This is a genomic window from Flavobacterium sp. 1355, from assembly GCF_017833415.1.
Taxonomy (GTDB): domain Bacteria; phylum Bacteroidota; class Bacteroidia; order Flavobacteriales; family Flavobacteriaceae; genus Flavobacterium.
In genome coordinates this window covers 57,672-115,342 of record NZ_JAFICC010000005.1, presented here as the reverse complement: position 1 = coordinate 115,342, position 57,671 = coordinate 57,672, and the positions used below count along the sequence as shown (strand labels likewise).

53 protein-coding genes and 1 pseudogene (1 of these 54 only partly in view) are annotated in these 57,671 nt (G+C 35.8%); 30 read left to right on the top strand and 24 right to left on the bottom strand.

Translation table 11 applies throughout. The annotated features are described in order from the left end of the window. Positions 1–328: 328 nt before the first annotated feature. From JOD96_RS07795 to JOD96_RS07770, 6 genes are all read left to right on the top strand, one after another. Complete coding sequence (locus JOD96_RS07795) at positions 329–763, top strand: thioredoxin family protein (protein ID WP_209563715.1); 435 nt, start codon at positions 329–331, stop codon at positions 761–763. Between the two features lie 40 nt (positions 764–803). Further along, complete coding sequence (locus JOD96_RS07790; RefSeq protein ID WP_209563714.1) at positions 804–1,697, top strand: FAD:protein FMN transferase; 894 nt, start codon at positions 804–806, stop codon at positions 1,695–1,697. Beyond that, the gene (locus JOD96_RS07785; protein ID WP_209563713.1) at positions 1,694–1,924 is read left to right on the top strand and encodes a DUF4266 domain-containing protein; all 231 of its coding nucleotides are present in this window, start codon (positions 1,694–1,696) and stop codon (positions 1,922–1,924) included. Before JOD96_RS07790 ends, JOD96_RS07785 begins: the two co-directional genes overlap by 4 nt. Before the next feature lie 17 nt (positions 1,925–1,941). After that, complete coding sequence (locus tag JOD96_RS07780; RefSeq protein ID WP_209563712.1) at positions 1,942–3,126, top strand: DUF3570 domain-containing protein; 1,185 nt, start codon at positions 1,942–1,944, stop codon at positions 3,124–3,126. 534 nt (positions 3,127–3,660) lie between these two features. Next, complete coding sequence (locus JOD96_RS22600; RefSeq protein WP_209563904.1) at positions 3,661–3,909, top strand: WYL domain-containing protein; 249 nt, start codon at positions 3,661–3,663, stop codon at positions 3,907–3,909. A 45-nt stretch (positions 3,910–3,954) separates the two neighbouring features. Then, complete coding sequence (locus JOD96_RS07770) at positions 3,955–4,404, top strand: VOC family protein (RefSeq protein WP_209563711.1); 450 nt, start codon at positions 3,955–3,957, stop codon at positions 4,402–4,404. A gap of 1,132 nt (positions 4,405–5,536) precedes the next feature. Here the strand turns inward: JOD96_RS07770 and JOD96_RS07765 are convergent. Beyond that, positions 5,537–5,785, bottom strand: a complete 249-nt coding sequence (locus JOD96_RS07765) for a hypothetical protein (RefSeq protein ID WP_209562661.1) — start codon at positions 5,783–5,785, stop codon at positions 5,537–5,539. Between the two features lie 450 nt (positions 5,786–6,235). Here JOD96_RS07765 and JOD96_RS07760 point away from each other — a divergent pair, with 450 nt between their 5' ends. Further along, positions 6,236–7,231: a BtrH N-terminal domain-containing protein gene (locus JOD96_RS07760; protein ID WP_209563710.1), complete on the top strand. Its 996-nt coding sequence runs from the start codon at positions 6,236–6,238 to the stop codon at positions 7,229–7,231. A 230-nt stretch (positions 7,232–7,461) separates the two neighbouring features. Here the strand turns inward: JOD96_RS07760 and JOD96_RS07755 are convergent, their stop codons facing one another. From JOD96_RS07755 to nirK, 10 genes are all read right to left on the bottom strand, one after another. Continuing rightward, positions 7,462–7,704, bottom strand: coding sequence for a hypothetical protein (locus JOD96_RS07755; protein ID WP_209563709.1), 243 nt, complete (start codon positions 7,702–7,704; stop codon positions 7,462–7,464). 522 nt (positions 7,705–8,226) lie between these two features. Then, positions 8,227–8,481 carry a DUF6755 family protein gene (locus JOD96_RS07750; protein WP_209563708.1) on the bottom strand — a complete coding sequence of 85 codons (255 nt, stop codon included), beginning with the start codon at positions 8,479–8,481 and terminating at the stop codon, positions 8,227–8,229. A 19-nt stretch (positions 8,482–8,500) separates the two neighbouring features. Continuing rightward, entirely contained in the window at positions 8,501–9,019 is a 519-nt protein-coding gene (locus JOD96_RS07745; protein WP_209563707.1) for a ubiquinol-cytochrome c reductase iron-sulfur subunit, read from the bottom strand. A gap of 5 nt (positions 9,020–9,024) precedes the next feature. Continuing rightward, positions 9,025–9,594, bottom strand: a complete 570-nt coding sequence (locus JOD96_RS07740; protein WP_209563706.1) for a 4Fe-4S dicluster domain-containing protein — start codon at positions 9,592–9,594, stop codon at positions 9,025–9,027. Between the two features lie 16 nt (positions 9,595–9,610). Next, the gene (locus JOD96_RS07735; protein ID WP_209563705.1) at positions 9,611–11,827 is read right to left on the bottom strand and encodes a molybdopterin oxidoreductase family protein; all 2,217 of its coding nucleotides are present in this window, start codon (positions 11,825–11,827) and stop codon (positions 9,611–9,613) included. A gap of 73 nt (positions 11,828–11,900) precedes the next feature. Next, complete coding sequence (locus tag JOD96_RS07730; RefSeq protein WP_209563704.1) at positions 11,901–12,950, bottom strand: MFS transporter; 1,050 nt, start codon at positions 12,948–12,950, stop codon at positions 11,901–11,903. A 257-nt stretch (positions 12,951–13,207) separates the two neighbouring features. Then, positions 13,208–14,689 (bottom strand): MFS transporter, encoded by a 1,482-nt coding sequence (locus JOD96_RS07725; RefSeq protein ID WP_209563703.1) that lies wholly within the window; start codon positions 14,687–14,689, stop codon positions 13,208–13,210. 427 nt (positions 14,690–15,116) lie between these two features. After that, positions 15,117–15,704: an SCO family protein gene (locus JOD96_RS07720; protein WP_209563702.1), complete on the bottom strand. Its 588-nt coding sequence runs from the start codon at positions 15,702–15,704 to the stop codon at positions 15,117–15,119. A gap of 31 nt (positions 15,705–15,735) precedes the next feature. Continuing rightward, positions 15,736–16,500 carry a formylglycine-generating enzyme family protein gene (locus tag JOD96_RS07715; protein WP_209563701.1) on the bottom strand — a complete coding sequence of 255 codons (765 nt, stop codon included), beginning with the start codon at positions 16,498–16,500 and terminating at the stop codon, positions 15,736–15,738. A 22-nt stretch (positions 16,501–16,522) separates the two neighbouring features. Then, a complete protein-coding gene (nirK, locus tag JOD96_RS07710; RefSeq protein WP_209563700.1) occupies positions 16,523–18,007 on the bottom strand; it encodes a copper-containing nitrite reductase in 1,485 nt (494 codons plus the stop codon). A gap of 372 nt (positions 18,008–18,379) precedes the next feature. Here nirK and ric (JOD96_RS07705) point away from each other — a divergent pair, with 372 nt between their 5' ends. The 9 genes and pseudogenes from ric (JOD96_RS07705) (at position 18,380) to nadA (ending at position 26,361) form a co-directional block, all read left to right on the top strand. Then, the gene (gene ric / locus JOD96_RS07705) at positions 18,380–19,108 is read left to right on the top strand and encodes an iron-sulfur cluster repair di-iron protein (RefSeq protein WP_056205564.1); all 729 of its coding nucleotides are present in this window, start codon (positions 18,380–18,382) and stop codon (positions 19,106–19,108) included. Between the two features lie 33 nt (positions 19,109–19,141). After that, positions 19,142–21,463, top strand: a pseudogene (locus JOD96_RS07700) (ribonucleoside triphosphate reductase). Continuing rightward, complete coding sequence (locus JOD96_RS07690) at positions 21,447–22,133, top strand: anaerobic ribonucleoside-triphosphate reductase activating protein (protein WP_209563697.1); 687 nt, start codon at positions 21,447–21,449, stop codon at positions 22,131–22,133. Before JOD96_RS07700 ends, JOD96_RS07690 begins: the two are co-directional and overlap by 17 nt. A gap of 47 nt (positions 22,134–22,180) precedes the next feature. Further along, on the top strand, positions 22,181–22,645 hold the full coding sequence (locus JOD96_RS07685) for a hemerythrin domain-containing protein (protein ID WP_209563696.1): 465 nt from the start codon (positions 22,181–22,183) through the stop codon (positions 22,643–22,645). Between the two features lie 11 nt (positions 22,646–22,656). Continuing rightward, on the top strand, positions 22,657–23,103 hold the full coding sequence (locus JOD96_RS07680) for a hypothetical protein (protein WP_209563695.1): 447 nt from the start codon (positions 22,657–22,659) through the stop codon (positions 23,101–23,103). A 48-nt stretch (positions 23,104–23,151) separates the two neighbouring features. Continuing rightward, positions 23,152–24,363 carry a hypothetical protein gene (locus JOD96_RS07675; RefSeq protein WP_209563694.1) on the top strand — a complete coding sequence of 404 codons (1,212 nt, stop codon included), beginning with the start codon at positions 23,152–23,154 and terminating at the stop codon, positions 24,361–24,363. Continuing rightward, positions 24,360–24,809: a CopD family protein gene (locus JOD96_RS07670; protein ID WP_209563693.1), complete on the top strand. Its 450-nt coding sequence runs from the start codon at positions 24,360–24,362 to the stop codon at positions 24,807–24,809. Before JOD96_RS07675 ends, JOD96_RS07670 begins: the two co-directional genes overlap by 4 nt. A 34-nt stretch (positions 24,810–24,843) precedes the next feature. Beyond that, positions 24,844–25,278 (top strand): RrF2 family transcriptional regulator, encoded by a 435-nt coding sequence (locus JOD96_RS07665; protein ID WP_209563692.1) that lies wholly within the window; start codon positions 24,844–24,846, stop codon positions 25,276–25,278. 153 nt (positions 25,279–25,431) lie between these two features. Next, a complete protein-coding gene (gene nadA / locus JOD96_RS07660) occupies positions 25,432–26,361 on the top strand; it encodes a quinolinate synthase NadA (protein WP_209563691.1) in 930 nt (309 codons plus the stop codon). 84 nt (positions 26,362–26,445) lie between these two features. Here the strand turns inward: nadA and JOD96_RS07655 are convergent, their stop codons facing one another. Both JOD96_RS07655 and hemN read right to left on the bottom strand, forming a co-directional pair. Next, positions 26,446–27,126, bottom strand: a complete 681-nt coding sequence (locus JOD96_RS07655) for a Crp/Fnr family transcriptional regulator (RefSeq protein WP_209563690.1) — start codon at positions 27,124–27,126, stop codon at positions 26,446–26,448. Positions 27,127–27,378: 252 nt separating this feature from the next. Next, on the bottom strand, positions 27,379–28,743 hold the full coding sequence (gene hemN, locus JOD96_RS07650; RefSeq protein ID WP_209563689.1) for an oxygen-independent coproporphyrinogen III oxidase: 1,365 nt from the start codon (positions 28,741–28,743) through the stop codon (positions 27,379–27,381). 408 nt (positions 28,744–29,151) lie between these two features. Between hemN and JOD96_RS07645 the strand changes: the two genes are divergently transcribed. Continuing rightward, positions 29,152–29,748: a Crp/Fnr family transcriptional regulator gene (locus JOD96_RS07645; RefSeq protein ID WP_209563688.1), complete on the top strand. Its 597-nt coding sequence runs from the start codon at positions 29,152–29,154 to the stop codon at positions 29,746–29,748. 149 nt (positions 29,749–29,897) lie between these two features. Here JOD96_RS07645 and JOD96_RS07640 read toward each other — a convergent pair whose 3' ends face one another. From JOD96_RS07640 to JOD96_RS07610, 7 genes are read right to left on the bottom strand one after another with little or no spacing between them, the layout of a single operon-like run. Then, the gene (locus JOD96_RS07640) at positions 29,898–30,281 is read right to left on the bottom strand and encodes a group III truncated hemoglobin (RefSeq protein WP_245188368.1); all 384 of its coding nucleotides are present in this window, start codon (positions 30,279–30,281) and stop codon (positions 29,898–29,900) included. Between the two features lie 23 nt (positions 30,282–30,304). Then, positions 30,305–31,072, bottom strand: a complete 768-nt coding sequence (locus JOD96_RS07635; protein ID WP_209563687.1) for an ABC transporter permease subunit — start codon at positions 31,070–31,072, stop codon at positions 30,305–30,307. Beyond that, positions 31,056–31,778, bottom strand: a complete 723-nt coding sequence (locus JOD96_RS07630) for an ABC transporter ATP-binding protein (RefSeq protein WP_209563686.1) — start codon at positions 31,776–31,778, stop codon at positions 31,056–31,058. The genes JOD96_RS07635 and JOD96_RS07630 overlap by 17 nt, the downstream gene beginning before the upstream one ends. Then, entirely contained in the window at positions 31,775–33,007 is a 1,233-nt protein-coding gene (locus JOD96_RS07625) for a nitrous oxide reductase family maturation protein NosD (RefSeq protein ID WP_209563685.1), read from the bottom strand. The genes JOD96_RS07630 and JOD96_RS07625 overlap by 4 nt, the downstream gene beginning before the upstream one ends. Before the next feature lie 34 nt (positions 33,008–33,041). Then, a complete protein-coding gene (locus tag JOD96_RS07620) occupies positions 33,042–34,046 on the bottom strand; it encodes a nitrous oxide reductase accessory protein NosL (RefSeq protein WP_209563684.1) in 1,005 nt (334 codons plus the stop codon). A gap of 56 nt (positions 34,047–34,102) precedes the next feature. After that, positions 34,103–36,076 (bottom strand): Sec-dependent nitrous-oxide reductase, encoded by a 1,974-nt coding sequence (gene nosZ / locus JOD96_RS07615; protein WP_209563683.1) that lies wholly within the window; start codon positions 36,074–36,076, stop codon positions 34,103–34,105. 37 nt (positions 36,077–36,113) lie between these two features. Then, complete coding sequence (locus tag JOD96_RS07610) at positions 36,114–36,590, bottom strand: c-type cytochrome (protein ID WP_209563682.1); 477 nt, start codon at positions 36,588–36,590, stop codon at positions 36,114–36,116. 124 nt (positions 36,591–36,714) lie between these two features. On the opposite strand from JOD96_RS07610, the gene JOD96_RS07605 reads away from it, so the two are divergent. The 9 genes from JOD96_RS07605 to JOD96_RS07565 all read left to right on the top strand — a co-directional run bounded on the left by JOD96_RS07605 (position 36,715) and on the right by JOD96_RS07565 (position 49,412). Continuing rightward, the gene (locus JOD96_RS07605) at positions 36,715–37,086 is read left to right on the top strand and encodes a hypothetical protein (protein WP_209563681.1); all 372 of its coding nucleotides are present in this window, start codon (positions 36,715–36,717) and stop codon (positions 37,084–37,086) included. 78 nt (positions 37,087–37,164) lie between these two features. Beyond that, the gene (locus JOD96_RS07600) at positions 37,165–38,016 is read left to right on the top strand and encodes a hypothetical protein (protein ID WP_209563680.1); all 852 of its coding nucleotides are present in this window, start codon (positions 37,165–37,167) and stop codon (positions 38,014–38,016) included. A gap of 58 nt (positions 38,017–38,074) precedes the next feature. Next, positions 38,075–40,072, top strand: coding sequence for a TonB-dependent receptor (locus JOD96_RS07595; protein ID WP_245188367.1), 1,998 nt, complete (start codon positions 38,075–38,077; stop codon positions 40,070–40,072). 106 nt (positions 40,073–40,178) lie between these two features. Then, positions 40,179–40,703 (top strand): azurin, encoded by a 525-nt coding sequence (gene azu / locus JOD96_RS07590; RefSeq protein ID WP_209563679.1) that lies wholly within the window; start codon positions 40,179–40,181, stop codon positions 40,701–40,703. Between the two features lie 38 nt (positions 40,704–40,741). Then, positions 40,742–42,979, top strand: a complete 2,238-nt coding sequence (locus tag JOD96_RS07585; RefSeq protein ID WP_209563678.1) for a nitric-oxide reductase large subunit — start codon at positions 40,742–40,744, stop codon at positions 42,977–42,979. Positions 42,980–43,534: 555 nt separating this feature from the next. Then, positions 43,535–45,103 (top strand): L-aspartate oxidase, encoded by a 1,569-nt coding sequence (gene nadB / locus JOD96_RS07580; RefSeq protein ID WP_317195273.1) that lies wholly within the window; start codon positions 43,535–43,537, stop codon positions 45,101–45,103. A 29-nt stretch (positions 45,104–45,132) separates the two neighbouring features. Further along, positions 45,133–45,849, top strand: a complete 717-nt coding sequence (gene ric / locus JOD96_RS07575; RefSeq protein ID WP_209563677.1) for an iron-sulfur cluster repair di-iron protein — start codon at positions 45,133–45,135, stop codon at positions 45,847–45,849. Positions 45,850–46,664: 815 nt separating this feature from the next. Then, a complete protein-coding gene (locus tag JOD96_RS07570; RefSeq protein ID WP_209563676.1) occupies positions 46,665–47,345 on the top strand; it encodes a hypothetical protein in 681 nt (226 codons plus the stop codon). 516 nt (positions 47,346–47,861) lie between these two features. Beyond that, positions 47,862–49,412 carry an IS630 family transposase gene (locus tag JOD96_RS07565; RefSeq protein ID WP_209563675.1) on the top strand — a complete coding sequence of 517 codons (1,551 nt, stop codon included), beginning with the start codon at positions 47,862–47,864 and terminating at the stop codon, positions 49,410–49,412. 983 nt (positions 49,413–50,395) lie between these two features. Here JOD96_RS07565 and JOD96_RS07560 read toward each other — a convergent pair. After that, entirely contained in the window at positions 50,396–50,695 is a 300-nt protein-coding gene (locus JOD96_RS07560; protein WP_209563674.1) for a hypothetical protein, read from the bottom strand. A gap of 285 nt (positions 50,696–50,980) precedes the next feature. On the opposite strand from JOD96_RS07560, the gene JOD96_RS07555 reads away from it, so the two are divergent. From JOD96_RS07555 to JOD96_RS07540, 4 genes are all read left to right on the top strand, one after another. Then, positions 50,981–51,619 carry a hypothetical protein gene (locus JOD96_RS07555; protein WP_209563673.1) on the top strand — a complete coding sequence of 213 codons (639 nt, stop codon included), beginning with the start codon at positions 50,981–50,983 and terminating at the stop codon, positions 51,617–51,619. After that, the gene (locus JOD96_RS07550) at positions 51,616–52,470 is read left to right on the top strand and encodes a nucleotidyl transferase AbiEii/AbiGii toxin family protein (protein ID WP_209563672.1); all 855 of its coding nucleotides are present in this window, start codon (positions 51,616–51,618) and stop codon (positions 52,468–52,470) included. Before JOD96_RS07555 ends, JOD96_RS07550 begins: the two co-directional genes overlap by 4 nt. A gap of 567 nt (positions 52,471–53,037) precedes the next feature. Beyond that, positions 53,038–53,325, top strand: coding sequence for a TIGR03643 family protein (locus tag JOD96_RS07545; protein WP_209563671.1), 288 nt, complete (start codon positions 53,038–53,040; stop codon positions 53,323–53,325). Positions 53,326–53,421: 96 nt separating this feature from the next. Then, positions 53,422–54,933, top strand: a complete 1,512-nt coding sequence (locus tag JOD96_RS07540) for an ATP-binding protein (protein WP_209563670.1) — start codon at positions 53,422–53,424, stop codon at positions 54,931–54,933. Between the two features lie 405 nt (positions 54,934–55,338). Here JOD96_RS07540 and JOD96_RS07535 read toward each other — a convergent pair whose 3' ends face one another. The 3 genes in view from JOD96_RS07535 to JOD96_RS07525 are tightly spaced (at most 3 nt apart) and all read right to left on the bottom strand, a layout consistent with a single transcriptional unit that may run on beyond the window. Beyond that, positions 55,339–56,769, bottom strand: coding sequence for a glycosyltransferase family 2 protein (locus JOD96_RS07535; RefSeq protein WP_209563669.1), 1,431 nt, complete (start codon positions 56,767–56,769; stop codon positions 55,339–55,341). A gap of 3 nt (positions 56,770–56,772) precedes the next feature. Further along, entirely contained in the window at positions 56,773–57,600 is an 828-nt protein-coding gene (locus JOD96_RS07530) for a hypothetical protein (protein ID WP_209563668.1), read from the bottom strand. Position 57,601: 1 nt separating this feature from the next. Continuing rightward, on the bottom strand, positions 57,602–57,671 hold the end of the coding sequence (locus JOD96_RS07525) for a YaiO family outer membrane beta-barrel protein (RefSeq protein ID WP_209563667.1). It continues 1,145 nt past the right edge of the window; only the last 70 of its 1,215 coding nucleotides appear in the window; its start codon lies off the right edge, out of view — the gene reads right to left on this strand; it ends in the stop codon at positions 57,602–57,604.

The window sequence follows — 57,671 nt, the reverse complement described above, 5'->3', positions numbered from 1 at the left end:
AGTCATTATTTTTTATCAAAATTCGAATAATGGAACCAAAATAAAAATGATCATTATCAATCTTAAAAATGATGTAAAGCATATTATTATAAAATCATACATTGTAGGTTTGGTAAATAAAATTGACTGCCAGTTCTGCTGATAAAATATCGTTAAAATAAATTGATTCGGGATTAATTATATCATGCTATAGTTGTTAAAACAGAATATCTTTTGTTTAAAAAGAACAGAGATTTATCTAATTGAAAATAATCTAATCTTAAGCAAATAAAAAAAATTAAGATATATAACAATTCGTTATTTCGTATATCTAAAAACAATACCCGAGATGAAGCTAATTACATTATTTCTTTTATTAACGGTGGTTCCTATAAATTGGGAACCTGACTTTAATAACGCCAAAAAAATTGCAAAGGAAAAACACGAATTAATCCTGCTGAACTTCTCTGGTTCAGACTGGTGTGGCCCTTGTATTGTGTTACGCAGAGACTATCTTGAAAGTCAGGTTTTCACCGATATGGCAAATGAAAATCTGGTACTAGTCAATGCTGATTTTCCGAGAAAAAAGAAAAATATCGGCACTGCCCAGCAGGTTAAAAGAAACGAAGATCTAGCCGAAATATACAATAAGGAAGGTAGTTTTCCTTTAACATTTCTTCTGGATGCCGATGGGAAAGTAATCAAAACCTGGCATGGAAAACCAGAAACTACTCCTGATGAGTGGACAGCCGAAATAAAAGCGATCTGTGGCAGCCGAAAATAACATACCCAAAAACCAAAAACATTCACAGTCCCTAAAACTAATGGGAAACAACTTTACTATTACCGTTGTTGCCGAAAACGAGAAGATTGGAAACGAGAATATTAATCTTGCCATTGAAGAAATCAGACGGATTGAAAAACTGCTGACAACTTACAAAGATGACAGTCAAACCAATCTCATTAATGAAAATGCCGGCATTAAAGCGGTAAATGTAGATCTGGAAGTTTTTAATCTTATCGAAAGATCCATCGGCATTTCGAAAATTACACAAGGCGCATTTGATATTTCTTACGGAAGTATCGATAAAAGTCTTTGGAATTTTGATAAAACAATGACCAGCCTTCCTGATATAATCACAGCAAAAAAAATGGTGCATCTTATTGATTATGGAAACATAATACTGGATAAAGAAAACATCACCGTATTTTTAAAAGAAAAAGGAATGCGTATTGGTTTTGGCGGAATTGGAAAAGGCTATGCCGCCGAAATGGCCAGAAGGTTATTGTTAAAAAACAATGTGCACAGCGGCATTATTAATGCCAGCGGGGACCTTGCAGCGTGGGGACTGCAGCCAGATGAAAGTAAATGGACAATAGGAGTGGCAGACCCGGATTCACCCAATGCCGCATTCTCCTATATGGAAATATCCAACATGGCAGTGGCCACTTCAGGAAATTACGAAAAGTTCGTGAACATCAACGGAAAAAAATATTCGCATACCATTGACCCGAAAACAGGGCTGCCGATAACCGGAATAAAAAGCGTGACCATAATTGCCCCTAATGCAGAATTTGCAGATGCAATGGCAACTCCAATAGCGGTTATGGGTATTAAAGCCGGCTTGTTTTTAATAAATCAGATACCGGATCTATATTGTATTATCATCGACGACGACAATAAAATTTACACTTCTAAAAACATTAACCTGAAATGAAAAAGCCAAAGCAAAAAAATCTCGCACTCCTATGCATTGCTTTTATCGGCATACTGCTCACTTCCTGCACTTCGGTAAAGGAATATCAGAAAGGAAAAATCAACGATTCTGAAATGGTGCTTTCCAATAGGAAAATCGAAAAAACAGAACTCAGTTTCCAATCCTACCGTGAAGGAGCTTCCGGAGCAAATTTAGGAAAAAGTGGCGGTGGCTGCGGTTGTAACTAATTTTCATACAATCAAAAATGAAAAGAATATTCATAACGGGGTTTGCCTTACTGGCAATATTTCAAACAAGAGCGCAAAATGTTCCTACTGATTCTACCAGTTATAAAAGCAAAAAATTAAAATTGGAAGAGGTAAATCTGGTTTCCAGTTATTATAAACAGGACGGAAACAATTCTGCCGTTACAGGAGGAATTGGTTCTGAACATCTTACCGACATTGCCAATACCATAGATGTTAAACTGGTAAAATACGGAGAGACAGGAATTAAACATACTTTTGATATTGAAGCCGGTATTGACCACTATACCTCTGCCTCATCAGATATGGTTGATTTGAGTGCCAATTCATCTGCATCCTCTTCAGACAACCGCTTCTACCCTTCTCTAACTTATCTGAGAGAAAACGAAGAAAAAGGAAGAACACTGGGAATCGGCATTTCATCATCGACTGAATTTGATTACCAGTCTTTTGGAGGTAACATTAGTCTTTCACAAAAAACAAAAGACAGAAACGGAGAATTTACAGCTAAGTTTCAAACTTTCATTGATCAGTTAAAACTAATTGAACCCGTTGAGCTTCGTCCTCCGGGTCAGGAAGGTTACGGAAGCGCGAACCGAAATACTTTTGCAGGAACTTTGAGTTATTCTCAGGTTGTAAACAAAAATCTTCAGGTAATGCTTGTAGGTGATGTTATCAGCCAAAACGGATATTTAAGCCTTCCGTTTCACAGGGTTTATTTTGCAGACGGTACTGTTCATCAGGAAAAAATGCCGGATACCAGACTTAAAATTCCACTGGGAATCAGGGCCAGTTATTTTTTAGGAGATAATGTAATAATCCGCGCTTATTACAGGTATTATACTGACGATTGGAGCCTCAGAGCACATACCGCTGATCTAGAAATTCCGGTGAAATTAACCCAGGCATTCTCTCTGAGTCCGTTCTATAGATATTATACTCAAACAGGGACTAAGTATTTCAAACCATATGGTGAACATACTGCCGCACACGAATATTACACCAGCAACTATGATTTATCGAAGTTTGACAGCAGCTTCTTTGGAATGGGTATGAAATTCACTCCACTAAACGGAATCTTTAGTCTTAAGCACTGGAATACGTTAGAAATTCGTTATGGTCATTATACCAGAACAACCAATATGACTTCGGATATTATTAGTATAAACATTAAATACAAATAGTTAAAAACTTAATTCATATTACATTCATTTAAAAAACCACCAAAGTCGTTTGACAATGGTGGTTTATAATTAGCTAATGAATGCTGTTTTGTCTGGAAATCATTTCATTCAGGAATTGAACAAACTTTAAAAAGAACTGTATATAATTTTGATCTAATAAGAAATTGGACGGGATACCTTTTTGTACCACAAAAAGCTAAGCCGATTTTAATGCAGCTCTCCTATAAAAAAATAAAGTTAGATACAATTGACATCAATCCCCAACGGGATATCCAAACCAAATTCATAAAGCCAATCTTTTCAAATCGTCCAAAAATTTTATAGTACAAAAAAATAGTGATAGCTCACTCATTAAAGAATATACCGAAGCCGTCAATAAAATAAGGGCCGTTTTATTGCACACTACAAAAAGTAAGGTCGAATTGCTTTCTAAGAGAATTGCAACAAGTCCTTTAATACCTACTATAAATACAAGTAATTCCTTGACCTTAATACAAAATGCCCTGACAGATTTTAAAGTTTTGAAAATTACTTATCAGTCGGAATATAAATGATAAAACCAAACGCCATATTGAGCCATTTGCTTTATATTATAACTTACAAGAAAGTTGGGCACTTATTGCCTTTTGCTTATTAAGGAATGATTACCGAATGTTTCGATTAGACAGAATTTCAAAAATTGAACCACTTGAAATTTCGTTTGAGCCACATAAACTAACTTTAAAAGAATTTTTGGACTTTAAAGAAAAAAACTTTGTTATACCTGACATACCGTTGTCATAATGCCATTATACTTTTGTATTATTAAATAATTTAAACAAAAATAATATGAATTTAGTATCATTAAGAATTATCACTGCAGACATTAAACGGTTAGTTCAATTTTTTGAAGGAGTTACAGGAATAACAGCCAAATGGTTAACAGACGATTTTGCAGAGATTAGTTCAAACTTTTCCACATTGGCAATTGGAAGTACACGGACATTAGCCTTCTTTGGAGAGGGAGTTGCTCAGCCAGCAGCGAACAAAAGTATCATCATAGAATTCCTTGTTGAAAACGTAGATGAAGATTATGAAAGAGTTAAAGTTTTAACCAGCGAAATTGTTCAAATCCCAACAACAATGTCCTGGGGAAATCGTTCAATACTATTTCGTGACCCAGACGGTAATTTGATTAATTTTTTTACACCAGTTAGTGACGAAGCAAAAAGGAAATCTGCATATAAAAAAGTCCAGCCGCTAACAGCGGTTTGCAAAAAATTGGGGTTTTGGTCTTGAATTCACACCTTGTTTTGTACTTTTGTGTTTAGTGATTTACTTAAAGTTTAGGCTAACCAAATCCCCAACATCTGCAAGCCACAAGACGTTAGTGGCAAAAAAAAAAACTTATGAAGTACTTACTTCTCAAAAGGACCACATTTACAAATATATTACAGCAGGTGGTAACTTTTCTCTCATCAATTGAAATTGATAGAGACAGATGAAATGGGAAGATATTCAACAAGTTTAAAATTTATAAATTCTCCATACTATTTTAATTTTAACGAAGACACTGATTACGCTGGATTTTATGTAAAAAATTCATCAGGTCAAGAATGAATTGTTGAAGCGACTAATAACGTTAATTGGAAGACTATCCCCTATTATTGATATTAATGAATTACAAGAAGTAAAACTCGTGTCTGACAATTATAAAAAAATTCAACGTCTGGGATTTAAAAAATGGTCCGATAGCCATCCAGGTCAAAAAGCACAATGTTGTTATATTTAAAGCATATAATTATAAAATCATTTCTGTAGCACGCACTATTATATCGACCATAGCAGGCTTGCTCCCTTTTCTCTGGAATGGACCAAATGAGGTTTTTTGGTTTTCTTTTGCCGTAGGGTCTATTGGCGGACTATATTTTCATTTGTTGGAATATTAATTTACCTGCCCGTGTTCATTATTGATTTAGACCATGATAAAAAAATCTGACCAAAACAAGCAGGCCACCCAATGATTATCTGTTACAAACGCACCGCTTCCTTAAGAGATTCCTTAAGAAAACTTCCGCAAAGGCTTTAGACCAAAATAAAGACCACATTTTTGGTAGTGAACACCCCCTTAGAACAGATCTTTTTATTTGTATTAAATGTCTTTTTATTTCTTGATTCTAATGCAGCTTTGAAAAATTTGAAGCTGGTGCTTTCGCTTATTGGCAGTATTGACGAATGTGAAAGATCACTATCATAATCAAGATTAATCAATTGCTTCGCATATCAGTTCTCCCAAACAAAACGGGCTCTGCAGCCCCAGCCCCGATAGAAGTGGAAATCCTTTTGTGCCGGGTTTCGGCACAAAAGATTGCAACGTATAGCGGGAAAAGCTCCTAAAAAACAATATTAAATAGCCCGCTAATTCTCTGCCTTACTTAAAAATAGATACACTATCCTCAAGCTGCTCCCGGGCAATAAAGGCAGTAATAAATTCCTGCACTTCACCGGCTGCTCCCATTTCAATATCAAAGGAATTGATATGAAACTCCTCATCCTTATCCAAAATGTGTATGATCTGAGTATAGCCCCGGGAGATCAGGCTTCCTTTTAATTTAATAATATTGGACTGCTGTTTGCCGTCAAGCTGTTTTCGAACCTTAAGCTTCATCCCCTTTTCCATTGCAATTTAATTTAAATACTACGCTTGCTCTTTGAGACCAAATATAAAAATTATTCATTGATATCTTACCCGGGATTCCATAGAATATACTGATACCTTCATTACTAATTCTCAATCGCTGCGTCTTGCTATTTTTAACATAGGCGGACATTAATCCTTAGTATTTTCAGCCCCGATAATCTTTTAAATCTTTATCGTCCCGATATGGGCCTTAAAGGCAATGCCGTGAGGCGTTATAACCCGAAAACCTCCCTTGTTAGTTGGGTGATTTCTTTATACCCTGTTTTTTTGCACAAACTCTCATGACTATTAAAAAATCCTATATGTATTGGTATTTTTGCGTAGTATTGTAAAACCATTACTCATACAATGCAACGCTATACCTATTAAAGGCAGATATACTGTCAAAAGTATGCAAGTTGGCAGTTAGAAAACAATATCGGAGCGATAATGAAAATAGATAACATAAAAGCATTTGAAGGACAACATTGCGAAACAACAGCAACAGGAACTTTGTTGGGGCAACTTGACATAGAACTTTCCGAGCCTATGCTTTTTGGGCTGGGACAAGGACTCGGATTCATATTCTGGAACATGAAATCCATGGATTTTCCTTTTATTGGCGGAAGGGTAAAACCGGACGTTCTAACTGAAAATATTGCAAGAAATCTAAATCTTGTATTGACGGTCAAAGAAACAGCATCAGCCCAAAAGGCATGGGAGAACGTAAAAGAATTACTTGACAAAGGACAGGCAGTCGGATTAAAATTAGACTGTTTTCATTTGCAATATTTTTCACAGGCATTTCATTTTGCAGGACATTATACTGCAATTTATGGTTATGAAAATGAAAATGCCTTTTTGGTGGACACAAAACAGCAGGGGGGCAAAGTGAAAACAAGCTTGAAAAGTTTGTCGTTAGCCAGAGCAGCAAAAGGTCCAATGTCATCTAAAAACCTGTATTATATTTTGGATAAAACAGACAATAAATTTGATTTAAAAACAGCAGTTTTAACTGCAGTTAAAAATAACGCTGCTGAATATATAAATCCACCTATAACAAATATTGGCTATAAAGGAATTTTAAAAACAAGTACAGAAATAATTAAATGGTTTAAGAGAAGTAAGGATATTGAAAACGACTTTAAAACAGCTGCAATGCTTATGGAAAAGGCAGGTACAGGCGGAGCATTATTTAGAAACCTGTACCGTGATTTTTTAAAAGAAAGTTACGACATGTTTAAATTGTACCAACTCAAATCTGGACATGAGGCGTTTGTGGAAATTGCAGAACTTTGGACTTCAGTTTCGTATTTATTTGAAAAAGTGAGCCAAACCGGCAACTTTAAGTATATTGAGCAGGCATCAAAGATTTTAAAAACCATCTCGGAAAAAGAAAAAAAAATAATGGAAATTTTAGCGACAATAACCCCCGACCAGATATAACAATATACCATCCATCAAATTTTAGCGAGCTGGAAAACCTGTTCTCATATTCCAGATAACAAAGAATTTAACGATCGCTTTTACACTAAAATTCGTTAAATTTCTGATCACTAATTCAAAAAAACAGATAAATGCAGCATTCGCTTTTTGAATATCCCATTCTCTCACAATAAAAAAGATGCCATTTATAGCAATGATGCCAGATAATATATCGAAGCTGCCTTTGAATTTTATCTTCTCATTGAACTTTCATCAGTAATAGGATCTAAAAATATTTGACCATTTTCAAAAAGAAAAAGCAAAGCATCCAGCACCATAGCCTGATTTTCCCTTTCGGCAGCAATATATGATTCAGCATGAGTTAATTCTGAGAGTGGAAAAACCATATTGGTTAATTTTTCAAGACTGTAAATTTTGTTATAATTCTCAGCGAGAATGCAGATGATCTTTTCATGTAATCCTAACCCTGGCATATTAGTTATTTTAAAGTTGCTATCGTGTAATATAAATACAGGAACAGCAATAGTTACTTTATCTTTAGTATTTGAAGGTCTGACATATTAGTATAACTACAAGCAGCTAGCAAAATTCTTGAAAGACAAAACTTTTTATTATTCCCTAAAAATTATATTTTTATGATTTTTGAAATAAAATACAGGTAAAATACGTATTTCTGAGAGAACGTTAGTTGTGCACCAAAAACTATATTATAAAACCTGTTTTTTGCATAGCTTCGTTAACTTGTTGGGCCGGAATTCCTGCCACTCTCAATCAGCCGCCCTTCATTACTGGTACCAACGTTCCGGTTGCAGATGCATGGTAATATATAAATATAGTTTAAGATCAACACATCCGCCACAATTAATATTTGTTTTTGTACTAAAGACTTTCTTCCAATTTCCAAATACAGCGGTTACAAACGATTTTTTTTTCAGTAAGCATTTATCATTGTACTTCACATCTAAAAAAGACTAATCTAAAACCCTGAAACAAATTTATACGTGCTTTTTCTTCAAATTTCCAATTGGTAAGTAATACAGCAGACCAATTCCTATCAGAAATAATATCAATGACGCAATAAATGCAGGAATAAGGATTTCTTTATTGTTATCCAAAGCATTGTTCAAGGCCGCATACAACAACCAAATTTGAATAGTCACATTTAGTATTAATATAAAAATAATGGTTGAAAGTATCGCGTTTAACTTATTGGGGTTGGCCTGATTCTGACCAGTTCTAAAAGTACTCATGGTTCTTAATTTTACGAATTTATCCTACTTTTTCTTCCAGATTTTCCGATGCCTTTACATAAATAGCATTTTCTTTAAAAAAAACCTGCAGTTTAGGCAACGCCCTGGGCGGTGGTCCGGCAATAACATCTCCGGTTTGGGCGTCAAAAGAGCCTTCGTGGCATGGACAATGAATAATTCCGGTACCGGGCTTGTAAAAGACAGAGCAGGAAAGATGGGTACATTTTTGTTCATACGCTTTGAACTCTCCCGTCTCCAGATGAATCAATATATAGGGGATTGTACTTCCTTTTATCACAAATGCGCGTGTACCGCCTACCGGCACCTCTTCTTTTTTACAGACAAAGTGCTCTCCATCCAGTTCATCTTTTGGAAATAGGTGCGCTTTGGCTGCCACCAGGCCGCTTCCAACCATTAATCCTCCTGATACCAGTGTAAGGAATTTGGCAAAATCACGACGGCTCACATTGGTTGCCTGTTGTTTTTCGATTGGAAAATCCTTCTTCCAATTTTTATTTAAATTATCTTCTTTAGACATGAATTCTAATAAATTATTAATTGATTACTGCCTTTGGGCATCATAATATTAACTTTTGTGTTCACTACCTCTTCTCCGAAAAGAAATGTATTTACAGGCGAACTATTTGGGCGCATTTCCTGTATTTCCTCTCTGGTGCCATAAAACAAGGCCCCGCTTGGACAAACCGTAGCACACATTGGCTTTTTGCCCACGCTGGTTCTGTCGTAGCACATCGTACATTTCATCATCAAATCGTAGGACTCTTCTTTTTTAGGCACGCCAAATGGACACGCCATGACACAGTTGGAACAACCAATACATCTTTCGGTATTTGCCGTATGGACAATTCCGAATTCGTCCTTTGAAATAGCATCAGCAGGACATACATTTGCACAAACAGGATCTTCACAATGCATACACACCTGAACGGTAGTCTGTACAGTTGAAGCCCGATCAACATAATTTACGTGAATTAAGGATTCCTGACCGTTAGTTTCGCATTCAGCACAGGCCATCTCGCAGGCTTTACAGCCAATGCACCGTTGCATATCTACAAAAAACTCTTCATTTTTATTAAAATTGGTATAATTCATTTTTTGTTTTTACAGGTTAAATACTAGCATAAGCCATAGATTCGCTCGAAGCTGGCGCTATTTCACGCAATGGCTCCAGATGGCAGGCACAAACTTTGAACTCCGGGATTTTAGAAATAGCATCCAATGTTCCGGGGGTCAACTGGTTCGCTGATTTTTTCCCAGACCAGTGGTAGGGTATGAAAACCGTATCTTCGCGAATCGTTTCGACAATATTTGCAGGAAAAATGCCTTCACCACGCCGGGTAGTCACTTTTATTAATTCCCTTTGTTTGATGCCGTATTGTTGGGCTAAATTTGGATGAATTTCCAATAAAGGTTCCGGATACTGATCGACCAATTTTCCAATTCTTCGTGTTTGTGTACCACTCAGATATTGTGAAACCACACGTCCTGTGGTCAAAATTATTGGGTAATCAGCATTTGGAACTTCACCCGGGAGCTTGTAGGGGGCGGGATTAAAATGCGCCCTTTGATCTGCTGTCTTAAATTTTTTATCCTCCCACAGCCGAGGTGTTCCGGGATGTCCTATTTCCGGGCACGGCCAAAAAACACCCATTTCGTCTTCAATCCTTTGGTAGGTAATTCCATAATAATCAGCAGTTCCTCCTTTTGAGGCTACACGCAATTCATTAAAAACGGCTTCACTGCTATCATAGGTAAATTTATCCTGTACGCCTAATCGTTTGGCTAATTCCAATATAATGGAAGTATCGGTTCTGGCGTCTCCCGGAGGCGTTACTGCCTGGCGGATGCGGATCACACGCCCTTCTGCCGAAGTGGTTGTCCCTTCTTCTTCTTCCTGCAGTGAACCTGCCAAAACGATGTCGGCATGACGGGCCGTTTCGTTTAAGAAAAAGTCAATGCAAACATAAAATTCCAACTTTTCTAAAGCCTCCCGAACGTAGTTGCTGTTGGGCAATGAAACTAGCGGATTGAAACAAATAGACAATAGCCCTTTGATCTCCCCACGATGAATGGCTTCGATTATTTCATAAGCCGATAAACCTTTTCCTGGCATATCTTTCTCATTAATACCCCAAACCTCTGCGATATATTCACGATGCTCCGGATTTTCAATATCCCTATTGCCTGGTAACTGGTCGCATTTATGACCGTGCTCTCTACCACCTTGCCCATTTCCCTGACCTGTAATAGTGGCGTAACCGCAATATGGCTTACCAATTCTTCCTGTTGCCAAAACCAGATTTATGCAGCCCAAAACATTATCTACACCTTTGGAGTGATGTTCAATTCCGCGGGCATGAAGTAAAAAGCTTGTTTTGGCACTGCCCCATAATTGGGCTGCCTGCTGAATTTTTTCTTTTTTAATCCCTGTAACTTCTTCTGCCCATTCCAGGGTATATTCTTTTACGGCCTCTATGGTCTGCTGAAAACCTGATGTATGGTTAGCAATAAAATCGTGATCCAGCATATCATGATCCACCAAATATTTCAGCATAGCGCCATATAAAGCCGAATCTGTTCCGGGACGAACATCCAAATGAATGTCGGCTGTTCTGGCCAATGGAATCATTCTCGGATCAATTACTATCAATTTAGCGCCACGGTCTCTGGCCTTCCAAATCCAGTGGGTTAATGTTGGGAAAGTTTCACTAATATTGGCTCCGGCCACAATAATTACTTCTGCATATTCCAGATCCGAATAGTTATTTGAACCCCTATCCAGGCCAAACGCTTTCTTATTTCCCGCCCCTGCACTTACCATACACAAGCGTCCATTATAATCCAAATTTTTCGTTTTTAAAGCTACACGGGCAAACTTGCCCATCAAATAACTTTTTTCATTGGTAAGGGAAACCCCCGAGAGGACCGAGAATGCATCATTCCCATATTTTTCCTGAATTCTTTTGATTTCAGAAACTGTTTTTCCCATGGCCTCATCCCAGGATGCCGGTACAAATCCTTGCCCTTCCACCCTTTTGAGCGGGGACAAAAGACGATCCGGATGATTGTTCTGTAAATAGCGCTGGACTCCTTTGGGGCACAATCGCCCTTCATTGAACGGAAATTCCATCCAGGGTTCAAAGCCTACTACTTTATTGTCTTTTACCGATAATTGAATCCCGCACTGCATCCCGCAAAAACAACAATGTGTTTTTACCAACTCATCTGGTTCATCCCTGCCTTCATAACCATCTTTAGGTGTGTAATTTTTATGAGGGCCAAACTGCGTGATAATGTTTTGTTCTGAAACAGGTAATTTTGCCATGTTTTATATTTTTAACCGATACGATAAAAAAATCGTCAGGTTGTTTTTAAATTTTAATTCGACTTTAAAAAAATTAACCAAATAAATTTCCGCCTTCCAGTCGGGCTTTCAGGTGGGCTTGTGCCAAACGGGATCTTTTTCCTTCAGGGCTTAAATCCAAGTGTGATGTTCCGTCCGGCCTGTCAAAATTAAAGCCCAATTCCTTAGTTACTGTTTTAAGATCTTTTATATGCAAATTGGTAGCGAATTCTTCTCCGGTGTGCTCACAAACTGCCATGCCCATTTTCATTCCCTGCTTTTTATATATATGTGCCCCAATTTGTGCCGGGCGCTGAATGATATGGAAAAACTTTCCAAATGGAATCCATATTAAGAACATAATTACTGTTACAGCATGCAAAACAGCTAGAAAATCAAATGCAAAACCTTTCATAAACTGATAGGAATACGTTAATCCAAGTCCGGTAGCAGAAATAGCAATCAATAAAATAAGGGGTAATAAATCACCTTCAAAAGTTTGAGTAGCGATCAAACCCGGATTGGTCAAACGTCGTCTTAGATAATATAATGAACCTAATATAACCAGGTAAGACGACCAGTTCAAAGCATGAAAAGTCAGGAAGGCCATAATGGAACCCAATTCAAAGTCCATGACCTTGAAACCAAAAAAGTGCGCTTCATAGACCGATATTGAGTTTGGAGCCATGGTAAAATGGATCCATCCAAAAGTTAAAGGTATGGTAATTAAAAAAGCGGAGGTACAGCCTATGGCAATCAAAAAATGAGCCATCCAACGGTATTTTCCACGTGGATAAATAAACTTCTGGAAAGCAATATTTTCAATAGTCTCTTTTGAAGCGAACCAAAAGTGCGAAAATACTTTACCGGTAAACAAATAGCTAACCCCTCTTTTGAAATAAATCCAGGTAGGCGGTCTTTGCAGCCAAACAGAGTAGCGGTACACAATACCAAAAAAAGCAAACACAGTCCCAAATAAATACGTAATTAATGCAGCATCAAAATTTTGCAGTTTTCTGGATCCATAAAAAACTAATATGATCATTAGCACGGACATGGAGGTGGCAATAAGTAAAGCTTTAATATTGTAGTTTCTATCTTTCATTTTAAATTATATTACATCAGTTGACTTTTAAATTCTAATTACAAAGAATAACTGTTAATTCTCAAATTACAATCCGTACCATACATAAGGACCGGTATTACTTTTAGACTGCTTATAAAAAATAGCGCTTCAAAATGTTTAAATATTAAAGAAGGTTAATTTACAAAAAAAAAGGAAAAGGCAAATCGATTTCAAGACCAATTGAGTAATTCCTTTCTAATTTATAATAAAAATTAATAATACTTTTTATTTGATCGCTATTGTACAACATCTTTTCTATCCATATCCTGAGCAAATTCAGGCAGTTTTTCTGTAGTCACTTTTACAATAACCCGGTGCATCCAAATCAAGCATGTAATTGACAAGGCGAAGATAAAGAACCATGAACTGGTCCAGAATCCAGTAAAAGCAAGCAGGTATCCGAAAACAATAGGTCCAATAAATCCTCCCAAGCCACCAATCATACCTACCATTCCTCCGATTACTCCTACCTGATTCGGGAAGTACTCCGGAATATGTTTGTAAACTGCTGCCGAACCAATGCCCCAGCAGGCACCAATTAAAATGACCAACGTAAGGTAAACCCACATATTGGCCTCAAAATGAATTTGTGTTATTCCATCTGCTATTAATTCTTTTTTCTGGACTTTTTGATTTTCTGCTACAACAACTTCCTGCCATGTTTTTTTAGAAGGAAAAAACGCATTGTGCCCAGCATTAGCATCTTCTGGAGTAAGCAAATATTCTTTTTCCCCGATCACTATCTTAGATGGTGATACTTGTGTAACAGTTCCAGCTTTTGCTGCCATTAAGCCGCTACCCGAAGTAGTAATATTCATTTTTGGAAATAAAAGCAGGAAACTCAATACCACAGAAGTACTCAATACCCAATACATCACTTTTCTTGCTCCAAATTTATCGGATAAAAATCCTCCAAAAGCACGAATAACACCAGCTGGTAAACTAAAACAGGTAGTAAACAGCCCTCCTAAAATTAAAGTAGTATGATAAACATTCATAAAATTAGGCAACAACCATTGGGAAAATGATACAAACGAACCAAATAGCAAAAAATAATAGGTTCCAAAACGCCACACACGCACCTCTTTAAGGGGCTGCAAAAGTTCTTTGACTGTTTTTGCCTTTGTTTCAATTTTTTTAGTTTTCGAAAAAAGAATAAAAACAATCCCCATGGTCAGCAATACTACACCGTAAATAACAGGCAAATATTTCCAGCCATTTACGGGATCAGACTCTGAAAAGTATTTCAGCATACTTGGGGCTATAAAAGGAGTGATAGAAGCTCCTGCAGTACCCATTCCGAACATTCCTAAGGCACGTCCCTGCCATTCCTTAGGATACCATAATGAAGTATAGGCCACACCAACGGCAAAACTTGTTCCCACCATTCCGAACATAAAACTCAATAGGGCAAACATCCAGAAATTAGCAGCAAAAGGAAGCAAAAACAAAGGAATGGATGCCAAAACCAGTAAAGCAGAATAGACCACGCGGCCTCCATATTTGTCTGTTAATATCCCCATTGGTAATCGCATAAGAGAGCCTGTAAGTATTGGAATTCCCAATAGCCACCCGATCTGAACTACATTCCAATCAAAAATTTCCTGATCAACTAAAAAAGTGACTAAAACACCATTTAAAGTCCAGCAGGCAAAACAGACCGCAAAAGCGAGTGTGTTTAAAAATAATATTCTGTGTGATTGCGATAAATTGCTCATACTTGCTTTAATTAATTCTTAAACAAAGATAAAATAGTCCGTAATCCTAAAACATGATATAAATCATTTATTGGTGTCAAGTTAGAATAATCAGAAAGTTAAGATGAAATTAATAAAAATAAGCCATAAAACTTTGTATTTCACAAAATCAAGCAAAAAAACCTGATTACTGCTACGATAAGCCGGCAATGCAAAACGTTCTGGATAATACTATTTTAGAGGGCTGGAACCGAATTAAAAAGTACTTTTATACGCAATAATCTGAGTATTTACATTAAGCATTACCCAAGCCTACTTGTTAATGTGATCAGCGTCGCCCTCTTTCAATCTTTCCATGGTATCGGTAGCAAACATGGGGGAATAACCCAATTATATTACAAATTTACGGACTCAATAGCCAAATGTAAAATCGGTTATAAGGAAAAAGTTACTGTATCTTTTGAGCCTCTTCAATAATATTTTTAATAGTTGCCTGAGAATTTACACCCAAACCTTCTTGCTGAAATTTTAATTCTCCTTGGGCATTAAAAACACTTATAATGTTAGAATGAGAAAAATCTAAAGGGGCAATTTTCTTATAATTTACCGCCAGAACGGCGGCAAACTCTCGGGTATTTTCTTCTGTGGATCTCAGAAATTCCCATTGATCCCCATCCATTTTATTTGCAATAGCAAAATCTTTTAAACGTTTTGGAGTGTCTGTTTTAGGATCAATACTAATTAAGACTAATTTTACATTTGGTTTGATATTGTCGGGCAAACGAGATTCTATATTCCGCATGTCGGCCACTAATCTGGGACAAGCTGCTTTGCAGGAAGTATAAATCATTACCATAACAAGTACTTTCCCTTTTAAATCTTTCATTTCAAGATTTTGCCCATTTTGATTGGTCCATTTTGAAGGCAGGTTGTATATGGATAGATCTGAAACCGGTTTTTCTTCGGATTTTTTATTAGTGGTACATCCCCGTAAAACTAAAAGGATTAATGTTAATCCCAGAAACAGTTTTTTCATTATTTTAAAATATTAATGGATTAGAACCTATTTAAATTTTAGCGCATCGAAAACCAAGATTCCTGGTAGTGTAATTGGCCTTCAGGCTGCCTCTAAAAGCATAACGCATAAAAGCCGCATAATTCATTAAATCGGTAGCGTTTACAGATCCGCTTCCGCAAAAGAGTTTATTATCAGTGGCCTTATCTTTTCTGGACTCGCCCGAAAGAAATATACTATTGAAATCTCCTGTCCATTCCCAAACTAATCCATGCATATCATATACTCCCCAATAATTCCTGAAGGTTTGACCTATAGGGTTTAGGTAAGTTTTTGGTTTCTCATACCATGACATAATATATTTATTGAATTCTTTTTTAGAACGGGCATCAATACGTTTTTCATCGGCCATGGCTACATATTCCCATTCGTCCATTGTCGGCAGTCTTTTGCCTTGGCATTCGCAATATTTTCTGGCAGCAAACCAGGAAATATTGGTTACCGGAGCATTGTTTAAATTCTTTGAACCATAATCAAAATCACTTACCCACTGTGCCAGATAACTTTTATCAGCAAAAATACCTTTGATTTTAGAACGACTATAGCCGGGATTTTTTTTGACAAAAACAAGAAATTGTTTATTGGTAACCGGATACACATCAATATTAAACGAGGTTATGTTGACCGGTTTTTCAGAAGTACCACCATATAGGGGTACAAAACTGCCCCCCTTTATGGATGCCATTTTTTCTTCTTGGGCAAAAAGAGAACTTAAACAGAGTATAAATAGGACTGGTATTGTTTTAAATACGGCCATCTCTTACTTTTTTTGATTTATTTTAATGTTCCTGTGTTAGTTTTGGTGCTGGTTTGGCTCTAACAGCTTTGACTTTTTCTGGCGTTATAACTGTTTTATTGTTACCCCAACTGTTGTAGACATAAGTCAGAACATCCGCTACTTGTTCGTCAGTTAGGTTTTGACTGGTCATCACATTATTGAATTTCTTGCCATTAACAGTGATTTCGCCGCTTAATCCGTGCAATACTGCTCCAATAGCCCTGTCTGGATTAGCATTCAGGTAATCTGATTTTGATAATGGTGGAAAAGCATTGGCAATACCCTGGCCGTCAGATTGGTGACAGGCATAACAGGTTCTGTCAAATAATTCTTTACCTGATTTAATTTGTTCACCAACAGTCTTTGCAACAGTGCTTTTCGGAACCGCTTTTCCTTTGGGCATACCTTGAATTGTTCCGCCTTCGGGTAAATAAATCCCATCTTGTATGGTTCCAGAATATACTTTTTTATTTTCCTCGCCTTCAACTCTCAGCATTCCAATTGCCCCTTTATTAAAGGCTCTGAAAATCGAATGATCCACTAATATAAAAGTTCCGGGAACATCTACTTTAAACTCTACAATGGCTGAGCCTCCTGCAGGTATTAAAGTAGTTTGTACGTTTTCGTTGATCATATCTCCCCCTTCAATATGCACTTTGTCGAAAATTTCTCCAATAACATGGAAAGAAGACACTAAATTCGGGCCTCCGTTGCCCATATAAATACGTACAGTTTCTCCAACCTTGGCCGTTAAAGCCTTATCTCCGGCAATAGATCCAACTTTTCCATTGAAAACCACATAATCGGCTTGTTCCTTAATGGCTTTATCCATATCAAAAGGTTGAGAGCCCTGCTCTCCATAACTTCCTTTAGTGTAAAAATCACCTTGCATGATGTAATATTCTTTATCAACAGGTGGTAAACCTCCTTCTGGTTCAACCAAAATCAACCCATACATTCCGTTTGCAATGTGCATCCCAACTGGTGCTGTAGCACAATGATAAACGTATAAACCTGGATTTAAGGTTTTAAAACTAAACACTTTTTCGTGTCCTGGTGCAACCAAAGATGAAGTAGCTCCCCCTCCTGGTCCGGTTACAGCATGTAAATCAATATTATGCGGCATTTTGTTATCAGGATGGTTTTTTAAGTGGAATTCTACTTCATCACCAACCCTGGTTCTGATAAAACTTCCAGGCACAGAACCGCCAAAAGTCCAATAGGTATATTTCACGCCATCTACCATTTCTCCTTCAATTTCTTTAATTTCCATGTTGACCACTAATTTTGTAGCTTCACGGTCTCCTACTGCTTTCGGAACAAACGGAGGCACCGTGAGTTCGGCAGTTTGCTGCCCTTTGGCCTCAATATTTTGATAATTTTTTGCTTCATCGCTTCCTCTTTTGCAAGAAAAAAATCCGACTAAAACAAGCAACATTATAAAAAACCCCCTTATTTGTCTGTTTAATTTAACACTGGTTTTCATATTATTTTGGTTTGAAATTTATAGTGTAAAAATAAAGGATAAAAATATCCTTTATTATGATATTTGTCATATTCACTATTTTTAAAAAACTCCAAGAGAAAAGATATTTACAGCTGACTATTTTCCTTTAAAAATAAAAATGGTTAAGGTCACTTTAAAAAAATATTTAAAAAAATGCAGTCTTATGATTTAAATCATATTCTGCATTTTATAATTATACGAATTTTACAATATCAAATAATACATTAAATAATAATAAGACAACTGGATAACAAAATAAATGATGAAGTGTGTTTAATTAAAAGATAAAATACTCTTTTATTAAGATAATCATCGTTTAATCATTTACAAATTATAATCTAAATAAAAATTATGGAAACTTTAGAACAAATTACAATCGGAGAATACGTGGCAAAAGATTTTAGAACAGCAGCCTTGTTCTCAAAATACGGAATAGATTTTTGCTGTAACGGAAACAGAAGCATTGAAGAAGCCTGCCAGAAAAAAGCAGTGACTGCAGATGTTTTATTACAGGAAATTGAAACAGTTCTATCATCAAAAAGCGATTCAGGAATTGATTACAATGCCTGGCCGATTGATTTATTGGCTGATTATATTGAAAAAACGCATCACAGATATGTATCAGAAAAAACACCAATACTACTGCAGTTTTTAGATAAGCTCAGCAGAGTACATGGCGCAAAACATCCTGAACTATTATTAATAAATGAGCTTTTTAAAGGCTGCGCAGGAGAATTGGCACAACATATGAAAAAAGAAGAGCTGATTTTGTTCCCATTTATAAAAAAAATGGTTCATGCTACTCTATCTGATGAATTAATTGAGCTGCCTCATTTTGAAACCATTCAAAATCCAATTGCTATGATGATGCACGAGCACGACGCCGAAGGTGTCCGTTTTAGAAAAATAGCAGAATTAACTAACAATTATACACCGCCAGCTGATGGCTGTAATACTTATAAAGTTACGTTTGCAATGCTAGAAGAATTTGAGCAGGATTTGCATAAACACATTCATTTGGAGAATAATATTTTATTTCCAAAAGCTGCCAAACTTGAAAAAGACTTTACAGCTCAATAATAAGTAGCTTTCAATCACTAAGAACCAACAACTATGGAAAATTATGTCATCAAAAGAAGTGGAAATTATCAGCCATTCGAAAGCTATAAGATCAAAGATGCAATTGAAAAAACTTTTCAGAGCGTCTCTATAGTTGTTGACGAAAGTGTTTTTGAAAGTGTGGCTATACAACTCGAAAACAAAGAAGTATGGTCTGTTGAAGAAATTCAGGATGTAATCGAAAAAAAATTATTCGATAAAAACCATTTTGATGCCATGCGCTCCTTTATGCTATACCGACACACCAGAAAGCTGCAACGCGAACATCTTGAAGGATTGAATGATGATACAACTTATGTCGACAGCACCCAAACGATTGAAGAATACATACAACAAACAGATTGGCGGATCAACGCCAACGCCAACACCTCTTATTCGAACGCAGGATTGGTTAGCAATGTAGCAGGAAAAGTTATCGCAAATTATTGGCTGGATAAAGTGTATTCTAAAGAAGAAGGCTATGCACACCGCAATGGTGATATTCACATTCACGATTTGGATTGCCTGACGGGCTATTGTGCGGGTTGGAGTTTGCGTGTTTTGTTAAATGAAGGTTTCAATGGAGTCAGAGGCCGGGTGGAAAGCAAACCGCCATCTCATTTTAGGGAAGCTTTAGGACAGATGGCAAATTTTCTGGGGATTTTGCAAAGCGAATGGGCAGGTGCACAAGCCTTTAGTTCTTTTGACACCTATTTGGCTCCTTACGTATTCAAAGACAATCTCCTTTATGATGACGTTTTAAAAGCGGTACGAAGTTTTGTGTACAACCTGAATGTTCCCGCACGCTGGGGACAATCTCCCTTTACTAATATCACTTTAGACTGGGTTGTTCCTGAGGATTTAAAAGCACAAATTCCGACTAAAAATGATTGTCATATTTTTGAAAAGAACAATAGTACAGACCTATTGACAAGGGCTAAAAGCAGAGGAGTTTCTGAAGTTACTAATTTACGATACGAGCATTTTCAAAAAGAAATGAATCTAATCAATAAAGCGTATTATACAGTAATGACAGAAGGTGATGCCAATGGGCAGCCCTTTACCTTCCCTATTCCAACGGTTAATATTACCGAAGAATTTGACTGGGATGGAGAGAACACAAACCTGCTTTTTGAAAACACAGCGAAAATTGGTTCTTCTTATTTTCAAAATTTCATTGGAAGCCAATATGTTTTGGACGAAAATGGCAATCAAATAGAAAATGAAAATGCCTACAAGCCCAATGCTGTTCGCAGTATGTGCTGCCGTTTGCAACTCGATTTGCGCGAACTACTAAAACGTGGAAACGGACTTTTTGGAAGCGCTGAAATGACAGGAAGTATTGGCGTGGTAACTATTAATATGGCTCGTTTAGGTTATTTATTCAAAGGAAACAAAGCAGCTTTATTTCAACAATTGGACAAGCTTTTATTGATTTCCAAATCAACTTTAGAGAAAAAAAGAACTTTTATTCAGGGAATGTACGATCGTGGATTGTATCCCTACACCAAACGGTATTTACAACATTTCAGAAATCACTTTTCAACTATTGGTGTAAACGGAATGAACGAAATGATACAGAATTTTACCCATAATGAAGACGACATAACTTCTGAAACTGGTATTGAACTTGCTTCTGAAATTCTGGAACACATCCGGGACAGAATGAAGCAGTATCAGGAAGAAACTGGAAATCTTTATAATTTAGAAGCCACTCCGGCAGAAGGAACCACATACCGATTTGCCAAAGAGGATAAAAAACGTTTTGACGATATTATTCAGGCGGGAGTAGAAAAAAATATCTACTACACAAATAGTTCACAAATCCCTGTAGATTTTACCCAGGACCCATTTGAAGCTTTGATGCTACAGGACCAATTGCAATGCAAATATACCGGAGGAACTGTTTTGCATTTGTACATGAGCGAAAGAATCAGCTCCCCTGAAGCTTGCAAAAATTTTGTAAAAAAAGTGATTACCCATTTTAAATTGCCTTACATAACAGTAACACCTGTATTTAGTGTTTGTCCTGTTCACGGATACCTGAACGGAGAACACGAGTATTGCCCAAAATGTGATGAGATTATTATAGAAGAAAAAGCGAATTTATTGGGATTTGAAAAATAAGCAACCATAGACAATCCCACAATTCATAATTTAAAAACAGCAAATATGAAACTAACAACCAACGCGATTTTAGAACAAAATCAAGAATTACGCACCAAATGTCTGGTATATACAAGGGTAATGGGCTACCATAGACCAGTAGAGAGTTTTAATATCGGAAAAAAAGGAGAACACAAACAACGAACCCATTTCAATGAAGCAAAATGTTAGTACACCTATTTACAGTATCACGCCTTTCACTTTATTAGATTATCCGCACCGGTCAGCTTGCATTCTTTGGTTTGCAGGCTGTAATATGCGATGCTTATATTGTTATAATCCTGAAATTGTATTTGGAAAGGGAAGTATTTCTTTTGAGAAAGCACTTCAATTTATCAAAAACAGGGTGCAATTGCTAGACGCCGTGGTTTTTAGCGGAGGCGAATGTTTGTTGCACAGAAAAGCCATTTCCTTTATTACAAAAGTCAAAAAAATGGGCTTTTTAATCAAAATTGACACCAATGGCTCGCAAACCAAAGTACTGGAAGAACTGATCCAAAAGGAACTCATTGATTATGTAGCTCTTGATTTTAAGGCAATGCCTGCAAATTTTGAAAAAATTACCCGGTCCAACCTTTTTGTTCCTTTCGCAAAGTCATTACTTTTATTGCTACAAAACAACATACCTTTTGAAGTTCGTACAACAGTGCATTCGGATTTACTAAAGATAGAAGATATCCGGGAAATGATTTCCTTTCTGGAAAATTTGGGATATTCAGGAGCTTATTACATTCAGCATTTTGTTAATGGATCAACAATAGAAAAACTTGGGGAATCTTTTAAAGAATTGGAAAAACATAATCTTGCTACAGAAAAAATTAAAATACATTTTAGAGGGTAGTAATCTGTTTTTTTAAATGCTTTAATCAATTAAATAAATTTAGCCAAATGAAACCCACTTCTCCCATAACGAGGTCTCCGGAATTAAAACCTTTTAGCCACGACCATCATCATGGTTTGCTTCTTTGCTGGAAAATTAAAACCGGAATGGCGAAAAATATCGAACTTCCCCACATCAGAAAATACGTGGATTGGTTTTATGAAACGCATTTAAAAGGACATTTTCTATTGGAGGAAAAATACATCTTCCCAATTTTAGAACCTGATAACCAACTCGTAATACAAGCACTCAAAGAACATAGAGCGCTAAGGAAACTATTCGAAACTGCTTGGGATCTGGAAGCAAATTTAAAAAGTATTGAAAAAGAATTAGACCTTCATATTCGTTTTGAAGAACGTATTTTATTTGCTGAAATTCAAAAAGCTGCCACAAAAGAACAATTAAAAAAAATAGAAGAGATACATTCCAAGGAAGCTTTTATAGACAATGAAGATGCTGATTTTTGGAGCTAAAATTTGACAAAATGAAAAAAATAAAACTAGTATTATTTTTATTGGCCATTGTATCTATCGGATCATGCCAAAAAAACAAAGAAGATAAAATAGCTAAAGAAGCTGATGAAATAAATTCAGTTTCGGAAAAAAATATCGAAACACCCGCAAAAGTGAGCCTGCACAAAGGACAATTATGGGTAGCCAACGCAGAAACTACTGAAGGGATTACTACTTTACAAAAAATAATTCTGGAATCAGGTCAAGAAGAAAGCGCATCGGTTTTGAAAGAGAAACTGAACTTTGAATTTGCCTTGATTCTAAAAAAATGTACAATGAAAGGTGAAGCCCATAATCAGTTACACAACTATCTGATTCCGTTAAAGTTAAAAATAAATAATCTGGAGGATTCAAATAAAGATGAAATAAAGAAAGAGATTATTGTCTATTTAGAGCAATATTCGCTATTTTTTATTTAAAGCATAAACACACTTTTTAGTATCAAGAATTAAAATTCTTTAAAAATCATGAAGAAGAGTTGGTTACTCTGTACCTTTATTAATTTTTTCATCGCTGCACTGATGGGACTGTTGCTTCGATGGATGTATGTTGCACCGATCGCTGGACTGAATTTTCAGTTTTTAATGCACGGACATTCACATGTGGCGATGTTAGGCTGGGTTTATTTGATGTTGCACTGTTTGATTTTTTATTTTTTCGTTCCAAAAGAAAAAAAACAAAAACCCATCTACAACCGTTTATTTTGGATAACAGAACTGGCTGTACTCGGAATGATGGTTGATTTTCCTGCCCAAGGATATGCTTTTGCCTCTATTCTTTTCTCTACTTTGCATATTTTCTGCAGCTACTATTTTTGTTATTTAATTATAAAGGATGCCAATCCAGGCACATTCTCCGAAAAGAAGATGCTTTATATGGCTTTGTTTTTTATGACACTTTCCACTTTAGGTGTTTGGTGTTTAGGCCCCGTCGTAGGATTATTAGGAAAAACAAGCGCTTTTTATCAGATTGCCATCCAATTTTTTCTTCATTTTCAATTTAACGGCTGGTTTCTGTTTGCCGTTTTGGCTTTGTTTTTCAAACAGGCAATACTTATTATTGAAGCTAAAAAATTTCGGGTGTTTTATAATTTATTTGTTGCTTCGACTTTTTTGACATTGGCTTTGCCGGTTAGCTGGTATTTGCCTGATCCTGTCTTTTACTGGTTAAATACTCTTGGAGTAATCCTTCAGATATATGCTGGGGTACTTTTTATACAATTTATCCGCCCGCAGTTTCAATCCTTTTTTGCTGCTTTACCAACAATCGCAAAAACAGTGTATGGTTTTGCTTTGTTTTCATTGGCTTTAAAAGTCGTTATTCAACTTGTGGTTTTGCTTCCCGAATTGGCACAGGTATCCCATCAGATTCGTAATTTTGTTATTGGTTATATTCATTTGACGATGTTGGGAATTATTACAGGTTTCCTGTTTGGATTTGCCTTGCAAAATGATTTTTTAAATTCGAGGAACCGTATTCAAAAATGGGGAATCGCGATTTTTTTATTCGGATTTTTCACAACTGAAACTCTTTTGTTCCTTCAGGGGATTTGGTTTTTCCTGGGTAAGGGAACTCTACCGGGTTATTACCAAAATCTATTTTTATCCAGTATTTTTCTGCCAGCAGGCCTTTTATTGCTATCTGTTGAAATTTTGAAAATTAAACGAAAAACCGCATGAGCCATCATTTATTGTTAATCATCCATCTTTTGAGTGCCGCTATTTGGGTTGGTGGCCATTTGTTGCTTGTCTTTGGTTTTTTGCCACAAGCACTAAAAGAAAAAAATCAAAATATAATCCTCGATTATGAAAGAAAGTATGAACCTATAGGAATGACTGCTCTGGGTTTATTGGTCATTACAGGGGTTTTAATGGCCTATAAATATGCTGTTGGTATTCAATATTGGTTTCAGTTTGAAACACCTCTAGAAAAAGTTGTTTCAACAAAATTAGCGTTGTTATTATTGACTGTCCTTTTTGCTTTGAGTGCTCAATTTAGAGTATTGCCAAAACTTAAAAAAAGTGCGGACAAATTACCCGAAATGACTTTTCATATTTTATCAGTTACCATAATTGGGGTTTTGATGGTTATATTTGGGTCTTTTGTGCGTTTTGGAGGGCTTTAATTTATAAAATTCTTAGTAATAATAAAAATCGATTATGTTCTCTAAAACCTGTGAATACGGCATACGTGCAACTATTTTTATTGCTTTCCAATCGTATCAGGGCAATCGAATTGGCTTGAAAGAAATTGCAAAAAAAATAGATTCTCCTGAAGCTTTTACAGCTAAAATTCTTCAAATCCTATCGAGAGACAATATCATCAACTCCATAAGAGGAGTGGGCGGCGGTTTTGAAATTCCTAAAGAGAATATGAAAGGAATTAAATTAGCGCAAATAGTGAGTTCTTTGGATGGCGATTGCATTTTAACGGGTTGCTTATTAGGGTTAAGCAATTGCTCAGAAGACCATCCTTGTCCGATGCACGATAAATTTATATCTATTCGAAACGATTTGGTGTATATGCTGGAGAATACCAACCTGGAAGAATTGGCTTTGGGCATTAAAACGGGAGACACTTTCCTGAAGTATTAATTTTTGTTTCATAATGAAAGCTTTGTTGGATTGGATTTTACGAAAAATCAACAATCTTATCGATTTCAAAATTTCAATTCTAAAAACCAAACCAAAAGTAGCAGCATACACTCAGTTTGTTTTAAACACACGAGAATAATTAAAGATTTAATAATGAAGAACCTTAAAGAAAGAATACTGCAATTAAAAAAAGAGAAGAATGCAGTTATTTTGGCACATTACTATCAGCAATCCGATATTCAGGATGTTGCGGATTATGTGGGTGACAGCCTGGGCTTGTCACAAGAAGCAATGCAAGTACGTGCTGATATAATTGTTTTTGCCGGGGTACATTTTATGGCTGAAACTGCAAAAATTTTAAATCCGTCTAAAAAAGTTATTCTTCCAGATTTGAATGCAGGCTGCTCGTTGGCTGACTCTTGTCCTGCAGATTTGTTTCAAAAATTTACCGAAGCCCATCCAGACCACATTGTTATTACCTATGTGAATTGTTCTGCCGAGGTTAAAGCTTTAACTGACATTGTGGTCACTTCTTCCAATGCCGTTAAAATCGTAAATTCTATACCAAAAGACAAACCCATTATTTTTGCTCCTGATAAAAATTTGGGAAAATATGTAATGGAACAAACAGGCAGGGAAATGTTGCTTTGGGACGGTGCATGTGTAGTTCATGAAGCATTTTCCTTTGATAAATTAATCCAATTATACAAACAAAACCCAGGTGCGCAAATTATTGCCCATCCTGAATCTGAAACACATATTTTAAAAACAGCCTGTTATATTGGTTCTACAGCAGGAATGATTGAATATGTTAAAACCAATCCAGGCAACAAATTTATTGTAGCTACAGAAGCGGGTATTCTTCATAAAATGAAACAGGAAGTTCCTGATAAAATATTAATACCGGCACCATCAAATGAAGACAATACTTGCGCCTGCAGCCAGTGTGGCTATATGAAAGTAAATACATTACAAAAATTGCACGACTGTTTGCTGAATGAAACTCCCGAAATTACAGTTCCTGCCCATATAATGAAAAAAGCGTATGTTCCTATTGAAAGAATGCTGGAATTATCCAAATAATGATTATACCATTAACTTAATAACGGTTCTGTAAGCAGCAATATCTCCCAGCGTAAAGTACTGAAAGATCTAGTTATGTTCCGGTTACTTTGCTTCCTTTATTAATCCTTTAATATCCTTTAAAAAAATCAGCTTTCCTTTTAATTCAATCAACCCTGACTTTTTAAACTCAGAAAGCAATCGGATACAGCTCTCGGTGGCTGTACCGATCATTCCAGCCAATTCCTCTCTTGATAATTGCACTTTTAAGGATTGATCAGCATTGACACCAAAAGTCTCATTAAGATATAATAATTTTTCAGCCAGTCTTTCCTTAACAGTTTTCTGTACCATGTCCACAGTATGCTCATCAGCATGTTTCAAATCTTCACAAACCGCCTGCATTAAGTTCATTGAAAACTGATTATTATTATTAAAGAAATGAATAATCTCAGATTTTGGAATGAAACAAACTTCCATATCTGCAATTGCTGTAGCCGACAAGTTTGCAGGTTCATTGCTGATCATTGAACGTTGCCCTAAAAGTTCACCCGCCTTAACAAGTTTAACAACCTGGTCCCTGCCGTTGGCACTTAATTTCGAAAGTTTTCCAATGCCATCTTTGATACAGAAAACACCTTTAATTACTTCCCCTTCCTCTATTATAGCCTCGCCTTTTTTAATTACCTGGGTGCTTTTACTATTTGCCAATTGTATGATTTGCTCTTTGTTTAGTGCTTTTAGGGCACTAAGCTGTCTTACAATACATTGATCGCATTTATTCATAGTAATTTTTTGCTGCAAAAGTAAAATAATTAGAGTCATTACAATACATTACTTGAAAAATTCTAATAATTTTCTTTTCCAGCAAAATTATTCTTTAAAGATTGATACAGTGGCTACTGGGCATATCGATGTGATCTTAAATCCAGAAAGTAGTTAAACGAATCAACCTGTCAGTATATCATGTTTGATAAACAGCATACCTAGAAGATTTCAGGATATGAGTCAATTTGTCCAAGGAATCCCAATAAAGGTTTAAACTGTCATTGAAAAAAGATTAGTTTGGGGAGATTTTCTTTTCAAATGCAGATCGAAAGCCATACAAATATTACGAACAAAAGGTCTGCCTGCATCTGTAATTTGAATTCTGTTTCCTTCAATAATTACCAGATTATCATTTACCATCTCCCTTAAATCGGACAAAACACTTTGTAATTCGCCAAAGCAAAAGGCTTTATCATCCCACGAAGTTTCAAATTGACAGGTTAAATTGAGAATATGTTTGCGAATAATTAAATCCTCCTTGTCAAGTATATGCCCTTTCACTACAGGAAGTTGGTCGGATTCCAATAGTTGATAATATTCTTCCAATCTCTTTGTATTTTGAGCAAAACTATACCAGCTGTCACTAATAGCTGAAACTCCCAATCCAATCATTAGCTGGGTTTTTGACGAGCTATATCCCATAAAATTTCGGTGCAATTCCCCATTACGACCAGCCTTATACAAACTATCAGAAGCTAAAGCAAAGTGATCCATCCCAATTTCATGATACCCGTTTTGAGAAAGCAAGTTTTTTCCTGTTTCATACAATGTTCTTTTTTCAATGTCTTTTGGAAGGTCGGCTTCATTGAATCCACGCTGTCCATTTCCTTTAATCCAGGGCGTGTGCGCGTAGCTGTAAAATGCCAATCGATCTGGTTTTAAAGAGTTTGTTTTTTCGATGGTGTCCACAATGTTTTCAATTGTTTGAAAAGGCAACCCAAAAATAATATCGTGTCCAATTGAGGTGTAACCAATTTCTTTTGCCCAAAAAGTCACTTTTGCCACATTGTGAAATGGCTGAATTCTGTGAATGGCTTTCTGGACTTTTTCCGCGTAGTCCTGGACGCCAAAACTTACTCTGCGAAATCCTAAATTATGTAATTTTTTAAGCTGCTCATAAGTTGTATTGTTAGGATGGCCTTCAAAACTGAACTCATGGCTTTCAGCTCTATCGGCCGACGTAAAAATACCGTTTATAAGCTTTTCTAAATTATCTGATGAGAAAAAAGTAGGAGTTCCACCGCCTAAGTGAATTTCTTTTATGATTGGCCTTTCACAAGACAGTCCACAGTAAATATTCCATTCCTTTAAAACAGCCATGATGTATTTTTCTTCTACTGAATGATTTTTGGTAATTCGTTTGTTGCATCCGCAAAAAGTGCACAAACTTTCACAAAAAGGCAAATGAATATACAGGCTAATCCCATTTTGTAAATTGCTTTCCTTTAATGATTTTTCAAAAGAATTCTTCCATTGCTCTATTGAAAAAAGTATTTCATTCCAATACGGAACAGTTGGATAACTGGTATATCTGGGACCGGGAACATTATATTTTTGAATTAGAGATCTTGACATAATTTTAATTTTAGAAATTAGGACGAAAATGAAACAGTCAATCTTTTTTTAATTGAAAATGAATCTTATTTTTAGCTATTATCTCTGCTAGTACTTTACAAATATCCGACATATCCGGTTTTAGTAATATGATAAATATCATAACCCTGGAGATTACACAATGATTTCCAAAAGATTACCTTGCAGCTGAAGTTTAAAATATATTTTTTATACATCTTAATTTAAAAGCTTAGCTAAATTCAGCAAAACTTTCAAAACCTAATATTTATCATATTTTTTCTGGTTCTGATTTCTTTTCTTTGCTTAAAACAAACACCTCAGAATGCATGAAAATCAATAATAACTGCAGGCATTGGATTCGGATAATGAAATATTTTGGATCATCTATTGCATATAAATTTAAGAAAAATGGATATTGATACAGATCTGCTCTTCACCTGGGGTGCTGTTGCAAAAAAAACAGCTAAAAACTCTATCATATTTTATGAAAATGATCCTCCCCTTTACTTCTATCAGATCCTGGAAGGGACTGTAAAAATGACCTATACCAATGAAGACGGGAAAGATCTGACAGTAGGAATTTTTGAAAATGGAAGTAGTTTTGGCGAACCGCCGCTCTTCATTGACCAGCCGTACCCAGCCTCAGCAGTAGCGCAGACAGATTGTGTACTATTAAAACTTTCAAAAGCCAACTTCTTTTTACTTCTTGAAGAAAATCCAACAATCCAATCAAAAATATTAAAAGTCTTTGCCTGGAGAATTTACAATAAAATAGTATTTTCAAAAAATATAATTAATCATAAACCGGAATACCGGGTGCAGTATTTCCTGGATAATTTAAAAAAACAGCAGAACATTCCCCCAAATCAAAGATTAAAAATTCATTACACCCGCCAGGAAATTGCAGATTTCACTGGTTTGCGTGTGGAGACGGTCATCCGCACAATTTCTATTATGAACAAGAAAAAAAAAATAGAGATTATAGATCATAAAATATTTTATTAAAATTCCTCAAATACTTCAAAATATGATTCAGGTCATATACTTTTTTCAAACATTTTTATTTCTTTGCCTAGGTTAAATCAAAATTATTAATTCAAGCTCTGGTAGCATTTAATTTTAAAAAAAACGGGAACCTGAAGGTTCCCGTTTCGCTATTCTATCACTTTATTCATCATCATTTTAGAAATACTCTGAGCTCTAATCTTTACCTCTGATGCTTTTGTCCCTTCAAATAAATCATCAACAGTCTTTTTCCACAACTTATTCCAATGTTTAAAATGAGTTTCAGTTAAGGGGCTTTTCTGATTTAAAACCCGATGCTTCATCATCGGGTTTCCTTCAAAATTTCCGGAATGAAAAAGGATATTATCCCAAAAATCATACATGATTGGAAGATGCTTTTCCCAATTAACATTCGCTACTTTGGTAAATAAGTATCCGATAATAGGATCTGTCTGAACCTTACCATAAAAAGCATCGACCAATATTTTGATATCCTGTCTGTTTTTAATATCTGTTTTTATCTTCTCCTTCATAATCTGGTATTAAATATTAATCGTTAAAGATCTTTTTTATTAAATTTTCTAACTGAAATAAAAAAAGGTATTGCAATCCATAAAATCAATAGCAAAAAAGAGATAATCAATCCAATCGTTGTCCCAAAAAAATCTTTAAAAATTGCGCCTGTGTAACCCATCATAGCTGACTGATCAAGATGTAAAAGGATTTGAATGCGCGCAAGGTCTATCGGACTTAAGGCCGTTACCCCCACCATTGCTTCCTCAATAGGATATTGGGCAAACTGAAACAACAGAAATAAAACAAATGCGTCAAATAGTATCGCAAAATAAATCCAAAACATAATCGCTATGCCGATTCCTTTTGCTTTATCACGAGTCAAAATACAGCCCAAAAAAGCTAAGGACACAAAAACAGCTGAAATTAAACATCCTGACAAAAGCATCATAATACCTGAAGCATTCGGCGCGTTAATTAGAAGAGGGATTCCCGCACCCAGTAAAAAGGCCAAAACCATTGCAATAGAAAGCCCGGCAAACAAACTGATCCATATTTTCTTTCGTCTTAATGGCTGACTGAGCAAGAGTTCAATAAATTCAGAACTGTTATAAAGATATATGGTAGAAAAAAGTATCGAAACTAGTGGAACAGTAAATAAAATAACATTCAAAATTGTCAGCAGGCCTTTAGCAGAATTATCTTCCAGACCAAAAGATCCCCAGCAGAGTAAGGCCAAAATAAAAGTGTAACTCAGTACGATTTTATTTTTAAGAATATCCAACAATACAAATTTAATGATCCTGTTCATAATCCTTTTCTTTTAAAATTTTAGATATGGCTTTTGAAATTTTGTTTTCACCCGTTGATTCAAGCAGTTCTTTTATATTTTTATGAAAATGCACTTTACCTTCCTGCATAAAAATAATCTGGGTAATCATATCATCAAGTTCACTTAGTAAATGAGAGGTTATCAAAATTAATTTCCCCTTTTGCTTTTCTTTAATAATTTTCTCCTTCAGTATTTCTGATGCCAAGGGATCCAATCCTGCAGTTGGCTCATCAAGTATAAGGACATCAGGGTTAAAGAGAAAGGCTAATGTTGCACTTACCTTTTGGGTTGTTCCGCCTGAGAGTGTACGCATTTGTTTATCATCCATCTTATCAAGTTTAAAAGCTCTAACTAAATCTTCATCCAGAATGGCTTTCGAATTCCTGATTTGCTTGATCATGGCAATAATTTGGCCTATAGTCATATGGTCAGGATACCGGCCTATTTGAGGCATATAGCCAATATTATTTCTATATTCAAACTTTCTTAGAATAGATTCTCCTTTGAATAAAATATCGCCGCTGTCAGGCAAAACCATTCCGAGGATGCATTTTATCAAGGTCGTTTTTCCACAACCATTTGGGCCAATAAGTGCAATACATTCCCCTGCGTTAAATTTCAGATTCAAATTCTGCAATACCTGAAGCTTGCCAAATTTTTTGTTTATATTTTGCAAAACAATCATAATGTAAGAGATTTTATTTCGGGAGTTTCATCGACAAAATTATCCGGGGTAATACTTGGCAGAATCTTTTCTGACTTATCAAGAAGCGTTATCATAAAGCTCCTGAATAGCAGCATTGCCGAGGGATTGTTTTCTGTAAGCACGGCAAAAAGGCTCAAAGGATGAAAAGGTACATCTCCAATCCCGTCCCTATTAAGGTCATAACCTTCGTATTTATCCCAATAATTATTATGGAAATAGTTGAGAACTAAACTGCCGTTGGTGCTTATATCAAATGTATTGGCTATAAAATTATTAAAGAAAATCTCGTTCTCCATACAGCTTGCCTGAATTTTCATGCCCCACCCATTATCTCTAAAAATATTTTTTGAGAGGGTGACACGGCTGGCACCTTCCATATAAATTCCGGAAGTATTGCGGATGAATTTGTTTCCAATGATATAACTGTCTGAAATTTCTTTTAGCAACAAACCATAAGCGGCGTCTCCCCAGTTTTCTGCAAAATAATTATTGAACATTCTTACATTTTTGGTAAACATGACTGCCACTCCTGCCCCATTATTTTTAAACACATTCGAGATGTACGAATCATCATTAGAAAACATAAAATGAAGTCCGTATCGAATATTACTCTTTGAGATGTTTCGCCAAATAATGGAATTAGACACAAATTCAAAGTAAATACCGTCTCGATGTCCTGAGACTTGGTTTCCAACAATTTGCAGGTTTTCGCTTTTCCAGCAATGAATGCCATTTCCTATACGCTGCTCTTGTTTCTGATGGGCTTGTATGGTGTTATTTTTTATAATACAGCCAATTCCTTTTTGAACATAAATACCAAAAAAATTATTCTCCAGAATATTTCCTTTTATCGTAACCCCTGTTTTGTTATATATTTTAATACCACAGGGATCATTCAGGGAGGCATACCCTGAATTTATGACTTTAAAACCTGCAATGGTTACACTATCGGCTTTGATAGAGACCACTTCGTATTTTTTTTGTCCATCGAGAATAGGAAAGCCAATTCCCTGCAGTATTATTTTTTTTTCCAGCACTATGTTCCCTTCCCTATAAACACCATAGTGAACCAACACTGTATCGCCGGGATTGGCCAGTTGTATCGCTTTTTTTATGGTTTTTATGGCTCTGTTTTTCCCTACTTCAATTTTTTGCGAATGAAGACAGGTTAAAAAAAATGAGAAGCAAAGACAGAGAAGTATTTTCATGTTTAATTGATTGTAATTAGCTTTTCCCCTAAAATTATTTTTCTAGAATTGATCTCCATTCGATCTCTGTTCCCTTTGATTCTGCTTCAAACGCCTTTGATTGGCTTTTATTTGAGAATGCGGCTACATTACCATGCATGGGGCTTTTTATTGTACCGCCTGAAATAAAAAAAGCTTTTTCTGCCAGAATTAGTTCATTCTCCCTTGTATAATCATGTACATAATAGCTCTTAACCTTCATCTCTGGATGTTCTTTACAATAGTTGGCCATACAGGCAATATCATCAAACTTATAAGCCCGCCCTTTTCGAGTAATAATCTCTGCGCCATATTTCCCGTCACTGATTCCCATTTTACAATACTCACAATTGTCTGCATTTATTTTAATAGGAATTGGTTTATCTCCTGAGCATGAAAAAAGAAATGAAATAATAAACAAAACGCTTAAAAATTTATTAAATCCTAAAGCTGACTTTTTCTCTTTAATTATAGCCAGAAAAAGCAGGACACCCACTGTAATGAGCATCCATCCACCTATATCAGGTATAGAATAAGCACCAAAATTCAATAACTGTTTATAACCCAGTAATGGAGGCTGGTATGCCATACCAGGAACCCGTATGGCAGCATTCGGGTCTAGATTATGACCGTAGTCGTAATTCCATCTGTAAAAATCGATAGCGGCTAAAACTCCGAAAAGCACAAAAGAAAAAAAGAATATATACAGGGTATTTCGCTTAGCATAAAAGGAACAGCTTAATGCAATGATACCAAACATTCCTAAAATATAAGGCAGTATTTTAAACTCTATAAAGTCTTCGGTATGAAGGGTTTTCATGCCTATATAATGATTCAATCCGTTGATGATATCTACATCCCCTGCAATTTTTGTGGCGTGAAGCTTTAAAACTAAACCTTCAGGATACTGTGGAGCAGTAAGTTCAATTTTCCACATGGGGACAAAAATGGATCCTACTAGCAGAAAGCCACACACAAAAAGTACTGCTCTTGAAAAAATTGAAAGTATTTTATTTTTCATGATGATTCAAATAAAAAGGGAACAAAGAAAACTTTGTCCCCTTCACTGGTTATTAGTTATTCCTTTGGTAAATTAGTGCCCAAACTGTAGGTAATTGGAACATTACTTCCTGCAGGTGAAACTCTAACATAACCCTGCATTTCCTGATGCAGTGCACTGCAGAAATCCGTGCAGTAAAATGGGAAAATTCCTTTTTTCTGAGGAACCCATTTCAGTGTAATCGTTTCTCCTGGCATAATGAGCAGCTCTGCTGTATTTGCCCCTTTTATAGCAAATCCGTGAGGAACGTCCCAATCTTGTTCCAAATTGGTAACGTGAAAATAAACTTCATCCCCTATTTGTATACCTTCAATGTTATCCGGAGCAAAATGTGAACGGATACAAGTCATATAAACATGTACTTTACTACCCTCCCGAACCACTTTGGTTTCCTTTTCACCTTTAGATGCGTACGGATGAAGATTATCAGCCATTTTGTAATACTTTAGCTGACCGTTATTACGTATTTTATCAGCTGGTATACCTTGCGCGTAATGTGGCTCTCCAATGGTCGGATAATCCAATAAAAGCTTCATTTTATCTCCGCTAATATCAAATAATTGTGCACTTTGCGCTAATTCGGGCCCGGTAGGCAAAAATCGGTCTTTCGTAATTTTATTGTAAACCACCATATATTTTCCAAATGGTTTCTCTGTATTGCCTCCCGGAATCATTAAATGCCCTGGCGAATAATAGGTGGCTTTTCTGTCTAAAACTTTCAAATCTTTTATGCTCCATTTTACTACTTCTGAAGATACAAACATTGTAGTGTATGCATTCCCTTTTCCGTCAAATTCGGTATGAAGCGGTCCTAATCCCGGTTTTTGAACTTCTCCATGAAGAGCAGCCTCATACTTAACGACAGGTATTCCGGCATAATTACCATCAAATTGTTTTTTGGCAATAGCATTTTTCAGTTTCGTAAAACTAAATACAGGTATAAGAGCTGCCAGTTTTCCACTTCCAACAATATATTCGCCTGTTGGATCAATATCACAACCATGTGGAGATTTAGGGCAGGGAATCATATAACAGATATCTTTCAGTTCAGCAGCATCCAGAATCAATACTTCTTTCTTGGTCTCTGATTTAGCCGTTTGGGTTTTCTCATCCCAGGTATTATGAACATAATTTGCCGGCACGCGTTTTCCTTTCCCGGCTTTAATATATTCTTCAGCTTTTTTCCAATTGACGGCCATGATAAAATCCTTATCATTTTTAGAAGCGTTTACCTCAAGCAGGGTATTGGCCTGTTCAGTGTTATAACAGGAGAAAAAGAACCAACCGTGAGATTCTTTTTTTCCCGGATGGCTTAGATCAAAATTAACTCCCGGAGTTACGATCTGAAAAGCAAGATCCAACTCTCCTTCTTTACCCACTTTTACAAAACTAAGGTGCCCTTTAAAGTTTTTCTTATAAGTATTAATTGGCACATCGCCATCGTCATTATCTGCAGGAACGCTAAAACGGCTTGCCCCCACAATATACTCTGTGTTTTGTGTGATAAAAGGAGAAGAATGGTTTCCTCCACAATTTGGAAGCTCGATTATCTCAGCCGTTTTAAAAGTTTTCAGGTCAATACGGGCAATTCTTGGCGTATTATTGGCATTGGCAAAAAGCCAGCGCCCGTCAACTTCTCCGTTGGTTTGAGATAAATCTAAATGATGCTGATCATCCCATGGCACATAACCATGCGAAGTATTCAGCATGGCTTTAGTTTCTTCACTGTAACCATAGCCACTTTGTGGATCTTCGGAGAACACCGGCATGACTCTTAACAATCTACCGCTAGGAAGTCCGTAAACACTCACCTGACCGCTGAAGCCCCCAGATACAAAATTGTAGAACTCATCATACTTACCCGGAGCAACGTAGACTTTTTGGGCAGCATCACCATCGACAGTATCGCTGGAATCCTTGGGCTTGCAGGAAACAAAGAAGGCACAGCCTAAGGCAATGGCAAAAATTGATTTTAATAATTTATTTTTCATGATATTCTCATTTAGAATTTTAATTTTTTTATTCTGGTTATTTCACCCCGTCGATCTGGCGCATGTATTCAAGTATAGTTCTGGCTTCATCATCGGTCAGACCCTGATTAGGCATACGAATCATACAGAGTTCTAATTGGGCCTGCAATTCAGGATCTTTGTCAATCATAGGATCAGGATTGGTAATGAAATTCATAATCCATTGAGGAGTTCTGCGTCCTGTAACGCCTTTCCATCCAGGTCCTACTAATTTTTCATCTGTAGGCTTGTGACAGGATGTGCATTTTACTTCTGCTACCTTCAGTCCTTTTTCAGCCATTGCCTTATCTAAGGAAGCGCCTAATTCAACTGTAGAAAATTTCCCGAGGCCTCTTTTAGGATCGTATGATTCTGCTTCGGCTGTTTTTTCTGTAGCGGCAGGAGTTGAAAAATCCTGATCAGTATTGGATTTTTCTTTCCCGCACGATACAAGTAAGAAAGAACCAAACATCGTTAATAAAAATAATCTGTTCATTACTAAGGTTTTTAATTTGTTAAACTTTGGTCAAAATTCCAAAACTTGTATTACATAAAGTATGATCCTAATCATAACATGAAAAAAAAGATCATGATACCTTCGTACTTTCAAAATACAGTTAATGAAATTTTGTATTTACATATTCCTTTTTGCAGTATTGTTCAGACCGGTATTTCCAATCTTGGATTACGTACTGAACTACCGCTATATTTCTACAGAATTATGCGAAAATAAATACTATCCTGAACTGGACTGTAACGGCAAATGCCATTTAAAGAAAGAGTTGGCAAAAGCCTTAAAAAATGAAACACCTTCCTCGAACGAGAAAAAAAGTGAAATCACGGAAACTATTCTGCTATACTTTGAAAGCTTTCCTGTTTTTAATTTTCAAAACAGCCAAAATGTCATCTTAGAAATAAACTCAGGATATAAAAATCTTTACGTCTACCTGAACACTTATTTTGTGTTTCGTCCGCCGGTTTTCAAGTATTAATTTTCGATTATCTAATTTCTTCTCATTCGGATTTACATTCGAGAGAAGCCCTATATCTATAATTTAATTAATATTCAAATGAAAATCTTAAACCACATAGCCATTTTAATTCTGTCCATTTCTCTGTTCTCCTGCTCCTCAGATGATAATTCTTCCACTCAGATTCCAATTGATGAAATTGCAGGACTTCAAAAAATTCAGGAAATATCCAATGACAATCATACTATCGAGCTTTATTCTCAAAGCGGTACTTTACTTCAGGGTTACAACCATATCACACTTAGAATTAAAGACAAAAAGACAAGCACCTATATTCAAGACGCCAAAATTAACTGGACACCTCTTATGCATATGGCTACAATGAAGCATTCTTGTCCAAAATCTGCAGTAATAAAAACTTCCGGCAAACAAACATTATATGAAGGTGATATTATCTTTCAAATGGCTCAAAATGATACTGAATACTGGGATCTCACAGTTACCTATACTGTAAACACCCTTTCTTACACAGCTGCTGATACTATAAAAGTTCCGGCTTCTGCAAAACGAACTGTAAGTACTTTTATGGGTACCGATGGCTTTCGTTATTTGGTTGCCTATATCGCTCCCCAAAAACCTAAAGTAGCCACAAACGACATAAGCATTGGTGTGTATAAAATACAGGATATGATGACATTTTCAGTTGCAAACAATTTTAAAATCAAAATAGATCCGAGAATGCCGAGCATGGGAAACCATGGTTCGCCTAACAATACCGATTTAACCCAATCTACAATTGATGGCTTTTACAACGGAAAACTTTCTTTGACCATGACTGGGTATTGGAAAATTAATCTTCAACTTTTAAATGCTTCAGATGATGTACTTAAAGGAGAGCCGGTGACAACAGAAAATCAGACAAGTAGTCTTTTTTTAGAAATTGAATTTTAGGAGTCCAATAGTAACAAGAAAGAGATGGTTTTGACTGTCTCTTTCTTATAATTATCTTATGATGAAAAATATAATCGCAGTGCTTTTAGCTATCTTTTCGACAGCTTGCTGGGCACAGGAAAAAAGGAATGATAGTCTTGCAGCTGTAAATCTCAATGAAATCATAGTGATAGGAAAAAAAACACCTTTACATCTTAAACAGCCCAAATCATTAACCTCCATAGAAGATTATCTGATGGGGTCTTCCAAAATAAATATGGTTAAAAGAGGTGCATATGCATGGGAACCTACAATTAATAATATGTCGACCGAACGTACTGTAATTACCATTGATGGGATGCGCATTTTTGGTGCCTGTACCGATAAAATGGATCCCGTGACTTCTTATGTCGAGATTTCAAATTTATCTGAGGCAACAGTTGCATCCGGTCAGCAATCAAGCTGTCATGGTGCTACGATTGGAGGTTCGATAGATTTAAAACGTAATCAATTTAACCGGAAAAAAAAAGGATGGAATGGCAGCTTAACCTCTGGTTATGAAACTAATAACCAGCAAAAAATTATTGGTGCCGCTTTAGGCTATACCAGCGGCAGCTTCTTTGCGCATGTTGATTTTATGCATCGTGATGCCGAAAACTACAAAGCGGGAGACGAAAAAGAAATTAATTTCTCCCAATTTACCAAGTACAATATCTCGGCAAATGCTGGCTATTTTATCAATAAGAAGAATGTACTAGAAACCTCCATAATTTATGATAAAGCAACAAATGTTGGCTATCCGGCACTTCCAATGGATGTTTCACTGGCAGAAGCTGCAATCCTTTCATTGAGTTACAAGTACACTGCGGATTCTATTTTTATTTCCAGTTGGGAAACAAAAGGATATTATAATACCATTACCCATAAAATGGATGATACTAAAAGGCCAGCAGTTCCTATCCATATGGATATGCCGGGCTGGTCTGATACCTATGGTTTTTATTCTAAAATAAAAGGAAAACACGAAAATCATGAGTTTCTAGCCGATTTGAATTCTTTTTACAATAAGGCGGTAGCCGAGATGACAATGTATCCTGTTGATCCAACCGAAAATCTGATGTTTATGTACACCTGGCCTGATGTTCGAACGCTGTATAACGGATTATCATTCGAAGATAATATTGCAATCTCTCCCGAAACCATTCTTAGAATCAGCATTAATCTAGGTTTTCATTCTAATACAGTAGCCAATGATTTTGGACTGCAAAGCCTTCGTATTTTTTACCCTGCATTGAATACCACACAAAACCGGTTCTTAAAGAGCTTTTCTGGAAATTATACCAAGAATACTGGTAAGTTTGAATTTGGATTTGGTTTGGCTTACGCCGAACGAGCACCTTCTATTTCGGAGGGCTATGGCTTTTATCTGTATAACAGCAATGACTTTTATGATTATCTAGGAAATCCAAATTTGAAAAATGAAAAAGCAGTCGAAGCAAACTTTTTTTCTGGTTATAAAAACGGCAGGCTAACGTCTAAATTTACGGCTTCGTATTTTTGTATTTCAGATTATATCATTGGAAAAATTGACCCAGGCACGCTACCTATGACGATTGGAGCATCAGGTATAAAAATCTACGACGCTCTTAATTATGCTTCGATTTTTAATACTGATTTTAATCTTGAATACTCCTTTTTGCAAAACTGGAATTTAAGAACACAGATCGCCTACACTCTGGGCAAAGATGATCAGGAAAACAACCTTCCTTTTATAAGTCCGCTCCGATATAATGCAGCAGTAGAGTTTAAAAAAGAAAAAATCAATGCGGGAATATTTGCCTCTGGAAATCTTGCACAAAATAACTTCGCAAAAGTATACGGACAAAGCAAAACACCCGATTACCTGATATTTAATATCAATGCAGGCTATAGCTTTGATTGGAATCAAAACAAAATAAAAGCGCAGGCGGGTATTGAAAATATTTTTGATAAATATTACGCTACGTTTTCAGATTGGAACAAAATACCACGAATGGGACGAAATGCTTTTATCAATCTTACATATAGTTTTCCCTAAGCTTCAAGAAAAAAAATTGCCTTTATGATTAGAATCATAAAGTAAAAAAACCGATAGCTATACTTTTACAGTATTAAATTTCAATAACATTTAAATACCAAAAACAATGAAAAAGTCTTTCAAGATTACCCTCGTAGCAGCCTTTGCAATTTTCAGTTTATTCTCATGCGGAAAAGTAGGTTCAAAAGACATAGAACCAGTTGCAACACCCGCAACTGAGGAACCTTACGAAGAAAATCCTATCGCAACCCCAGTCGCTACAAATGATCTTCAGATTGAGAGCAATGATCAAATGCAATATTCTGTAACTGAATTAAGAGCTCCCGCAGGAAAAATTACCCTTACGCTTAAACATGTCGGTAAGATGGAAAAAATCGCAATGGGACATAATTTAGTTATTTTAAAGCCTGGAACTGATATTTCTGATTTTACACTTAAAGCTGTAGAGGCTAAAAATACAGATTACATACCTGCATCTGAAAAAGCAAAAGTAATCGCCCATACAAAAATAATTGGCGGCGGAGAAAGTGACACTATAGAATTTACAATAGATCAGAAAGGAACTTACGACTTTATCTGCTCATTCCCCGGACATGTATCGATGATGAAAGGAAAATTAATTGTAGAATAAAGCAATTTTTTTAATAAAAAAAAACTAAAATCATTAGAATGAACAAGGAAAAAAAACTTTGGATAGGTTTTGCGCTTGTGATGAGTATCTCTTTTTCTGTCTTAGGATATTACGGATATGAGATCTATCAGGAAGCACCTCCTATTCCAACCGAAATAGTAGGGCCAAACAACAGGGTAATCTATACCGCTGAGGAAATTAAGGATGGGCAGAATGTATGGCAAAGTATGGGCGGACAGGAAGTTGGTACTATTTGGGGACATGGTGCTTATGTAGCCCCAGACTGGACTGCAGACTGGCTTCATAGAGAAGCAGTGTTTATTTTGGATAAATTATCCGAAAAGGAATATTCAAAAACTTTTGCAGAGCTGACAGAAGAGCAACAGGCCACAATGAAGATCAGGCTCCAAAATGATGTTCGTAAAAATACCTACGACAGTAATACTGGCGTCATAACCATATCTCAAAACAGAATTGAAGCTATTGCGTATCTGAGTAAGTATTACGAAGGATTGTTTATGGATGATCCTAAATTTGAGACACTTCGCCATAATTATGCAATTCCAAAAATGTCTGTAAAAGATCCCGAAAGAATGCATAAAATGAATGCTTTTTTCTTTTGGGCAACCTGGGCAACTGTAACAGAAAGGCCAAATCAGAAAATTTCATACACCCACAACTGGCCATCTGATGAATTAGTTGGAAATGTGGCTACCAAAGATCTTCTTGTATGGTCAGGAGTTAGTATCATACTGCTGTTATTTTGTATCGGTGTTCTAATTTTTTATCATGTGCGATCAGGAGAAGATGAGCATTTCGAAATACCAGTTCAGGATCCACTATTAAAACAAGGAATGACACCTTCGATGTTTCGAATAAAAAAATATCTTTGGGTCGTAAGTCTTTTAATTGTACTGCAGGTTGTTATGGGTGTTATTACTGCACACTACGGCGTAGAAGGAAACGGATTCTTTGGTATTCCTCTGGATCAGATTCTACCTTACGCAGTAACAAGAACCTGGCATACTCAACTGGCTATATTCTGGATTGCGACAGCCTGGCTTGCTACTGGATTATATATTGCCCCGGCTGTTTCTGGTAAGGATCCAAAATTTCAAACATTTGGAGTAGACTTTTTGTTTTATGCTTTACTTTTAATTGTACTGGGCTCAATGGCAGGACAATGGTTTGGAGTAATGCAGAAACTTAATTTGGTAGAAAACTTCTGGTTTGGTCATCAGGGTTACGAATATGTGGATTTAGGCCGATTCTGGCAAATATTCCTTCTTGTAGGATTGTTTCTTTGGTTGGCATTAATGGTTCGTCCCTTACTTCCTGTATTGAAGAAAAAAACAGGAGAAAGAAACCTTATCATAATGTTCTTAATCTCATGTACTGCTATAGCTACTTTCTATGCAGCTGGCCTCATGTGGGGAAGACAGACCAATCTGGCCATTGCAGAATATTGGCGATGGTGGGTTGTACACCTATGGGTAGAAGGATTTTTTGAAGTGTTTGCCACAGTAGTAATTGCGTTTTTATTTGTTCGTTTAGGCCTGTTAAAAACAAAAACAGCAACGCTGAATGTTATTTTCTCGACCATTATTTTTATGTCTGGCGGAATACTAGGAACATTTCACCATCTGTATTTCGCAGGAACGCCAACTGCCGTGATGGCTCTTGGGGCAACCTTTAGCGCTTTGGAGATTGTGCCTCTGGTTTTAATTGGCTATGAAGCCTACCATAACTACAAACTTTCAAAATCAACACAATGGATAAAGGATTATAAATGGCCTATCTATTTTATGATTGCTGTTGCTTTCTGGAATTTCTTAGGAGCCGGAGTATTTGGTTTTATCATTAATCCGCCTATTGCTTTATATTATGTTCAAGGCTTAAACACAACCCCTTTGCATGGACACACTGCCTTATTTGGGGTTTATGGAATGCTCGGAATTGGTTTGATGCTATTTGTGTTGCGCAGTTTGTACAGACATGAGATATGGAATGAAAAAGCCATGAAATTCATATTCTGGTCTACCAATATCGGATTGCTCGCAATGGCATTACTAAGTCTTCTTCCAGTTGGAATTTGGCAAGCTATAGAAAGTATAGAGCACGGAATGTGGTATGCACGTTCGGCCGAACTAATGCAGCAGCCAGCAATGGTAACATTGAAATGGCTTAGGGCTATCGGCGATACTATCTTCGGATTTGGCGTATTGACATTGTGCTGGTTTGTATTTGACCTTACCCTTAGAAAAAAAAGTAAGTAAACTAGTTACAGAACATCTGGGAGTATAGTCTCCCAGAGTTTCTTTCGAATATAATTCTTCGGTGGAATTCAAAGACTTTAGCAACTTGTTTGTTACTTCAAATAAAAAGATCATCAATTTTGCTAAATAATATCATCTTATACGGAAATTAAAGGATCCATCTCAAAAAGAAACTCAGGGCAATTAGTGCTTTAGATTTTCTCATGTAAGTTCATGGCTTACTAGTAACCGGATGTTTGAAATTGCCAAAAAATACAGAACCGCTAGAATTATTGCACATCAAGAATGTGAATTTAATATTTTACAGGCAGCTTGGTATTGGTTGACAAACGGCATTAGTTAATTTATTAAAACGGGTCCTACTACCGTTTTCAGTGTGGTTACAGAAGTCGGAATCTTGCACTAGCCTCTAAAAATAGTGTTTTATAAAAAGCTGATTCCGACTCCTTCCACACAAGACTGATAGGCAGTAAAAAAATCTTTATTAAAATAAATACACTGGGAAAACTGATCTACATCTTAAAAATAAATGTTGAGAATTGAAATAATTAACCAGTGAAGCGTGAAACGCACAAACCCGTAAAAATCTTAAACTTTCTTAAACCTAAAAATATGCCTAAGACTGACATTCTAATAGTAGGTTCTGGTATTTCAGGACTATTTTTTGCCATTAAAACGGCAAGAAAACGGCCCGATTTATCTATTTGTATCATGACAAAAGATATGGCAAGCAACACCAATACGCAACTTGCGCAAGGAGGAATAGCTGTAGTCACCAATCAATTGAAGGATAGTTTTGAACAGCATATAAAAGATACGCTGAAATCTGGCGCCGGCCTTTGTGATGAAGAAATTGTTAAAATGGTTATTGAACAAGCTCCCGAAAGATTAGAAGAACTGATAGCACTTGGTGCCACATTTGATAAAAATCAGGAAGGCCAATGGGATTTAGGTCTAGAAGGTGGCCATTCACAACATAGAATTTTACATCATAAAGACAGTTCAGGATTAGAAATTGAAAAAAAGCTCCTTTCAATTATCACTCAAACAGCAAATATTGAACTTTTAGAAAATCATCAGGTTATAGAATTAAATACTGAAACAAAGCGCAATGAAGTGAACTGCACCGGTGCATTTTTTTATGATAAAACCAATAACACAATAAAATACATCCGTACCAGGGCTATTGTACTTAGCACAGGGGGCTGCGGACAACTTTTTGAAAACACCACCAATCCTGCGATTGCTACTGGAGACGGCATTGCAATGGCGGCGCGTGCGGGAGTAGAAATCGAAGATATGCAATACATGCAATTTCATCCTACGGCATTAGCCTACGGGAAGAAAAATCCATTATTCTTAATTTCAGAAGCTGTAAGAGGATTTGGAGCCTATATTGTAAACGAAGAACACAAAAGATTTCTCTTTAAATATGATTTAAGAGGCGAACTGGCTACCCGAGATATTGTTTCCCGTGCTATAAGTATCGAAATGCACGAAACTAAAACAAAACACGTATATCTTGATTGCAGGCATTTAGATCAAACTAATTTTTTTAAACACTTCCCTTCTATTTCTGCCCATTGCAATGAAATAGGTTTATATCCGGAAAAAGATCTGATTCCCATTGTTCCTGCGGCTCATTACCAGTGTGGTGGTATTAAAGTAGACCACAATGGTGCTACTACAATCAAAAATTTATATGCCATTGGTGAATGTGCCCGAACAGGATTACATGGAAAAAATCGATTGGCCTCTAATTCACTTCTTGAAGCCTTGGTTTTTGCTCATCAGGCATCCAACAACATTGATAAAACGATTGCCGCATTTATTTTTTCTTCCAAAATCCTTCTTCCAAAATTTTCAACCGTAAATCTTAAAAATAACTACGAACCGTACCTAATTTTAAAAAAAGAACTACAGAAACTTATAACTTCATTTTATGCCAGCGATGAACACGACACGCATTTAGCAATGCTAAAAATAAAAATGCTAAAAAACGAAGCAGAAAATCTTATAGAGGGAAATGAAATTACAATTCCATTTATTGATTTCTCAAATATGCTAACGACGGCCTTAATTATTATTAAACAATGCCAACCTGAAAAAGAACATTCATACTAATTAATAACCTTAAGTCTTTATAACTTCCTATGAAAACAACAAACAAAACCACAATTGGCGAAATCGCAGCTGATGATTTTAGGACGGCAGCAATTTTTTCAAAATATAGCATTGATTTTTGTTGTAAAGGTCATCGTACCTTAAAAGAAGCCTGCAAAAAACGAGGCATTGAGGAGTCTCTTCTAATTGATGAGCTTGACCGCGCAACAAATAATTCGGCCAACCAATCTTTTAACTATAAATCATGGTCATCGGATCTGTTGGCAGACTATATAGAAAAAACACATCATCGATATGTGGCTGAAAAAACACCCGTCTTGCGTAAATTATTAAATGAACTATGTACTGTTCATGGTGAAACATATCCTGACCTCTTTGAAATTAATACTTTATTTACTGAATCTGCCTTAGATCTCTCTGCTAATATGAGAAAAAAAGAACAGGTCCTTTTTCCTTTTATAAAAAAAATAAATGAGGCGCATTCGAAAGGATTATTTTTAGAGATAGCACACTTTGGAACTCTTGAAAATCAAATACTTTTGATTAAAGAAGAACATGATACAGTAGGACAACGCTTTAAAAAAATTGCTGCATTAACCAAAAATTATACCCCTCCAGCAGATACCTGCAATACTTATAAAGTAACTTTTGCAATGCTTAAAGAATTTGAACATGACCTGCACAAGCATATTCATCTGGAGAATAATATTTTATTTCCAAAAGCCGTAGCACTTGAAAAAGCTTAGATAAAGTTCTTTAAATTATTAGTTTTATCACACAATCGTTGCACATGCTATTCTGAAAAATAGTATTCCTTCTAAATCAATTACTAAAGCTGAAAGTTAGAATTCGCAACTCTCCTATTAGATTAGATACGAATTTCATCCATCCCCAACTGGACATCCAAACCAAATTCATAAAGCCAATGAAAGACAGCCTCTACTTCCAGTACGCCAATCTCTTCAAATCCTCCATAAAATGGTGCATAATTTGTCCTTTTGGGGCCCCTTGACGGGACAAAATAAACCACGTTTTATTTACCAGCAATTCTTAGTTAAATAGTGCAAACAGAAATAAAAGAGTCCAGCTTTTAGAATAGACTAGGATTGCAAAAAGTAAAATATTGATTACCCTTCAGTAAATAAAATTTTGATCATGAAGCAGAGCAAAATGATTTTAGTTACTATCAAAATACAAATTGAAAGGTAAAATTAGAGCCCTTGAATCAAAGCAATTTTCATATAATACTTTAAAAGTAAAGTACTTTAAGTTTTGTGGCAGAATCGTGGCACATTGCATTTTGAAAAAGTAAAACCACAGCAAAATAAGGCTCTAAGAAGTTTAGGTTCGAATATATTATACGCTGCTTTTATTTTAATTATTTTATTTGCTAACAGGTTCGAGTTCCGTTCCCGCTACTAAGAGATAAAGCTTCAGAGAAATCTGGAGCTTTTTTGTTTATATTTGATTTAGATTGCGGGTGCGAAGTCAGGAGACATTCGCACAGCTTTTCATGAGAACACTTTCAAGAGCTGGAGTTCTATAATAACAAAGACAAAACATGAAGAAAAAAACAATACTTTTATCTATTTTAATTTTGATTAGTTTTAAAATTCACAGTCAAATAACTGTAAAAAATAATACTAAAAATCCAATTACAAATTTTTATATAATTGAATATGATTCTATACTTAAAGCCCCTTATTGTGGACAAATATTTAATGAAAATTTAATTGATAAAAATTTACCTGCAGGTAAAAGTGTTAAGCTGAAATATAACCTCAAAACCTCTGCACATTACAATATTATTTGTTTTAACGCAACTTCTCCGTACTATTATGAAAATGTTTGCTTTAAATATTTTATACCTGGTGAATCCAAAACTTTAAACATTGAAACAAAAGACGTAGAAGAAGACTTTTCCGAATGTGACTTAGAAACAGATCCCAAAAATGGATTTACAACAGTAAAATTTGATTTTAAAAACAATACTTCAAGTAGAATAATCAAAGGGTATTATAAATTTTCTGAAAATGAAAAATATAAAAAATATTCTTACTTTCAACTAGAGCCTCTTTTTAGCGGATTGAGTCGAACTGTTAAAACCTCAAATACAATTCCTATTAGTGTTTCAAAGATTTTTTTAAAATTTTACTTTGAAAATAAAGGAGTAATTACTTCTAAAGAATATGAGACTGATATTAAAAATATTGAAAAATCTAACATCTTTGAAATTAATTAAAACTACCGATAACAGCTAGACAAGACTTAGGTATTTGGTTCGATTTAGATATAGTCTTGTCCTTGGCAAATTTGTGCTAAATGGAAACTATTTAATTGCTATAAAGCAAAAAGAAATAAAAATTAAAACCGAATGAAAAGACAATTAATAAGATCTGAGTTACGAATTAACATGATACAATTCCATAAAAATATTTAATAAATTGGTTAGATATTTGAATGCTTTCCGCTATTAAATAGAAATCGTGGCACAGTGTGTTTTGAAAAAGTAAATCACAGCAAAATAAGGTTCTGAGAATTTTAGGTTCGAAACTTTATAAGTAATTAAAGCAATTTAAAAAAATTTTAGCATTACAATCACTAACATTATTAAATCTCCCTTATCTTTAATAATAATTCCAGCACTACTTTAACAGTACTTATATAGGTGACCCTGACGACACCATATATTAACTATACTTACATCTTTACCCTGTAATTTCAATCATACTTGACGTCAAATTTTACACTTGAAATCATGTCCCGTCATCCTATATCAAAAGCCAAACAGTTGAAGATTGCTCATTTGGTAGAGTCTAAAAATTTAAATATTAGCAAGTGCGCCTCTAATCTTAATATTACAAGGAACACCGTTAAGCGTTATGCAAGATTTTATACCTCCGTTATTCATTCTAAACCTGGCGATGCACTTTATAACAATAAGAAGATTCCCCTTCTTAAACCCGAAGCACATATCAGCGAAAAGACAATTGATTTGCAAAATTTTCTTTTTGAGCTGGTACAGCAAGAACCTCAGCGGCTTTCAAGCGCAATAACAGCATGGAATAAATACATTAGTGTATATACAGATGGTTACAAACGTTCCCAGTTCATTACTATTTTTAACAATTGGCTCAAAACACATAAGCACATTGTTCATAAAGCATGGGACGTCAATTTTATACCGGAAGAAGACTTAAAAACCTTTAGAAGCTGGCGAAATTCACGTGACCGCCATCGATGGGAACTATCTGTAGTAATTACAGAATCTTATAAAAGCAGACCTACAGCGGAAATTGCTGAAAAAATTGAAAGGTCCGGAAATACAGTCAGGGACTGGATAAATAGCTATAAAAAACACGGCATTTCAGGGTTTGAAAAGAAAAATCATAAAACCAATCCTAATATATTACAGCTTAGAAAAGAGAAAAAAACAAATATTATAAAGCTAATTCATGAGTCTCCTAAACTGCATGGCATAAATCGTACTTCTTGGTTTTTGACCGATCTTGCCGAAACATACAGAAAAATATACGGGATAAATATATCTACTTCCACTATATCACAATATCTTAAATTGGAAGGTTATACTTATCGAAAAGCAAAAGAAGTGCTTACAAGCCCAGATCCACAATTCAGAAAAAAAATGAATGAAATTACCGATATTCTAAAAAATCTCGGACGAAGAGAAAAGTTTTTTTCTATAGATGAGTTTGGTCCCTTCGCAGTTAAAATAAAAGGAGGCAGATCACTAGTTCAAAAAGGAGAAATAAAAACATTTCCTCAAATACAAAAAAGTAAGGGTTTTACCATTTGTACAGCTGCATTAGAATTATCTTCAAATCAAATTACTCATTTTTATTCCACAAAAAAGAATACAATCGAAATGATAAAATTGATTAAACTGCTGTTGTCGCAATATAACACAGAAGAGAAACTATATCTTTCCTGGGATGCTGCATCATGGCACTCCTCAAAAGAGCTCAATACGTTTTTATATGCAATAAATCAGGATGATTACAGAAAAGAACATCATACTCCAATTGTTGCATTAGCACCATTGCCAGCCTCAGCTCAGTTCTTAAACGTCATTGAGTCAGTGTTTAGTGGATTGGCAAAATCCGTCATTCATAATAGTAATTATGAAAGTCTTGAGGACTGTAAGGAGGCTATCTCTCAATATTTTACCAGCAGGAATCAATATTTCCTTTTACATCCACAAAAAGCGGGAAAAAAAATATGGGGAAAAGAAATAGTTCCTTCTGTTTTTAAAGACAGTCAAAATTGTAAAGACCCTAGATTTAGATAATGTAAAAGTACGTTTAAATAAAATAGTACTTTGAGTTTTGTGACAAAATCATGGCACAAACAATCTAGAAAAATTAAAAATTCAGCAAAAGAGCCACTCTGCGGTTAAGATTCAAATCTGCAGCTCCCCCTCCACCACTTCTATGTCTGTTTCAGAAATCAACTATGATTTAGGTTTTAGCATTCGCAATCTTTCACCTTCTTTTAAAAACCGGCTATCTTCGGCACCCTTGGAGTTCAGATAATCCTTTAATTGGTAATCCTACAGAGATTTTACTACCCAAACTGTTGATTAAGATTTTACCGCCTCAATTAGTTTTCGGAAATTGTTATAGATCATTAATCTGTTGGCAGTAGCATTTTGTATTGTAATATAGTTTGTACATATTTTTTAATGAATATCATTTCATTAAAAATAAAAAGCCTTAAGTTATTTATTTATTAGTCACTTTGCGGTGGTAAAAAAATATAATCACCGCAAAAATGCGGTTTAAATTTAAAACTCACCCCACATTTTGTAAATGCGGTAAATAAACAATCCCCAGCACGACATACAAACAAAATTCATAAAGCCAATGAAAGACATGCTCTTTCAGTAGTAAGCCCCTTTTCAAATCCTCCATAAAACTCATAGCAATTTGTCCCGTTGGGGTCACTACAGCCAAATAGCGCCAATTGAATACAATGGACGCCATTTTTATATAAAAAACTATTGATCATTAAAATAGGTCATTTTTTTGTTTTCGTTTCCATAAATTGCCCCTTATATGCATTCTTCAACCTTTTTAATTATTTTGGAATGTATTTGCCACTAAGGGCGAGTTTAACACTCCCAATTGCAACACCTAAAACAAAGATATTTGTAAAGCAAAAAATAAATAACGCAAGCCCGGTAACAACTGAATCATTTGCTTTTAAAGCAAATAGGGATAGAGTAGCGATACCAAAAGTATATGCCCAATAACCCGGAGCAAATGACTGTTCTTAAAGCCATTTTAAAGCAAAAGTTATCGAAACAAAAATAAACAAGGCATATCCCATTAATGCATAAGTGACAGGTATGCTTGATGTTGTACCGGCCACAACCTGATAAGCGACAAATAAAATAACCGCTGGCGCCATGTAAATTCCCATAAAATTTCTTGTCTTCACACCAAGTCCCCCCACAGTTAATTGCTGTGTAATTACAGAATCCATAATCAACCAGAAAACAGTGCCAATACCCAAAAGCATAAAGCCATAATTACTATAACCTAATAACCCGGCAGCAAGAGCATTTACCAATATGCTTGCTGTAAAAGTTAAAAATAAGGATGGTGTCGTTTGTTCGCTTTGACGTTCCTCATTAAAATCAAACTACTGAGGTTCGAATGGCAAAGCCTTCAGATGGTGGGTTCAAAGATTTTCTATCAGCCGATTTAATCTGTATTATAATTTATAAAATTGCTTTTTTTAGTATCGATAATCGGAAAAAATCCGATTATCTATCTTTAATAACACATTTTTTTTTGCTGAAATATTTGCTTTAAATCGGAAAATTTCCGATTTTAGCACAATAATTTAACAACAATGGACTTTAAAGACTTTGCCAGAAAATTTAATAAAGCACCTCTAAACAGACAGGTTATGCTCGATGTGCTGAAAGAGTACAAAAGACCAAACGACAAAATCAGCGAACTGATAAAAAGCGGTGAATTAATCCCTTTAAAAAAGGGACTGTATATAACCCGGTCAAATGCTGAAATCTCAGGCCCCGAACCATTTCTAATAGCAAACCATTTATGGGGACCAAGTTACGTATCACTGGAATCAGCATTATCATACTGGGGGCTGATTCCCGAAAGGGTTTATGAAACAAGTTCAGTCACAATTAAGGTATCAAAGAAATATAAAACTCCTGTGGGCAGATATAGTTACCGCACAATGCCATGGCCCTACTACAGCTATGGGATTAAAAGCATAGAGCTGTCCGACCGACAGACTGTTCTTATCGCATCCCCCGAGAAGGCATTATGCGATAAAATAATCACTACTGCACGGCTGGCTTTAAGGGGAACTGCCCAGACATTAGTTTTTTTAACCGACGATCTTCGCATTGAACCCGAAAGCCTTAAAAAACTCAATCTTAAAGACATACGCTCTTGGGCTAAAGATGCTCCAAAAAGACAAAGCTTATTAATGCTTATTAAAACACTTGAAAAATTATGATAAAAGAATGGATTGCCGAATATGATCCTAAAAACACTGATGATGTATTATCAGCTTTACGCGAAATCATGCAGGAAGTTGCCCTCGCGGGCTTATCTAGAACTGATTTTTTCCAAAAAGCCGCCTTTTACGGAGGAACAGCTCTGCGAATATTTTACGGCCTGGACCGCTTCTCAGAAGACCTTGATTTTTCTCTTCTGAAAGAAGATCATGATTTTTCGCTCGAACCTTATTTCGAATCTATTGTAGATGAATTTAAGGCTGTCGGAATGCAGGTAAGCATACGCGAAAAGGAAAAGACCAAGAAAACCAATATTGACTCTGCATTTCTTAAATCCAAGACCGAGTGGAAAGAACTGGTGCTTGAAAATATCGTAAAACAGGAAGGAATAAAAACAACCAACAGAACCATAAAAATCAAAATTGAAGTCGACCGCCGTCCGCCGCTGGGATTTGAAACAGAAAACAAACTTCTGAGCCGACCATTCTCTTTTTACGTGAACTGCTTTGGCAGGCCGAGTTTATTTGCAGGCAAAATGCATGCACTCTTATTCCGTAAATGGGGAAATAGGGTAAAAGGGCGTGACTGGTATGATTTTGAATGGTACATAAAGAACGGCATTCCTCTGGATCTGCATCATTTCACTTTGCGCGCAAAAGATACCGGAGACTGGACAGAGGAAGAACTTACAAAGCAAGATGTTCTTAATCTGCTACGTGAAAAATTTAAAGCAGCATCTTTTGACAACATTAAAGAAGACGTTACCCCATTTATCAAAAACGAGAGTGTTCTGAACATCTGGTCAGAGCAGTACTTCAATGATCTTTTGGAAAAACTGAAGTTTAAATAGAAATAAAAATACAACAAACTAACCCAACCACTAAATATGGAACCAATAATTGCAACTGCTCTGATACTGCTGGGAAAACATTTAACCTCATGAAAAATTTTTCCTGGCCTGTTTCAGCTATGGATTTTATTTTTTTCCATTATAACGCAATGAATGACATTTAATTAAAGTATTTTCCATTATAAGAGACAAAACACAAAATAATATCCACTATAAACTTTCATTTTAAATATTTTATATTATAAATATATAAACTATGCGCTACTAAATTAGTATCAGGTAAAACATTATTTAAAATTATTTTCCGCTACAAAAAAATATTTAAAGTTAAATTATATGCTATTATATACCCAATTATTTTCAAGCTGTTGCAGTAAAATATAGCTTCCAATTCCTTTGCTTCACCCTATAATTGCATTTATTCATCTTTAAATCTTTAATTAATGGCTTTACTTATAAGCTGAGTTCATTCCCATTTAAATACTTAAAATTGTTTAATTATTTATAAAAAATATTAAACAAAAAATATTTTTTTTTAATTAACTTAGTCTTAAAAACTGAATGTTTATGAAAAAAGAAAAACCTAATTTCTCTAATGCAGAACTAGATCGCATTATTGAAATGGCATGGGAAGACAGAACAACTTTTGACGCCATCAAGTTTCAGTTTAATTTATCGGAAGCTGAAGTAAAGGTTCTAATGAAAAAGGAATTAAAATTCAGCAGTTATAAATTATGGCGAAAACGGGTTGAGAACTGCAGGACAAAACATTCTGCAACACGCATTCAGGGCATCAACCGCTTTAGATGCAGCCTTCAGCGTACCATCACCAATAATAGAATCTCAAAAAGATAATACTATTAAAGTATTGAAATTATACAACTCTTTCACACATTATTATAACCGAATACAACAAATCATAAATTAGCTTCGCTTAATAAATAAACTGCCATGTACTATGATTTAAAGCTTTTAAAAGATATAGTAGACAACACCCCATTACCTATTGCAGTATATACAGGACCAGACCTGAAAGTTGAGCTTGCCAACCCTGCAATGATCCGGACCTGGGGTAAAGGAGAACATGTAATAGGAAGAAATTATCTCGATATTGTACCAGAAATTCATAACCAGCAGATCTTTGACCAGGCACTTACGGTACTTAAAACCGGAATTGCTTTTCACGCCACGGATAAAAAAGTTGATCTTGTGATCAATGGGGAGATTAAATCGCATTATTTTAATTATAGCTTTATACCCCTTGCAGATACACAAGGCCATATTTACGGTGTAATGAATACCGGAGCAGATGTAACAGCTCTGCATCAGGCCAAGCAAGAGGTCCAAAATTCAGATGAGAGGCTTAGGATGGCTATTGAATCATCGGGTATGGGCACATACGAAATAGACCTTGCCACAAAAAAGATTACGGCCTGCGGAAATTTTAATGCTATCTGTTCCATTGAAGGTAAAATTACTAATGAACAGCTTATTTCAAAACTTCATCCCGATGATCAGGCTTTGCGAGAAAAAGCACATCAGGCAGCGGAAGTAACAGGTAAAATTTCTTATGAGGCCAGAATTGTAAACGATGACAGTGCTATCCGCTGGGTAAAAATTGACGGGAAAATCATCAAAGACGAAAATGGAAATCCGATCACTATTATTGGAATAATACAGGATATCCATGAACAAAAACAATTTGAAGAAGAATTAAAAAAACAGGTTGCAGAAAATACAGTGGAATTGCAAAGATCCAATGATGATCTATTGCATTTTGCCAATGTGGTAAGTCATGACCTAAAAGAGCCCGTGCGAAAAATAAAAACCTTCAACAGCCTTTTAAGACATGAATCCAAAACCACCTTTGATGAAAATTCCATAAAATATCTTAATAAAGTAGATCAGTCAGCCCAAAGAATGCAGACCATTATAGAAGGTATTCTTGCTTACTCGACCTTGGATAAAAAAACGCAGCCTGTTGAAAAAATAAATCTGGATGAAGTAGTGGAACATATAAAAACAGATCTGGAACTCATCATAAATGAGAAGGGTGCCATTCTGATCATAAGTGAACTTCCCGATATCGAAGGGGCCCCAATACTTATCCATCAGCTTTTTTATAACCTGATTCATAACGCCCTTAAATTTTCAAAAGCTGACCAGCCGCCACGCGTAATAATCACCTCTGCTATTATAAATGATGCGAATGGCATGGAACTACTGGAAATTAAAATAAAGGACTATGGCATTGGACTGGATCCTATCTATGCCGAAAAGATATTTAATGCATTTGAACGACTGCACTCTAAGGACGAGTTCGAGGGAAACGGTCTTGGCCTTTCACTTTGCAGAAAAATAGTAAAAAGACATCATGGTACTATCACTGCCACTGGAGAGCATAATAATGGTGCTGAATTTATAGTAATCCTTCCGCTTAAGCAGCCAGCTTCTTATCTGTAAAGGGCACGATCACCGGCAAATAAATATTCACCTTCATACTTCAGGGAAAATAATTAGCCCAGCGCATTTCAGCGTTTATATATTTTTAAAAAGATTTAAGTATGTGAACATTATGGTCCACTCAGGGTATTAAGGAGGGTTAAAGTGTATCGATTACCGATTAGCTTTCGTCCTGTACAAGCTCTTGAATGCGTTTGTTTGGCCCGGCGGCATAATCCTTCCGAAGATGGCGCAGTCACTGTCATATTACAAAGCCCAGCCCCCTTACCCTGGGCTCCAAATAGTATTTTTCCTGATCTGTCACCAGAGCAGCAATGCAATGGCTGCCGAAACTCCTGATTGAGGCTTATGCCCGGCTTTTTTTACAGGCTTCCTTATATAACATGATGTTGCCTGGTATATTTTCTATTTCTTAGTAAAGCCTTTTCTTGTCATTTCCCCCCACCCTCTGGTACCCATAATTTTTTCCCTATAGCCCACTAAAGCGGCGTAAACTGTTAAAGGATGAAAATATAAAGGTTCTATAAAAGCTGCGAGCAAAAGTTTAAAAAAATCGGTTTGCTTTGGATATTTATGATAAGTACGTTCTTCGCTGTAAAGCGCAATAACGGAAAACATTACAGCAAATAAATAGACAAACAAGGCCAACAGCAAGAAAAAATGCCAGTTTAACAATCCCAAAACAATAAATACGATTGTTATTAGTACACCGATAAACTCTATTCCAGGCGCTAGAAATTCAAACAGGGCCCAATAAGGCACACTAATCATACCCAGCAATTTGTATTTGGGATTCAAAAACATCTTCTTATGTAAAGCAAGTGTTTCAATTGTTCCCCTCATCCAGCGACTACGCTGCTTTTTGAATATTTTAAAATCTTCAGGGGCCTCGGTCCAACAAAGCGGGTCTGGAATATAACTAACCCCATACGGTATTTTATTATCTAGCATATAACGCCGCATTCTTACTACCAACTCCATATCTTCACCTACTGTTCTGGTGTTATAACCACCGGCCAACAAAGCGATTTCTTTATCAAATGCGCCAAACGCACCACTAATGAGTAACAACCCGTCGAGCCTGCTCCATGCCATTCTGCCCAAAAGAAATGCTCTTAAATACTCTAAAACCTGTATTCTGGGGAGCATACCATCAGGTACATTTACCTCTACCAGACGGCCATTTTTTATAATGCACTGGTTTGCTATCCTGACCACACCACCGGTAGCTATAATTCTTTTTCCAAAAGATTCCAGAAAGGGTTTTGCCAGTTTAAGCAGCGAATCTTTATCAAGTATACAATCAACATCAATACAAACCACATAAGGGTTTTGGGCAATATTAAGCCCTACATTTAAAGCGTCGGCCTTTCCTCCGTTTTCCTTATCAACTACCAGCAGCTTTTTGAAAGCAGCATTTCTGGAGACATAAATACCTTTGATTTTTTTTGTTGCAATTTTGTGATGAATTTCCAGTTCTGTCCCTACAAGGTCATAGGTTTTTATAAGGATTTCCATAGAATTGTCCTTGCTTCCGTCATTGACTATGATTACCTGATAATTGTTATAGTTGAGGGAAAGCAGTGATTTGACATTTTCTTCAATGGTAAAACCTTCATTATAGGCGGGAGCGATCAGGGAAAGACTTGGTGCAAACTCACTTGTCAGCAACACATTATAATCAACAAAACTGTTCTTTTTTAGATATTCCCTGAGTTCCCTGGTCGACAAATGAGCCAGTACCAGATAGGATACCATTATCAGTACTGCATAGCCAATTATAAGGAACAGATATCCCTCAGAAAACAAAGATAGTTCAGTAGTAAAAAAAGTCATTTGCTATACTGTTACTGTTAATAACTGAATTACGTTTTGGGCCTCGTATTTTATTAATGTATTTGGCGCATTGCCCGCTAACTTTGTTAGGTATGGAATTTTTTGTGTTAGTTTTAGTTCTTTAATGAGTTTTAACCCAAGGGAAATGACGGTTGTGTTTTGAGATTCCAGCAATAATTCGACACCCTGGCTATCACCAATATCATGCTTTTTAAAGGCATCAATTATATTTATCTGTGTCCAGTCATCAATAGGATAAGGATGCGAGATGAGATAAATGAGGCTTTTTATGCCAACAAGCTTAATAGAAGCGTTAATGGCTGTAATTTTTAAAACTTTATTACGGGCCTTCGATGCCTGTATTATTTTCTCAAAAGCTTCAACACAGTTTATTTCGGCAAGCTCTGTAATCCCCTTGCACTTTATTTCCCAATTCCTGCTTTTTAGTTTTTTAAAGGAGTCTTGTATTAAGCCTGAATCATTGTAAAATTGCGCTAGCTTTTCTGCATAGATACCTTCGTAATTTTTATGAAGATTCATAATGGCCTCGGTCATCACTGCTCTGAAAAAAGCATTTTTAAAAAGCCTTCTAAAATTTTCATCACCTATTAGTTCAGAAAAAAGAATGTCCTGAAAAACTACAGCAGACAGTAATTTTTCAATAGTCGTATTGTATTCTGTCAGGATTCTGTCCCTTTTTATATTGCTGCTTCTGCTTTTGATAATTAATAGGTAAAGAACCACTGCTGTTAGCAAAAACAGCAATATGGACAGAATTAAAAAAGGTTCTACCCATGAACCACTTTTATAAATTTCCCATACTTTCATCATTTCAGAAGCGTTTAGTAAAGATTACCTGAAAATTAAACCTATTTCTGAATGTATCAGGCAAGTACTCTTCG

Coding starts and splice junctions, on each gene's coding strand:
- JOD96_RS07795 (WP_209563715.1), top strand. CDS start 329: ATGAAGCTAATTACATTATTTCTTTTATTAACGGTGGTTCCTATAAAT.
- JOD96_RS07790 (WP_209563714.1), top strand. CDS start 804: ATGGGAAACAACTTTACTATTACCGTTGTTGCCGAAAACGAGAAGATT.
- JOD96_RS07785 (WP_209563713.1), top strand. CDS start 1,694: ATGAAAAAGCCAAAGCAAAAAAATCTCGCACTCCTATGCATTGCTTTT.
- JOD96_RS07780 (WP_209563712.1), top strand. CDS start 1,942: ATGAAAAGAATATTCATAACGGGGTTTGCCTTACTGGCAATATTTCAA.
- JOD96_RS07770 (WP_209563711.1), top strand. CDS start 3,955: ATGAATTTAGTATCATTAAGAATTATCACTGCAGACATTAAACGGTTA.
- JOD96_RS07765 (WP_209562661.1), bottom strand. CDS start 5,785: ATGGAAAAGGGGATGAAGCTTAAGGTTCGAAAACAGCTTGACGGCAAA.
- JOD96_RS07760 (WP_209563710.1), top strand. CDS start 6,236: ATGAAAATAGATAACATAAAAGCATTTGAAGGACAACATTGCGAAACA.
- JOD96_RS07755 (WP_209563709.1), bottom strand. CDS start 7,704: ATGCCAGGGTTAGGATTACATGAAAAGATCATCTGCATTCTCGCTGAG.
- JOD96_RS07750 (WP_209563708.1), bottom strand. CDS start 8,481: ATGAGTACTTTTAGAACTGGTCAGAATCAGGCCAACCCCAATAAGTTA.
- JOD96_RS07745 (WP_209563707.1), bottom strand. CDS start 9,019: ATGTCTAAAGAAGATAATTTAAATAAAAATTGGAAGAAGGATTTTCCA.
- JOD96_RS07740 (WP_209563706.1), bottom strand. CDS start 9,594: ATGAATTATACCAATTTTAATAAAAATGAAGAGTTTTTTGTAGATATG.
- JOD96_RS07735 (WP_209563705.1), bottom strand. CDS start 11,827: ATGGCAAAATTACCTGTTTCAGAACAAAACATTATCACGCAGTTTGGC.
- JOD96_RS07730 (WP_209563704.1), bottom strand. CDS start 12,950: ATGAAAGATAGAAACTACAATATTAAAGCTTTACTTATTGCCACCTCC.
- JOD96_RS07725 (WP_209563703.1), bottom strand. CDS start 14,689: ATGAGCAATTTATCGCAATCACACAGAATATTATTTTTAAACACACTC.
- JOD96_RS07720 (WP_209563702.1), bottom strand. CDS start 15,704: ATGAAAAAACTGTTTCTGGGATTAACATTAATCCTTTTAGTTTTACGG.
- JOD96_RS07715 (WP_209563701.1), bottom strand. CDS start 16,500: ATGGCCGTATTTAAAACAATACCAGTCCTATTTATACTCTGTTTAAGT.
- nirK (WP_209563700.1), bottom strand. CDS start 18,007: ATGAAAACCAGTGTTAAATTAAACAGACAAATAAGGGGGTTTTTTATA.
- ric (WP_056205564.1), top strand. CDS start 18,380: ATGGAAACTTTAGAACAAATTACAATCGGAGAATACGTGGCAAAAGAT.
- JOD96_RS07690 (WP_209563697.1), top strand. CDS start 21,447: ATGAAGCAAAATGTTAGTACACCTATTTACAGTATCACGCCTTTCACT.
- JOD96_RS07685 (WP_209563696.1), top strand. CDS start 22,181: ATGAAACCCACTTCTCCCATAACGAGGTCTCCGGAATTAAAACCTTTT.
- JOD96_RS07680 (WP_209563695.1), top strand. CDS start 22,657: ATGAAAAAAATAAAACTAGTATTATTTTTATTGGCCATTGTATCTATC.
- JOD96_RS07675 (WP_209563694.1), top strand. CDS start 23,152: ATGAAGAAGAGTTGGTTACTCTGTACCTTTATTAATTTTTTCATCGCT.
- JOD96_RS07670 (WP_209563693.1), top strand. CDS start 24,360: ATGAGCCATCATTTATTGTTAATCATCCATCTTTTGAGTGCCGCTATT.
- JOD96_RS07665 (WP_209563692.1), top strand. CDS start 24,844: ATGTTCTCTAAAACCTGTGAATACGGCATACGTGCAACTATTTTTATT.
- nadA (WP_209563691.1), top strand. CDS start 25,432: ATGAAGAACCTTAAAGAAAGAATACTGCAATTAAAAAAAGAGAAGAAT.
- JOD96_RS07655 (WP_209563690.1), bottom strand. CDS start 27,126: ATGAATAAATGCGATCAATGTATTGTAAGACAGCTTAGTGCCCTAAAA.
- hemN (WP_209563689.1), bottom strand. CDS start 28,743: ATGTCAAGATCTCTAATTCAAAAATATAATGTTCCCGGTCCCAGATAT.
- JOD96_RS07645 (WP_209563688.1), top strand. CDS start 29,152: ATGGATATTGATACAGATCTGCTCTTCACCTGGGGTGCTGTTGCAAAA.
- JOD96_RS07640 (WP_245188368.1), bottom strand. CDS start 30,281: ATGAAGGAGAAGATAAAAACAGATATTAAAAACAGACAGGATATCAAA.
- JOD96_RS07635 (WP_209563687.1), bottom strand. CDS start 31,072: ATGAACAGGATCATTAAATTTGTATTGTTGGATATTCTTAAAAATAAA.
- JOD96_RS07630 (WP_209563686.1), bottom strand. CDS start 31,778: ATGATTGTTTTGCAAAATATAAACAAAAAATTTGGCAAGCTTCAGGTA.
- JOD96_RS07625 (WP_209563685.1), bottom strand. CDS start 33,007: ATGAAAATACTTCTCTGTCTTTGCTTCTCATTTTTTTTAACCTGTCTT.
- JOD96_RS07620 (WP_209563684.1), bottom strand. CDS start 34,046: ATGAAAAATAAAATACTTTCAATTTTTTCAAGAGCAGTACTTTTTGTG.
- nosZ (WP_209563683.1), bottom strand. CDS start 36,076: ATGAAAAATAAATTATTAAAATCAATTTTTGCCATTGCCTTAGGCTGT.
- JOD96_RS07610 (WP_209563682.1), bottom strand. CDS start 36,590: ATGAACAGATTATTTTTATTAACGATGTTTGGTTCTTTCTTACTTGTA.
- JOD96_RS07605 (WP_209563681.1), top strand. CDS start 36,715: ATGAAATTTTGTATTTACATATTCCTTTTTGCAGTATTGTTCAGACCG.
- JOD96_RS07600 (WP_209563680.1), top strand. CDS start 37,165: ATGAAAATCTTAAACCACATAGCCATTTTAATTCTGTCCATTTCTCTG.
- JOD96_RS07595 (WP_245188367.1), top strand. CDS start 38,075: ATGATGAAAAATATAATCGCAGTGCTTTTAGCTATCTTTTCGACAGCT.
- azu (WP_209563679.1), top strand. CDS start 40,179: ATGAAAAAGTCTTTCAAGATTACCCTCGTAGCAGCCTTTGCAATTTTC.
- JOD96_RS07585 (WP_209563678.1), top strand. CDS start 40,742: ATGAACAAGGAAAAAAAACTTTGGATAGGTTTTGCGCTTGTGATGAGT.
- ric (WP_209563677.1), top strand. CDS start 45,133: ATGAAAACAACAAACAAAACCACAATTGGCGAAATCGCAGCTGATGAT.
- JOD96_RS07570 (WP_209563676.1), top strand. CDS start 46,665: ATGAAGAAAAAAACAATACTTTTATCTATTTTAATTTTGATTAGTTTT.
- JOD96_RS07565 (WP_209563675.1), top strand. CDS start 47,862: ATGTCCCGTCATCCTATATCAAAAGCCAAACAGTTGAAGATTGCTCAT.
- JOD96_RS07555 (WP_209563673.1), top strand. CDS start 50,981: ATGGACTTTAAAGACTTTGCCAGAAAATTTAATAAAGCACCTCTAAAC.
- JOD96_RS07550 (WP_209563672.1), top strand. CDS start 51,616: ATGATAAAAGAATGGATTGCCGAATATGATCCTAAAAACACTGATGAT.
- JOD96_RS07545 (WP_209563671.1), top strand. CDS start 53,038: ATGAAAAAAGAAAAACCTAATTTCTCTAATGCAGAACTAGATCGCATT.
- JOD96_RS07540 (WP_209563670.1), top strand. CDS start 53,422: ATGTACTATGATTTAAAGCTTTTAAAAGATATAGTAGACAACACCCCA.
- JOD96_RS07535 (WP_209563669.1), bottom strand. CDS start 56,769: ATGACTTTTTTTACTACTGAACTATCTTTGTTTTCTGAGGGATATCTG.
- JOD96_RS07530 (WP_209563668.1), bottom strand. CDS start 57,600: ATGATGAAAGTATGGGAAATTTATAAAAGTGGTTCATGGGTAGAACCT.